This window comes from Streptomyces shaanxiensis (assembly GCF_039537145.1).
Lineage (GTDB): Bacteria > Actinomycetota > Actinomycetes > Streptomycetales > Streptomycetaceae > Streptomyces > Streptomyces shaanxiensis.
The window spans coordinates 89,952-146,868 of the sequence record NZ_BAAAZY010000027.1 but is presented as its reverse complement, the minus strand read 5'-3'; the positions used below and the strand labels follow the sequence as shown (position 1 = coordinate 146,868).

Annotated in this window: 49 protein-coding genes and 2 tRNA genes (1 of these 51 running past the window's edge); 24 read left to right on the top strand and 27 right to left on the bottom strand. The window is 70.5% G+C overall.

Translation table 11 applies throughout. The annotated features are described in order from the left end of the window. The 4 genes from ABD932_RS38050 to ABD932_RS38035 all read left to right on the top strand — a co-directional run. A protein-coding gene (locus ABD932_RS38050; protein WP_345020241.1) for a cytochrome ubiquinol oxidase subunit I crosses the window boundary here: on the top strand, positions 1-1,466 show its 3' portion. 43 nt of this gene lie to the left of the window's left edge; the window shows 1,466 of its 1,509 coding nt (coding positions 44-1,509); its start codon lies beyond the left edge, outside the window; it ends in the stop codon at positions 1,464-1,466. A 20-nt stretch (positions 1,467-1,486) separates the two neighbouring features. Then, positions 1,487-2,506 carry a cytochrome d ubiquinol oxidase subunit II gene (gene cydB, locus ABD932_RS38045; RefSeq protein ID WP_345020239.1) on the top strand — a complete coding sequence of 340 codons (1,020 nt, stop codon included), beginning with the start codon at positions 1,487-1,489 and terminating at the stop codon, positions 2,504-2,506. Positions 2,507-2,569: 63 nt separating this feature from the next. Then, positions 2,570-6,082, top strand: coding sequence for a thiol reductant ABC exporter subunit CydD (gene cydD, locus ABD932_RS38040; protein ID WP_345020237.1), 3,513 nt, complete (start codon positions 2,570-2,572; stop codon positions 6,080-6,082). A 115-nt stretch (positions 6,083-6,197) separates the two neighbouring features. Further along, positions 6,198-7,280: a M23 family metallopeptidase gene (locus tag ABD932_RS38035; RefSeq protein ID WP_345020235.1), complete on the top strand. Its 1,083-nt coding sequence runs from the start codon at positions 6,198-6,200 to the stop codon at positions 7,278-7,280. 27 nt (positions 7,281-7,307) lie between these two features. Here ABD932_RS38035 and ABD932_RS38030 read toward each other — a convergent pair whose 3' ends face one another. From ABD932_RS38030 to ABD932_RS38005, 6 genes are all read right to left on the bottom strand, one after another. Continuing rightward, positions 7,308-8,234: an HAD hydrolase family protein gene (locus tag ABD932_RS38030; RefSeq protein ID WP_345020234.1), complete on the bottom strand. Its 927-nt coding sequence runs from the start codon at positions 8,232-8,234 to the stop codon at positions 7,308-7,310. Between the two features lie 112 nt (positions 8,235-8,346). Next, complete coding sequence (locus tag ABD932_RS38025; RefSeq protein ID WP_345020232.1) at positions 8,347-9,249, bottom strand: LLM class flavin-dependent oxidoreductase; 903 nt, start codon at positions 9,247-9,249, stop codon at positions 8,347-8,349. Positions 9,250-9,377: 128 nt separating this feature from the next. Next, complete coding sequence (locus ABD932_RS38020; RefSeq protein ID WP_345020230.1) at positions 9,378-9,926, bottom strand: RNA 2'-phosphotransferase; 549 nt, start codon at positions 9,924-9,926, stop codon at positions 9,378-9,380. Positions 9,927-10,048: 122 nt separating this feature from the next. Further along, on the bottom strand, positions 10,049-10,981 hold the full coding sequence (locus ABD932_RS38015) for a MerR family transcriptional regulator (protein ID WP_345020228.1): 933 nt from the start codon (positions 10,979-10,981) through the stop codon (positions 10,049-10,051). Positions 10,982-11,082: 101 nt separating this feature from the next. Next, positions 11,083-12,852, bottom strand: coding sequence for an SDR family oxidoreductase (locus tag ABD932_RS38010; RefSeq protein WP_345020226.1), 1,770 nt, complete (start codon positions 12,850-12,852; stop codon positions 11,083-11,085). Then, the gene (locus tag ABD932_RS38005; protein ID WP_345020225.1) at positions 12,849-13,700 is read right to left on the bottom strand and encodes a M24 family metallopeptidase; all 852 of its coding nucleotides are present in this window, start codon (positions 13,698-13,700) and stop codon (positions 12,849-12,851) included. Before ABD932_RS38005 ends, ABD932_RS38010 begins: the two co-directional genes overlap by 4 nt. 255 nt (positions 13,701-13,955) lie before the next feature. Here ABD932_RS38005 and ABD932_RS38000 point away from each other — a divergent pair, with 255 nt between their 5' ends. The 6 genes from ABD932_RS38000 (at position 13,956) to ABD932_RS37975 (ending at position 18,193) form a co-directional block, all read left to right on the top strand. Next, positions 13,956-14,945, top strand: coding sequence for an ABC transporter ATP-binding protein (locus ABD932_RS38000; protein ID WP_345020300.1), 990 nt, complete (start codon positions 13,956-13,958; stop codon positions 14,943-14,945). Beyond that, positions 14,935-15,858, top strand: a complete 924-nt coding sequence (locus tag ABD932_RS37995) for an ABC transporter permease (protein WP_345020223.1) — start codon at positions 14,935-14,937, stop codon at positions 15,856-15,858. Before ABD932_RS38000 ends, ABD932_RS37995 begins: the two co-directional genes overlap by 11 nt. After that, on the top strand, positions 15,855-16,766 hold the full coding sequence (locus ABD932_RS37990) for an ABC transporter ATP-binding protein (RefSeq protein ID WP_126393446.1): 912 nt from the start codon (positions 15,855-15,857) through the stop codon (positions 16,764-16,766). The genes ABD932_RS37995 and ABD932_RS37990 overlap by 4 nt, the downstream gene beginning before the upstream one ends. 11 nt (positions 16,767-16,777) lie before the next feature. Then, positions 16,778-17,497, top strand: a complete 720-nt coding sequence (locus tag ABD932_RS37985; RefSeq protein WP_126393445.1) for an ABC transporter permease subunit — start codon at positions 16,778-16,780, stop codon at positions 17,495-17,497. A 125-nt stretch (positions 17,498-17,622) separates the two neighbouring features. Further along, positions 17,623-17,823 (top strand): SGM_3592 family protein, encoded by a 201-nt coding sequence (locus ABD932_RS37980; protein ID WP_126393444.1) that lies wholly within the window; start codon positions 17,623-17,625, stop codon positions 17,821-17,823. A gap of 282 nt (positions 17,824-18,105) precedes the next feature. Beyond that, positions 18,106-18,193: transfer RNA gene (locus ABD932_RS37975), tRNA-Ser, on the top strand. A gap of 295 nt (positions 18,194-18,488) precedes the next feature. On the opposite strand, the gene ABD932_RS37970 is transcribed toward ABD932_RS37975, so the two are convergent. From ABD932_RS37970 to ABD932_RS37930, 9 genes are all read right to left on the bottom strand, one after another. Then, positions 18,489-19,349, bottom strand: a complete 861-nt coding sequence (locus tag ABD932_RS37970) for an HAD family hydrolase (protein WP_425587579.1) — start codon at positions 19,347-19,349, stop codon at positions 18,489-18,491. Then, positions 19,346-20,623 (bottom strand): serine--tRNA ligase, encoded by a 1,278-nt coding sequence (serS, locus tag ABD932_RS37965; protein ID WP_345020221.1) that lies wholly within the window; start codon positions 20,621-20,623, stop codon positions 19,346-19,348. Before serS ends, ABD932_RS37970 begins: the two co-directional genes overlap by 4 nt. Before the next feature lie 578 nt (positions 20,624-21,201). Further along, complete coding sequence (gene pheA / locus ABD932_RS37960) at positions 21,202-22,134, bottom strand: prephenate dehydratase (RefSeq protein WP_345020220.1); 933 nt, start codon at positions 22,132-22,134, stop codon at positions 21,202-21,204. Positions 22,135-22,302: 168 nt separating this feature from the next. Beyond that, positions 22,303-23,697, bottom strand: a complete 1,395-nt coding sequence (gene efeB / locus ABD932_RS37955) for an iron uptake transporter deferrochelatase/peroxidase subunit (RefSeq protein WP_345020219.1) — start codon at positions 23,695-23,697, stop codon at positions 22,303-22,305. Between the two features lie 8 nt (positions 23,698-23,705). Then, positions 23,706-25,763, bottom strand: a complete 2,058-nt coding sequence (locus ABD932_RS37950) for a copper resistance CopC/CopD family protein (RefSeq protein WP_345020296.1) — start codon at positions 25,761-25,763, stop codon at positions 23,706-23,708. Positions 25,764-25,836: 73 nt separating this feature from the next. After that, positions 25,837-26,265, bottom strand: a complete 429-nt coding sequence (locus ABD932_RS37945; RefSeq protein WP_345020293.1) for a copper chaperone PCu(A)C — start codon at positions 26,263-26,265, stop codon at positions 25,837-25,839. Positions 26,266-26,291: 26 nt separating this feature from the next. Further along, positions 26,292-26,945: an SCO family protein gene (locus ABD932_RS37940; RefSeq protein ID WP_345020217.1), complete on the bottom strand. Its 654-nt coding sequence runs from the start codon at positions 26,943-26,945 to the stop codon at positions 26,292-26,294. A 98-nt stretch (positions 26,946-27,043) separates the two neighbouring features. Then, complete coding sequence (locus tag ABD932_RS37935; RefSeq protein WP_345020216.1) at positions 27,044-27,781, bottom strand: YcnI family copper-binding membrane protein; 738 nt, start codon at positions 27,779-27,781, stop codon at positions 27,044-27,046. A 206-nt stretch (positions 27,782-27,987) separates the two neighbouring features. Next, entirely contained in the window at positions 27,988-28,824 is an 837-nt protein-coding gene (locus ABD932_RS37930; RefSeq protein ID WP_345020214.1) for a hypothetical protein, read from the bottom strand. Between the two features lie 260 nt (positions 28,825-29,084). Here ABD932_RS37930 and ABD932_RS37925 point away from each other — a divergent pair, with 260 nt between their 5' ends. Continuing rightward, complete coding sequence (locus ABD932_RS37925) at positions 29,085-29,534, top strand: ATP-binding protein (protein ID WP_345020212.1); 450 nt, start codon at positions 29,085-29,087, stop codon at positions 29,532-29,534. A gap of 42 nt (positions 29,535-29,576) precedes the next feature. Here ABD932_RS37925 and ABD932_RS37920 read toward each other — a convergent pair whose 3' ends face one another. Next, the gene (locus tag ABD932_RS37920; protein WP_345020210.1) at positions 29,577-30,887 is read right to left on the bottom strand and encodes a phospholipase D-like domain-containing protein; all 1,311 of its coding nucleotides are present in this window, start codon (positions 30,885-30,887) and stop codon (positions 29,577-29,579) included. Positions 30,888-31,116: 229 nt separating this feature from the next. Between ABD932_RS37920 and ABD932_RS37915 the strand changes: the two genes are divergently transcribed. Both ABD932_RS37915 and ABD932_RS37910 read left to right on the top strand, forming a co-directional pair. Continuing rightward, positions 31,117-32,067, top strand: a complete 951-nt coding sequence (locus ABD932_RS37915; protein WP_345020208.1) for an intradiol ring-cleavage dioxygenase — start codon at positions 31,117-31,119, stop codon at positions 32,065-32,067. Positions 32,068-32,078: 11 nt separating this feature from the next. Continuing rightward, positions 32,079-32,912, top strand: a complete 834-nt coding sequence (locus tag ABD932_RS37910) for a triphosphoribosyl-dephospho-CoA synthase (protein WP_345020206.1) — start codon at positions 32,079-32,081, stop codon at positions 32,910-32,912. On the opposite strand, the gene ABD932_RS37905 is transcribed toward ABD932_RS37910, so the two are convergent. The 4 genes from ABD932_RS37905 to ABD932_RS37890 all read right to left on the bottom strand — a co-directional run bounded on the left by ABD932_RS37905 (position 32,887) and on the right by ABD932_RS37890 (position 38,773). After that, the gene (locus tag ABD932_RS37905) at positions 32,887-34,122 is read right to left on the bottom strand and encodes an MFS transporter (protein WP_345020204.1); all 1,236 of its coding nucleotides are present in this window, start codon (positions 34,120-34,122) and stop codon (positions 32,887-32,889) included. The two genes, ABD932_RS37910 and ABD932_RS37905, sit on opposite strands and share 26 nt — an antisense overlap. 68 nt (positions 34,123-34,190) lie before the next feature. Then, entirely contained in the window at positions 34,191-35,579 is a 1,389-nt protein-coding gene (gene pdxR / locus ABD932_RS37900; RefSeq protein WP_345020201.1) for a MocR-like pyridoxine biosynthesis transcription factor PdxR, read from the bottom strand. 21 nt (positions 35,580-35,600) lie between these two features. Further along, positions 35,601-37,100: an aminopeptidase P family protein gene (locus tag ABD932_RS37895; RefSeq protein WP_345020199.1), complete on the bottom strand. Its 1,500-nt coding sequence runs from the start codon at positions 37,098-37,100 to the stop codon at positions 35,601-35,603. Between the two features lie 161 nt (positions 37,101-37,261). Then, positions 37,262-38,773 (bottom strand): PP2C family protein-serine/threonine phosphatase, encoded by a 1,512-nt coding sequence (locus ABD932_RS37890; RefSeq protein ID WP_345020197.1) that lies wholly within the window; start codon positions 38,771-38,773, stop codon positions 37,262-37,264. Between the two features lie 503 nt (positions 38,774-39,276). Here ABD932_RS37890 and ABD932_RS37885 point away from each other — a divergent pair. Next, entirely contained in the window at positions 39,277-39,936 is a 660-nt protein-coding gene (locus ABD932_RS37885; protein ID WP_345020195.1) for a bifunctional DNA primase/polymerase, read from the top strand. A 55-nt stretch (positions 39,937-39,991) separates the two neighbouring features. Beyond that, positions 39,992-40,609: a hypothetical protein gene (locus tag ABD932_RS37880; protein WP_345020193.1), complete on the top strand. Its 618-nt coding sequence runs from the start codon at positions 39,992-39,994 to the stop codon at positions 40,607-40,609. A gap of 243 nt (positions 40,610-40,852) precedes the next feature. Here ABD932_RS37880 and ABD932_RS37875 read toward each other — a convergent pair whose 3' ends face one another. The 3 genes from ABD932_RS37875 to ABD932_RS37865 all read right to left on the bottom strand — a co-directional run bounded on the left by ABD932_RS37875 (position 40,853) and on the right by ABD932_RS37865 (position 43,633). Then, a complete protein-coding gene (locus ABD932_RS37875; protein WP_345020192.1) occupies positions 40,853-41,818 on the bottom strand; it encodes a DUF5926 family protein in 966 nt (321 codons plus the stop codon). 127 nt (positions 41,819-41,945) lie between these two features. Further along, positions 41,946-42,584: an ATP-binding protein gene (locus ABD932_RS37870; RefSeq protein ID WP_345020191.1), complete on the bottom strand. Its 639-nt coding sequence runs from the start codon at positions 42,582-42,584 to the stop codon at positions 41,946-41,948. Between the two features lie 221 nt (positions 42,585-42,805). Then, a complete protein-coding gene (locus ABD932_RS37865; protein ID WP_345020189.1) occupies positions 42,806-43,633 on the bottom strand; it encodes a glycerophosphodiester phosphodiesterase in 828 nt (275 codons plus the stop codon). Positions 43,634-43,908: 275 nt separating this feature from the next. Between ABD932_RS37865 and ABD932_RS37860 the strand changes: the two genes are divergently transcribed. The 3 genes from ABD932_RS37860 (at position 43,909) to ABD932_RS37850 (ending at position 47,552) form a co-directional block, all read left to right on the top strand. After that, positions 43,909-45,456, top strand: coding sequence for a S1C family serine protease (locus ABD932_RS37860; RefSeq protein ID WP_345020188.1), 1,548 nt, complete (start codon positions 43,909-43,911; stop codon positions 45,454-45,456). Positions 45,457-45,797: 341 nt separating this feature from the next. Next, positions 45,798-47,369, top strand: a complete 1,572-nt coding sequence (locus ABD932_RS37855) for a serine/threonine-protein kinase (RefSeq protein WP_345020186.1) — start codon at positions 45,798-45,800, stop codon at positions 47,367-47,369. A 98-nt stretch (positions 47,370-47,467) separates the two neighbouring features. After that, positions 47,468-47,552: transfer RNA gene (locus ABD932_RS37850), tRNA-Ser, on the top strand. Positions 47,553-47,686: 134 nt separating this feature from the next. On the opposite strand, the gene ABD932_RS37845 is transcribed toward ABD932_RS37850, so the two are convergent. The 4 genes from ABD932_RS37845 to ABD932_RS37830 all read right to left on the bottom strand — a co-directional run bounded on the left by ABD932_RS37845 (position 47,687) and on the right by ABD932_RS37830 (position 50,261). Then, the gene (locus ABD932_RS37845; RefSeq protein WP_345020185.1) at positions 47,687-48,055 is read right to left on the bottom strand and encodes an amphi-Trp domain-containing protein; all 369 of its coding nucleotides are present in this window, start codon (positions 48,053-48,055) and stop codon (positions 47,687-47,689) included. A 110-nt stretch (positions 48,056-48,165) separates the two neighbouring features. Next, on the bottom strand, positions 48,166-48,690 hold the full coding sequence (locus ABD932_RS37840) for a DinB family protein (protein WP_345020184.1): 525 nt from the start codon (positions 48,688-48,690) through the stop codon (positions 48,166-48,168). A 146-nt stretch (positions 48,691-48,836) separates the two neighbouring features. After that, positions 48,837-49,268, bottom strand: a complete 432-nt coding sequence (locus tag ABD932_RS37835; protein ID WP_345020182.1) for a hypothetical protein — start codon at positions 49,266-49,268, stop codon at positions 48,837-48,839. Between the two features lie 120 nt (positions 49,269-49,388). Continuing rightward, positions 49,389-50,261, bottom strand: a complete 873-nt coding sequence (locus tag ABD932_RS37830) for a bifunctional DNA primase/polymerase (RefSeq protein ID WP_345020181.1) — start codon at positions 50,259-50,261, stop codon at positions 49,389-49,391. Between the two features lie 378 nt (positions 50,262-50,639). Between ABD932_RS37830 and ABD932_RS37825 the strand changes: the two genes are divergently transcribed. The 6 genes from ABD932_RS37825 (at position 50,640) to ABD932_RS37800 (ending at position 56,863) form a co-directional block, all read left to right on the top strand. Continuing rightward, positions 50,640-50,966 carry a hypothetical protein gene (locus ABD932_RS37825; protein ID WP_345020179.1) on the top strand — a complete coding sequence of 109 codons (327 nt, stop codon included), beginning with the start codon at positions 50,640-50,642 and terminating at the stop codon, positions 50,964-50,966. Between the two features lie 429 nt (positions 50,967-51,395). Continuing rightward, on the top strand, positions 51,396-52,418 hold the full coding sequence (locus ABD932_RS37820) for a bifunctional MaoC family dehydratase N-terminal/OB-fold nucleic acid binding domain-containing protein (protein ID WP_345020291.1): 1,023 nt from the start codon (positions 51,396-51,398) through the stop codon (positions 52,416-52,418). Between the two features lie 92 nt (positions 52,419-52,510). Continuing rightward, positions 52,511-52,921: a MaoC family dehydratase gene (locus ABD932_RS37815; protein ID WP_345020289.1), complete on the top strand. Its 411-nt coding sequence runs from the start codon at positions 52,511-52,513 to the stop codon at positions 52,919-52,921. Next, positions 52,918-54,084, top strand: coding sequence for a lipid-transfer protein (locus ABD932_RS37810; RefSeq protein WP_345020177.1), 1,167 nt, complete (start codon positions 52,918-52,920; stop codon positions 54,082-54,084). The genes ABD932_RS37815 and ABD932_RS37810 overlap by 4 nt, the downstream gene beginning before the upstream one ends. 324 nt (positions 54,085-54,408) lie before the next feature. After that, positions 54,409-54,969, top strand: coding sequence for a SigE family RNA polymerase sigma factor (locus ABD932_RS37805; RefSeq protein WP_345020175.1), 561 nt, complete (start codon positions 54,409-54,411; stop codon positions 54,967-54,969). 250 nt (positions 54,970-55,219) lie between these two features. After that, complete coding sequence (locus ABD932_RS37800) at positions 55,220-56,863, top strand: long-chain fatty acid--CoA ligase (protein WP_345020287.1); 1,644 nt, start codon at positions 55,220-55,222, stop codon at positions 56,861-56,863. The last annotated feature ends 54 nt before the right edge of the window (positions 56,864-56,917 follow it).

Genomic DNA, 56,917 nt, shown 5'->3' with positions numbered 1-56,917 from the left:
TCGGTATCACCACCGTCTACCACTTTCTGTTCGTCCCCCTGACGATCTCCCTGGCCGCCCTCACGGCCGGGCTGCAGACCGCGTGGGTGCGCACGGAGAAGGAGAAGTACCTCAGAGCGACGAAGTTCTGGGGCAAGCTCTTCCTGATCAACATCGCGATGGGTGTGGTCACCGGCATCGTGCAGGAGTTCCAGTTCGGCATGAACTGGTCCGACTACTCCCGCTTCGTCGGCGACGTCTTCGGCGCCCCGCTCGCCTTCGAGGCTCTGATCGCCTTCTTCTTCGAGTCCACCTTCATCGGCCTGTGGATCTTCGGCTGGGACAAGCTGCCGAAGAAGATCCACCTGGCCTGTATGTGGATGGTCTCCATCGGCACGATCCTGTCGGCGTACTTCATCCTCGCGGCCAACTCGTGGATGCAGCACCCGGTCGGCTACCGGATCAACGAGGCGAAGGGGCGGGCCGAGCTCACCGACTTCTGGCTCGTGCTGACCCAGAACACCGCGCTCGCCCAGGCCTTCCACACCTTGTCGGCGGCCTTCCTCACCGGTGGCGCGTTCATGGTCGGCATCTCCGCCTTCCACCTGCTCCGCAAGAAGCACATCGGCGACATGAAGACCTCGCTGCGGCTCGGCCTGGTCACCGTGGTCATCGGCGGCATGCTCACCGCGATCAGCGGCGATGTCCTCGGAAAGATCATGTACGAGCAGCAGCCGATGAAGATGGCCGCGGCCGAGGCGCTGTGGGACGGCGAGGAGCCGGCGCCCTTCTCGGTCTTCGCCGTCGGCGACGTCGACAAGGGCCACAACAGGGTCGCCATAGAGATTCCCGGCCTGCTGTCCTTCCTGGCCAAGGACGACTTCACCTCGTACGTCCCCGGCATCAACGACATCAACAAGGCCGAGCAGGAGAAGTTCGGCCCCGGCGACTACCGGCCCAACATCCCCGTCGCCTACTGGGGCTTCCGTTGGATGATCGGCTTCGGCATGGCGTCGTTCACCATCGGCCTGATCGGACTCTGGCTGACCCGCAAGAAGTTCATGCTGCCGCAGCACCTGAGGGTCGGCGACGACGAGGTGCCGCATCTGGTCCTGCTCCCGAACAAGGCGCTCGGCCCGAAGCTGACCAAGTGGTACTGGCGCATCGCGATCTGGACGCTTGCCTTCCCGCTGATCGCCAACTCCTGGGGCTGGATCTTCACCGAGATGGGCCGTCAGCCCTGGGTCGTCTACGGCGTCCTGCGCACCCGTGACGCGGTCTCCCCCGGCGTCTCCCAGGGCGAGGTCCTCACCTCGATGATCGTCTTCACCACGCTCTACGCCATCCTCGCCGTCGTCGAGGTCAAGCTCCTCGCGAAGTACGTCAAGGCCGGCCCGCCGGAGCTGACGGAAGCCGACCTGAACCCGCCCACGAAGATCGGCGGCGACTCCCGTGACGCCGACAAGCCGATGGCCTTCTCGTACTAGGCCGAGGGAGCTGCACAGTCATGGAACTTCACGACGTCTGGTTCGTCCTGATCGCCGTCCTGTGGATCGGCTACTTCTTCCTGGAGGGCTTCGATTTCGGGGTCGGTGTCCTCACCAAGCTGCTTGCCCGTAACCGGCCCGAGAAGCGGGTGCTGATCAACACCATCGGCCCCGTCTGGGACGGCAACGAGGTGTGGCTGCTCTCGGCGGCCGGCGCTACCTTCGCCGCCTTCCCCGAGTGGTACGCCACGCTCTTCTCCGGCTTCTATCTGCCGCTGCTGCTCATCCTGGTCTGCCTGATCGTCCGGGGCGTCGCCTTCGAGTACCGGGCGAAGCGGCCCGAGGAGAACTGGCAGCGGAACTGGGAGCACGCGATCTTCTGGTGCTCTCTGATCCCGGCGTTCCTGTGGGGCGTGGCCTTCGCCAACATCGTGCGGGGCGTGAAGATCGACCAGAGCCATGAGTACGTCGGCACCGTCCTGGACCTGCTCAACCCGTACGCGCTCCTCGGCGGTCTGGTGACGCTGACGCTGTTCACCTTCCACGGCGCGGTGTTCACCGCACTCAAGACCGTCGGTGAGATCCGGGAGCGGGCGCGGAAGCTGGCCCTGTTGGTCGGCCTCGCCACCGCGGTGCTGGCGCTGGTCTTCCTGCTCTGGACGCAGGTCGAGAACGGTGACGGCCAGAGCCTGGTCGCGCTCGTCGTGGCCGTCGCCGCGCTGGTGGCGGCCCTGGCGGCGAACCAGGTCGGGCGCGAGGGATGGTCGTTCGCCTTCTCCGGAGTCACCATTGTGGCCGCCGTGGCGATGCTGTTCCTGGCGCTCTTCCCGAACGTCATGCCGTCCTCGCTCAATGACGCGTGGAGCCTCACGGTCACCAACGCCTCGTCGAGCCCGTACACCCTGAAGATCATGACGTGGTGCGCGGTCATCGCCACGCCGATCGTCATGCTCTACCAGGGCTGGACCTACTGGGTGTTCCGCAAGCGGATCGGCACGCAGCACATCGCCGCGGACGCCGCTGCGGGATCCGCGCACTGAGTCCGCTGTAGCGGGGTGGTTCACGTTGTTTCACGTGAAACACCCCGCCCTGGACCGAAGGGCATGTTTCACGTGAAACCGATCGATCCGCGTCTCCTCCGTTACGCCCGCGCCACTCGCCTCTTCCTGATCGCGGTCGTCGGCCTGGGCGCCGTCGGTGCGGGGCTGGTCATCGTCCAGGCGATGCTCATCGCCGAGGCGGTGGTGGGGGCGTTCCAGCACGGGATGTCCGCCGCTGAACTGAGCACTCCCCTGCTGCTGTTGGCGGCTGTCGCGGTCGGACGCGCCGTGATCGCGTGGCTCACCGAGCTCGCCGCGCACCGTGCCAGCGCGGCCGTGAAGTCGGAACTGCGGGGGCGGCTGCTGGAGCGGGCGGCCGAGCTGGGGCCCGGTTGGCTGAGCGGACAGCGGACCGGATCGCTGGTCGCCCTCGCCACGCGGGGAGTCGACGCCCTCGACGACTACTTCTCGCGCTATCTGCCGCAGTTGGGGCTCGCCGTGGTCGTGCCGGTGGCGGTGCTGGCGCGGATCGTGACCGAGGACTGGGTCTCGGCGGCCATCATCGTCGGCACCCTGCCGCTCATTCCGATCTTCATGATGCTGATCGGCTGGGCCACGCAGTCCCGGATGGACCACCAGTGGCGGCTGCTGTCCCGGCTGTCCGGACACTTCCTGGACGTGGTCGCCGGGCTGCCGACCCTGAAGGTGTTCGGGCGGGCCAAGGCGCAGGCCGAGTCGATCCGGCGGATCACCGGCGAGTACCGCAGGGCGACCATGAGGACGCTGCGGATCGCCTTCATCTCCTCCTTCGCCCTGGAGCTGCTCTCGACGCTCTCCGTGGCACTGGTCGCCGTGACCATCGGCATGCGGCTCGTCCACGGCGAGATGCATCTGTACGACGGCCTGGTCATCCTCGTGCTGGCCCCCGAGGCCTATCTGCCGCTGCGCCAGGTGGGTGCGCAGTACCACGCGGCGGCCGAAGGGCTGTCGGCCGCCGAGGAGATCTTCGAGGTGCTGGAGACTCCGGTGCCGGTGGCGGGTACCGCGGCGGTGCCGGCCGGGGCGATGCCGTTCGCGTTCGAGGGCGTCTCGGTCCGCTACCCCGGGCGGTCCGTCGAGGCCGTGTCGGACGTGTCCTTCGCCGTCGAGCCCGGGGAGACGGTCGCACTGGTCGGGCCGAGTGGCGTGGGCAAGTCGACTCTGCTGAACGTGCTGTTGGGGTTCGTGCGGCCGACCGAGGGGCGTCTGCTGGTCGGGGGAGCCGATCTCGCCGAGGTCGATCTGGAGCAGTGGCGCTCGCGGATCGCCTGGGTGCCGCAGCGGCCGCACCTGTACGCCGGGACGATCGCCGAGAACGTACGGCTGGCGCGCCCCGACGCAGACGACGCCGCCGTACGGCAGGCGCTGGACTACGCCGGGGCGCTGGAGTTCGTTGACGCGCTGCCTCTGGGCGTCGACACCGTGCTGGGTGAGGACGGGGCCGGGCTGTCGGCGGGGCAGCGGCAGCGGCTCGCGCTGGCCCGGGCGTTCCTCGCGGACCGGCCTGTCCTGCTGCTCGACGAGCCGACGGCCGCGCTCGACGGGGCCACCGAGGCCGAGGTCGTGGAGGCCGTGCGGCGGCTGGCGGTGGGGCGCACGGTGCTGCTGGTGGTGCACCGGCCGGCACTGCTGGGGGTGGCGGACCGGGTCGTGCGGCTCGCGGAAGCCGAGGCACCTGCGCCGGCAGAAGGCCTGCCCAAGGTGTCCGTTGCCCCGCCGATCGAGCAGGGCGTGCAGGGCGGTTCCGCCGCGGATGACACCGAGGCCATGTCGCTCACGACGGACGCACAGGGTGTCCTCGCCCGCATCCGCGCCATGTCCGGTCCCCGGCGTGGCCGCCTCGCCCTCGCGCTGCTGCTCGGGAGCCTCGCGCTAGGCAGCGCTGTGGGGCTCATGGCCACCTCGGGGTGGCTCATCTCGCGGGCCTCGCAGCAGCCGCCCGTGCTGTGCCTGATGGTGGCTGTGACGGCGACGCGGGCCTTCGGCATCGGACGGGCCGTGTTCCGGTACGCGGAGCGGCTGGTGTCGCACGACGCCGTGCTGCGCATGCTGGCCGACACCCGGGTCGCCGTGTACCGGCGGCTCGAGCGACTGGCGCCCGCGGGACTGCGGAGCACGCGGCGGGGCGATCTGCTCTCACGGCTCGTAGCCGATGTGGACGCGTTGCAGGACTACTGGTTGCGGTGGCTGTTGCCCGCCGCTGCCGCGACCGTCGTGTCCGCCGGGGCTGTCGGCTTCACCGCCTGGCTGCTGCCCGAGGCCGGTGCCGTGCTTGCCGCCGGCTTGCTGGCGGCCGGTGCCGGAGTCCCGCTCGTCACCGGCGCCGTCGCCCGCCGCGCCGAGCGTAGGCTGGCCCCCGCCCGGGGAGTGCTCGCGACACGCGTGACGGATCTGCTCACCGGCACCGCCGAGCTGACCGTGGCCGGTGCCCTGCCCGGCCGTACGGCTGAAGCGCAGCGCGCCGACGGGACGCTCACCCGGATCGCCTCGCGGGCCGCCACGGCCACCGCGCTCGGCGACGGACTCACCGCGCTGATCTCCGGGCTCACCGTCGCCGCCACCGCCCTCGTGGGCGCCCAGGCGGTCGCCGACGGGCGCCTGGGCGGCGTCACGATGGCGGTCGTCGTCCTCACCCCGCTGGCCGCCTTCGAGGCCGTTCTGGGCCTGCCGCTCGCCGTTCAGTACCGGCAGCGGGTGCGCAAGAGCGCGGAGCGCGTGTACGAGGTGCTGGACGCCCCCGAGCCCGTACGGGAGCCGGAGCGGCCGCGGCAGGCGCCCGCGTCGCCCTTCCCGGTCGCCGTCAGGGGCCTGACGGCCCGCCACGCCGGGCAGGACCGGGACGCGCTCGCCGACCTCGACCTGACCCTGGAGGAAGGCCGTCGGATCGCCGTGGTCGGGCCGTCCGGGTCCGGCAAGACAACGCTGGCGCAGACGCTGCTGCGCTTCCTGGACGCCGATGCGGGCTCGTACACGCTGGGTGGCGTGGACGCGTACGCGCTGGACGGCGACGACGTACGGCGGCTCGTCGGGCTGTGCGCCCAGGACGCGCACCTCTTCGACAGCTCCGTACGGGAGAACCTGCTCCTCGCCAAGAAGGACGCCACCGAGGACGCGCTGCGCGACGCCCTCGAGCGTGCCCGGCTGCTCGACTGGGCCGACGGTCTGCCCGACGGGCTGGACACGCTCGTGGGCGAGCACGGGGCACGGCTGTCGGGCGGGCAGCGGCAGCGGCTGGCGCTGGCCCGCGCCCTGCTCGCCGACTTCCCCGTCCTCGTCCTCGACGAGCCCGCCGAGCACCTGGATCTGCCGACCGCGGACGCCCTCACCGCCGACCTGCTGGCGGCAACCGAGGGCCGAACGACCCTGCTGATCACCCACCGACTGGCCGGGCTGGAGGCCGTGGACGAGGTGGTCGTCCTGGACGAGGGGCGTGTGGTGCAGCGGGGCACGTTCGCGGAGCTGGCCGCGGCGGACGGGCCGTTGCGGGGGATGCTGGCGCGGGAGGAGCAGGCGGATCTTCTGGTGGGGACGGCGTAGCGCCCCCTGTGGGCGCCCGCGTCAACACCAGTACTGACCCGTCCGCAGCAACCCGTCCCCCAGGCGTACGACCTGAACAGGACCTTGACCCGACCCGCGGGCCAGGATCGCTGACATGCGCTCATATCGCCGACGTTTCCTCCTCGTTCCGGCGCTGCTGTGCGCGCTCGCCGTCCTTGCGGCCCTGCCCGCCGGTGCCGTCGGCGACCGGAAGGGCGCTCAGGGCCGCAACGGCACCGGGACCGGTGGTGACTCCGTTCTCAGCGCGCAGGTGGTGCAGCTGTACGCGGACGCGGCCCGGGCGACGCAGCGGTACGAGAAGGGACGGCGGGGGGCCGAGGTGCAGCGGGCCAAGGCACAGCGGGCCGAGGCACTGCTCGAACGTGAGCGGCGGGAGATCGGCGTGCTGCACGAGGACCTGGGCCGGATCGCACGCGCCCAGTACCGCAGCGGCGGTGGGATGCCGCTCACCGCACAGATCATCCTCGCGAAGGACCCTGACGAGCTGATGCGTGGTCAGCACGTCTTCTCCCAGACGAACATGGCCGTCGGCAACGCCATCGAGAAGAGCCGGCGTGCCGAGGCCCGGCTCGCCAAGGACGAGGCCAAGGCCGCGGCGGCCTGGCAGAACCTGGAAAAGCGCAACGCCGAACTCGCCGAGCTGAAGGAGGGCATCGAGCAGAAGCTCGAACAGGCGCGGTGGCAGTTGCAGGGGCAGGCCGACGCCTCCGTGGCCGCCGGGTCCTGCAGTGGTGCCGTCCGGCTCGACCAGCCGAAGAGGGACCTCACGAGCGAGTGGGTCGCGCCGCTGGAGTCGTACGAGCTGTCAGCGGCGTTCGGCAGCGGCGGGCTGCGGTGGGCGAACCTGCACACCGGACAGGACTTCGCGGTGCCGATCGGCGCGCCGGTGCGGGCGGTCGGGGACGGGCACGTGGTCAGGGTGTCGTGCGGAGGCGCCTTCGGCATGGAGGTCGTGCTTCTGCATGCCGACGGCTACTACACGCAGTACGCCCACCTCGCCGCCGTCGCCGTCGACCAGGGCGAGCGGGTCGACACCGGTCAGTGGATCGGTCAGTCGGGCACGTCCGGCAACTCGACCGGCCCGCACCTGCACTTCGAGGTGCGGGTCACCGCGGAGCTGGGCTCTGCCGTGGATCCGGTGCCGTGGCTGACGGAACGGGGAGTGCGGCTCGGGTAGGGCCGGGGCTGATCCGCCGGACGGGCGCTAGCGCCGCTCCGCCAGCAGCTGCTCGATCACGACCGCCACACCGTCCTCGTTGTTGGCGACCGTCCGCCCCGACGCGGCGGCGATGACATCCGGGTGGGCGTTGCCCATCGCGTACGACTGGCCCGCCCAGGTCAGCATCTCCACGTCGTTCGGCATGTCGCCGAAGGCGACGACCTCCTCGTGCGAGATACCGCGCTCGGCGCAGCACAGCGCGAGCGTGCTGGCCTTGGAGACGCCGGGCCCGCTGATCTCCAGCAGGGCGCTGGGGCTGGAGCGGGTGACATTGGCGCGGTCGCCGATGGCGAGGCGGGCGAGGGTGAGGAAGCCGTCGGGGTCGAGGGTGGGGTGGTAGGCGAGGATCTTCAGCACCGGCTCGCCGGCCCCGGGGGCGTCCGGCGCCAGGAGGTCCTCGGCCGGCGCGAGCTCGTCCGGTATCTCCATGTGCAGCTTGGGGTAGTCCGGCTCCTGGTAGAAGCCGTACGTCTGCTCCACCGCGTACACGGTGCCCGGCGCCGCCTCACGCAGCAGCCGTACGGCGTCCAGCGCGTTCTCCCGCGCCAGCTCCCGCACCTTCACGAACTTGTGGGTGCCGGGGCCGCCGTGCAGGTCGACCACCGCGGCGCCGTTGCCACAGATCGCCAGACCGTGACCGTGGACATGGTCGCTGACGACGTCCATCCAGCGAGCCGGGCGGCCGGTGACGAAGAAGACCTCGATGCCCGCCTCCTCGGCCGCGGCCAGCGCGGCGACCGTGCGCGGGGAGACCGACTTGTCGTCCCGCAGCAGGGTGCCGTCCAGGTCGGTGGCGATGAGGCGCGGGCGGACCACGGGCGTACCGCCCTGCTCGGGCGAAGTCGAGAGCTGGGAGGAAGCCGGGGTCTGGGGCTGTCGAGTCGCTGAGGTCACCGGGTCATTCTCCCGCATATGCCTGCACGGCCGTGCGGCAGTCCGCACATCTGAGGCGGCACCTGAGCAGAAAACGCCCTTGAGGACACCGCCGTCAGCCCCTTCACCAGCACCGTTGCACCTGTCCGCCTCACCGCAGCTGTGCGGCCGCGTCCATGGCGATCTGCTCGAAGACCTTCTCGTCGGCCGCGAAGTCCGAGTCGGGGATCGGCCAGTGGATCACGATCTCGGTGAATCCCAGCTCCTGGTGGCGCCCCGCGAAGTCCACGAACGCGTCGAGGGACTCCAGGGGGCGGGTGCGGTCCGGGGTGAAACCGGTGAGCAGGATCTTGTCGAGCCCGTCCACCTCCCGGCCGATCTCGGCGCAGGCGTCGGCCAGCTTCTCGGCCTGTCCACGAATGGCTTGAACCGACTGTTCAGGAGTGCCGTTCTCGTACAGCTTGGGGTCACCGGTGGTCACCCACGCCTGCCCGTACCGCGCCGCGAGCCGCAGCCCGCGCGGCCCGGTCGCCGCGACCGCGAAGGGCAGCCGGGGGCGCTGCACACAGCCCGGGATGTTGCGCGCCTCGTGCGCCGAGTAGAAGTCACCCTCGTACGACACCGACTCCTCGGTCAGCAGCCGGTCCAGCATCGCGACGAACTCGGCGAACCGGTCGGCACGCTCGCGTGGGGTCCACAGCTCCTGGCCGAGCACGGTGGCGTCGAACCCGGCGCCGCCCGCACCGATGCCGAGCGTGAAGCGGCCGTCGGAGACGTCGTCGAGAGAGATGAGCTCCTTGGCGTAAGGCACCGGATGCCGGAAGTTCGGTGAGGTCACCAGGGTGCCCAGCCGCAGACGGTCGGTGACGGCCGCGGCGGCGGTCAGCGTCGGCACGGCACCGAACCACGGGCCGTCCCGGAAGCTGCGCCAGGAGAGGTGGTCGTAGGTGTACGCGCCGTGGAAGCCGAGCTGTTCCGCGCGCTGCCATGCCTCGCGACCCCCCTCGGACCAGCGGCGGTACGGGAGGATCACGGTGCTCAGGCGCAGACTCATGTTTCGAGCCTAAGCGGCCGAACGGGTTTCACATGAAACGGTCACCGCACGCGGCTGCTCAGCCACGGAGTGAGGCCGATCACCGGAGTGAGGCCGATCATCGGGGCGCTCGACGCGCTCGACGGTGATCAGCGCGACTCGGGAAAGCGCAGGTACTCCGGCGGCACGGCCTTCGTCAGCCACACCCCGTTCGCGCTGACGTGGAAGACATGGCCGTCGCGGTGCATGGCGCCGGCGTCCACGGAGAGCACGACGGGGCGGCCGCGCCGTGCGCCGACACGGGTCGCGGTCTCGCGGTCGGCCGAGAGGTGCACATCGTGCCTGTTCATGGGCCTGAGGCCCGCGCTGCGGATCGCGTCCAGGTTGCGCGCCACGGTGCCGTGGTAGAGGTACGGCGGCGGTGTCGCCGGGGACAGTCCGAGGTCGACCTCGATGCTGTGGCCCTGGCTGGCGCGGATGCGGGTGCCCTCGATCGCGAAGCGCTTCTTGTCGTTGGCGGCGACCACGTGGTCCAGCTCTTCCCTGGTGAAGCGGAATCCGTGCGCGGCCGCGGCGGCGATCAGCGTGTCGATCTCGACCCAGCCGCCCTCGTCGAGGACCAGCCCGATGCGCTCGGGCTGGTGGCGCAGGTGCTTCGAGAGGTACTTCGACACCTTCACGGTGCGTCTTTCGTCCATGCCACCAGCCTGCCGGGAGCGGCACGAATCACGCGAATGATTTCGCACCCGATGTTTGATCCACAACCAAGTAAGGTTATCCACAGGGGAATTGGCGATTCTGTGGACAACGAGCCGTCGTTTCAAGGGGTTTCGTCAAGATCAGCTGATGAACTGTGATTTGCGGCGAGACGGTCCAAGGACCGGGCCTGTACTTCCCGTTCGGCGGCCAGCGCGATGAACTCCGCCGCCTGCTTCGGGCCAACCAGTCTCTCCACGGCCTGCATTGTCTCCACGGAGATCGACACGTTTCGAGTGTTTTTGCGAGGATCCGGCTTCTCGTCCGCTCCTAGACGCTGACGCAGGTGCCGGACCGCCAACAGCCGCATCGCGCGGGCGAGTTCCGCGTCCACCGTCTGCTGGGCGAGCGGGCGCAACCGGCGTACGAGTGAGGCTGCCTCGGCCGCCTCGGCGTCCGTGGGGCGGTGCGGTCCGTCGAGGTAGCGGGCGAAGACGTGCTCGGTGGTGAACTCCAGGAAACGGGCGGCGATGTGCTCGACCTGGCCTCTCAACTCCCTTAGATGGCCCGAGATCGCGGACAGGGGGACCCCGGCGGCGTGCAACTCGACGGCCACGGCGAGCTCTTGAGGGCTCGGCACGAGGAAGGAATCAGGGTCTCCGGGGACCGGCTCCAGCACGCCGAGCTCCACGGCATCGGCCACCGCCGCGTCGTCCGGGGTGCCGCCGAAGCGCTCGTCCAGCTCGGCGCGCGAGATCCGTACCGCTTCCTCGTCGGTCCACGGCCCGTCCACCTCGGCGACCAGCCCGAGCACACCACCGAGGCCGCGACCGGCGTCCCAGGCCTCCAGAAGTTCCTTGATGGAGGCCAGGGTGTAGCCGCGGTCGAGGAGGCCGGCGATCTGGCGCAGGCGGACGAGGTGGGCGTCCGAGTAGACGTTGGCGCGGCCACGGCGCACGGGACGGGGGAGCAGGCCGCGGTCCTGGTAGGCACGGATGGTGCGGACGGTGGCCCCGCTGAGATGCGCGAGATCCTCGATCCGGTACGCCTGCTCCACGCTCGGCCGCCTCCGCCCGCTGTCGTACCGTCAGTTCCAAGTCGCCCACGGTGGTGGCTGCGTGCGGGCCGCGTGCCCCTCGTGACCTTCGTCGTCTGCGATCACAGCGGCGGCTCCAACCGCGCGATCCTGCGCAGCGCCCTCGGCGTGAACCGCGACATGAGATACGCCCCGCGCGCCTCAGGCGTCACCGGAACGACGGCCTCACCACGCACCACCGCCCGCAGGATGGCGTCGGCGACCTTCTCCGGCGGGTAGTTCCGCAACCCGTACAGCCGCGCGGACTTCTTCTGGCGCCGCTTCTCCTCCTCGGCGTCGACCCCGGCGAAGTGCGCGGTGGAGGTGATGTTGGTGTTGACGAAGCCGGGGCATATCGCGGTCACGCCGATGCCCTGACCGGCCAGTTCCGCGCGCAGGCACTCGCTCAGCATCAGCACGGCCGCCTTGGAGGTGCTGTAGGCGGGCAGCGCCTTCGAGGGCTGGTACGCCGCCGCCGACGCGGTGTTGACGATGTGGCCGCCCTGTCCGCGCTCGGCCATCTGCCTGCCGAAGAGCCGGCAGCCGTGGATGACGCCCCAGAGGTTGACGTCGAGGACCTTCTTCCAGTCCTCCGGCGTGGTGTCGAAGAAGGAGCCGGACAGGCCGATCCCGGCGTTGTTCACCAGGACGTCCACCACGCCGTAGTCCCTGGCGACCTTCTCGGCGAGCTTCTCCATGGCCTGCTCGTCGGAGACGTCGACGGTCTCCGCCCAGGCCTCGGGCGCGCCGATCAGACGGGACATCTCGGCGGTGCGGGCGGCGGCCTCGGCGTCCCGGTCGACGGCCACCACGCGCGCGCCCGCCTCGGCGAACGCGTACGCCGTCGCCCGGCCGATGCCGCTGCCGGCGCCGGTGACCAGGACGAGCTGCCCGCCGAAGCGATCGGCGTACTTCCCGGTCGCCGTCACCCCCTCCGGCCGCCCGCCCTCCACGGACGTCACGAACTCCGTGATCCACGCCGCCAGTTGGTCGGGGCGGCTGCGCGGGATCCAGTGCTTCGCAGCGAGCGTGCGGCGGGTCAACTGCGGAACCCACCGCTCCAGTTCGTCGTAGAGCCGCTCCGACAGGAAGGCGTCCTCCAGGGGCGTGATGAGCTGCACGGGCGCGTGTGCGTACGCGTCCGGGCGCGGACGGCGCAACCGGGCCCGTACGTTGTCGCGGTACAGCCATGTCCCGTGCGCCGCGTCCGTGGGCAGGGACGAGGTCGGGTAGCCGTCGCCGGGCACCTTCTCGAAGCGCTCCAGCAGCCTCGGCCAGCGCTTGCCGAGGGGGCCGCGCCAGGCCAGCTCGGGCAGTACGGGCGTGTGCAGCGCGTAGACGTACCAGGACTTGGCGCCCTGTCCGAGCAGCTCACCCACCCGGCGGGGGGTGGGGCGCTTCAGGCGCCTGTTGATCCAGTGACCGAAGTGGTCGAGGGACGGCCCGGACATCGAGGTGAAGGAGGCGATCCGCCCCTCGGTGCGCTTGACCGTGGTGAACTCCCAGGCCTGCACGGAGCCCCAGTCGTGCCCCACCAGATGCACGGGCCGGTCCGGGCTGACCGCGTCTGCGACGGCCAGGAAGTCGTCCGTCAGCTTCTCCAGCGTGAACCCGCCCCGCAGCGGCTGCGGCGCGGTGGACCGGCCGTGGCCCCGGACGTCGTACAGCACGACGTGGAAGCGGTCGGCGAGCCGTGGCGCGATCTCGGACCACACCTCCTTGCTGTCCGGATAGCCGTGCACGAGGATCACCGTCGGCTGTCCGGGGTCGCCCAGCTCGGCGACGCACAGCTCGACCCCGCCGGTCCGCACCCGCCGCTCGCGCGCGTCCTGAAGAGATACCGGCACCGTCACTTCTCCTCCGCCCAGCGCCGCACATGCGGCAGATCGTCGTCCAGCCAGAAGGCGCTCTCCTCGGGATCCGCGGAGTCGGTGACGACGAGGATCTCCTCGAACTTCGCGCCCGTACCCCGGAATCCGAGGTGCGGTTCGACCGCCCACAGGCCCGGCTGCGGCGGATGGTCGGAGAAGCGGTACGGCGACCACAGCGGGGACCAGCCCTCGCGGTGGCCGTGCAGCGCGTCGCTCGCCAGGCCCTTCAGGGACTGTGTGCCGAACCCGAAGACATGCGCCGACCAGCGGCGTTGCCGGACCCGGTCGACCTTGTGCGCGATCACGCCGAAGGGATAGGCGCGGTGCCGGTTGGCATAGCCCTGGCGGACCATGAGCCGGTCCACGTTCTCGTAGATCTCCCGCAGCGGCCGTCGCTCGCGCACCTCGCGCAGGATCAGCTCCCGGTGCGCCTCCAGGTCGGCCATCAGCTTGTCCTGCACCGGGTTGATGCCGAGCGAGCCCGAGTAGCCGATGTCGGCCGTGTAGCCGTCGTACACCGGGGCCATGTCCAGGATGAACGGCATCCCGGGCTCCAGACGGCGGTTGGTCGGGAAGAACTGCAGCGGAACCCGGAAATTCACGAACGCCGTGCGGTCCCCGAACCAGGCGAAAGGCAGATGGAACCAGTCCCGCACCCCGCGCTCACGCAGCCACTCGCGCTGCATACGCGCCGCCTCGCCCTCGGTGATGCCCGGCTCCAGCCGCGCCGCGACGGCCTCCGCGCACTCGTACGCCAGCCGCTGGACCCGTCTGAATCCCTGCAGTTCCGCGGATTCCGCACGGAGTTCGCCTGTCACCGCCGTAGTCATGCCACCGCCCCACTTTGTCCACACTGACTGCGGTACGTGTCCGTAACTTGACACTGGCGAATGTGACAGTTGTTAGAGGCTGCGTCAATAGGCCTGCCTCGGGCTGTGGAAAACCTTGCCGATGTGGAAAACGTGGACATCGTTGTTCGACCTCAGGGTGACCCCTAGGTGCCCGTACATCTGGAGTCTGACTTCAAGACAGCTCTGCGGGGTGACGACCGGCGTGGTCCGCGTCACTACCTTCGAAGCGTGACTGTGATCGCGACCGAAAGCCTGAGCAAGCGGTTCCCCAGGGTGACCGCGCTTGACCGGCTCTCCGTGGACGTCGGGCCCGGTGTGACCGGACTCGTCGGAGCCAATGGAGCCGGCAAGTCCACACTGATCAAGATCCTGCTGGGTCTGTCCCCCGCCACCGAGGGCCGAGCCGAAGTGCTCGGACTCGACGTCGCCACCAAAGGCGCCGCCATCCGCGAGCGGGTCGGGTACATGCCGGAGCACGACTGCCTGCCGCCCGACGTGTCGGCCACCGAGTTCGTCGTGCACATGGCCCGCATGTCCGGCCTGCCGCCCGCCGCCGCGCGCGAGCGCACCGCGGACACCCTGCGCCACGTCGGTCTGTACGAGGAGCGATACCGCCCCATCGGCGGCTACTCGACCGGCATGAAACAGCGCGTGAAGCTGGCGCAGGCCCTGGTCCACGACCCACAGCTGGTCTTCCTGGACGAGCCGACCAACGGCCTCGACCCGGTCGGCCGCGACGACATGCTCGGCCTGATCCGCCGCATCCACACGGACTTCGGCATCTCGGTCCTGGTCACCTCGCACCTGCTGGGCGAACTGGAGCGCACCTGCGACCACGTCGTCGTCATCGACGGCGGCAAGCTCCTGCGCTCCAGCTCCACCACCGACTTCACCCAGACCACGACCACCCTCGCCATCGAGGTCACCGACACCGACGACCACCCGGACGGCACCCGCACGGTGCGCGACGCGCTCCACGCGCGCGGGGTGGACGTCCTCGACGGCAGCGGCGGCCTCCCGGGCGCCGGACACATCCTGCTGCTCACCGCGCAGGGCGAGGAGACCTACGACCTGGTGCGCGACGTGGTCGCCGACCTCGGCCTCGGCCTGGTGCGCATGGAACAGCGCCGACACCACATCTCCGAGGTCTTCACCGACAACGACCAGGGCAGCGAGCAGAGCACCGACGCACAGCGGAAGGAGGCGGTCGGCCATGGCAGTTGAGCAGCCCGTAGCCACGAAGTCGGGTGACCAGACCCGCATCCACAACATCGGCTACCGCACCTACGACGGCCCCCGCCTCGGCCGCTCCTACGCCACCCGCTCGCTCTACTCGCAGTCCCTGCGCGGCGCCTACGGCCTCGGCCGCTCGGTGAAGTCCAAGGTGCTGCCGATGCTGCTGTTCGTGGTGATGTGCGTGCCCGCGGCCATCATGGTCGCCGTCGCGGTCGCCACCAAGGCCAGCGACCTGCCCGTGGACTACACGCGCTACGCGATCGTCATGCAGGCCGTGATCAGCCTCTACGTCGCCTCGCAGGCGCCCCAGTCCGTCTCCCGCGACCTGCGCTTCAAGACCGTGCCGCTGTACTTCTCGCGGCCCATCGAGACCGCCGACTACGTCCGGGCGAAGTTCGCGGCGCTGGCCTCCGCGCTGTTCCTCCTCACCGCGGCCCCGCTGCTCGTGCTCTATGTGGGCGCGCTGCTGGCCAAGCTCGACTTCGCCGACCAGACCAAGGGATTCGCACAGGGGCTCGTCTCCGTGGCACTGCTCTCGCTGCTGTTCGCCGGCATCGGCCTCGTCATCGCGTCGTTCACCCCGCGCCGTGGCTTCGGCATCGCTGCCGTGATCGCCGTACTGACCATCTCCTACGGCTCGGTGTCCACGCTCCAGGCCATCGCCGACGCCCAGTCCCTCGACGGCGGAGGCAGCAGCGGCGCCATCGCCTGGATCGGCCTGTTCTCGCCCATCACGCTCATCGACGGTGTGCAGTCCGCCTTCCTGGGCGCGAGCTCCGCGTTCCCGGGCGGGGTGGGCCCGAGCAACGGCGAAGGAGTCGTCTACGTCCTCCTCACCCTGGGTCTGATCGCCGCCAGTTACGGCCTCCTGATGCGCCGCTACCGAAAGGTCGGACTGTGACCACGCTCTCCATCGACCACGTCTCCCGCTGGTTCGGCAACGTGGTCGCCGTCAACGACATCACCATGACGATCGGCCCCGGCGTCACGGGCCTGCTCGGCCCGAACGGCGCCGGAAAGTCCACCCTCATCAACATGATGGGCGGCTTCCTGGCCCCCTCCACCGGCACCGTCACCCTCGACGGACAGCAGGTGTGGCGCAACGAGTCCATCTACCGGCACATCGGCATCGTCCCCGAGCGCGAGGCGATGTACGACTTCCTCACCGGACGCGAATTCGTCGTCGCCAACGCCGAGTTGCACGGCCTGGGAGCCAAGGCCGCCCAGAAGGCACTGGCCACGGTCGAGATGGAGTACGCGCAGGACCGCAAGATCTCGACGTACTCCAAGGGCATGCGCCAGCGCGTGAAGATGGCGAGCGCCCTGGTGCACGACCCGTCACTGCTCCTGCTCGACGAGCCCTTCAACGGCATGGACCCGCGCCAGCGCATGCAGCTCATGGACCTGCTGCGCCGCATGGGCGACGAGGGACGCACGGTGCTGTTCTCGTCCCACATCCTCGAAGAGGTCGAGCAACTCGCCTGGCACATCGAGGTCGTGGTCGCCGGACGGCACGCGGCCAGCGGCGACTTCCGCAAGATCCGCCGCCTGATGACCGACCGCCCGCACCGCTACCTGGTGCGCTCCAGCGACGACCGCGCCCTCGCGGCCGCGCTGATCGCCGACCCGTCGACGTCCGGCATCGAGGTCGACCTGGCCGAGGGCGCGTTGCACATCCAGGCCGTCGACTTCGGCCGCTTCACCGCCCTGCTGCCGAGGGTGGCACGCGACCACGGCATCCGCCTGCTCACGGTCTCGCCGTCCGACGAGTCCCTCGAGTCCGTCTTCTCGTATCTCGTCGCGGCGTAGGAGGCCGAAAGATGTACGACCCCACAGTCGCCCGGCTCACCTACCGGGCCCTGCTCGGCCGTCGCCGGGCCCTCATCCTGGGCGCGCTGCCGCTGCTGCTCATCGTCATCTCCGTGCTGGTGCGCGTCCTTGCCGGAGCCGACGACCAGACCGCGTCGGACCTGCTCGGCGGGCTCGCGCTCGCCACCATGGTGCCGATCATCGGCGTCATCGCGGGCACGGGCGCGATCGGGCCCGAGATCGACGACGGCTCCGTGGTGTACCTGCTGTCCAAGCCGGTGAAACGGCCGACGATCATCTTCACCAAGCTGATCGTGGCGATCGCCGTGACGATGGTGTTCTCGGCGCTGCCCACCTTCATCGCCGGCTTCATCCTCAACGGCAACGGCCAGCAGATCGCCGTCGCCTACACGGTGGCCGCGCTGGTCGCCTCCATCGCGTACGCGGCGATCTTCCTGCTGCTCGGCACGGTGTCCCGGCACGCGGTGGTCTTCGGGCTCGTCTACGCGCTCGTCTGGGAGGCCCTGTTCGGCTCCCTGGTGGCGGGTGCGCGCACGCTGAGCGTCCAGCAGTGGTCGCTGGCGGTGGCGCAGAAGGTCGCCGGCGGGGACATGGTGACGTCGGACGTCGGGCTGACCACGGCGACGGTGCTGTTGGCCGTGGTCACCGTGGTCGCCACCTGGTACGCGGGCCAGAAGCTGCGGTCGCTGACGCTCGCCGGTGAGGAGTAGGGGCGCCGGTGAGAAGTAAAGGAGCGGGCCCCTGACCGGGCTCGCTCCTGACGGCGGCTTCACCTCTGTCCGGGCACACTGGGCAAAAGGGGGACGTCCTGCTGAGAGGGCTGAGAGGAACGGGGATGGCAGACGACTGGGACGACCTCGTCCTGGACGAGGACTTCATACGGTCCGCCGAGACCGCAGAACCGTCCGCCCGCGCCCGCATGCTGGCCGCCCGCTGGCGCCGTGAGGAGCCCGAGCCGCAGCCGTGGCGCTCCGACGAACCGCCGGCCGGATGGTTCTTCAGCAAGGGGCGCCGACGCAAGTGGCGCCGCCGGTAAGGAACGTACGCCGCTTTCCAGGGCCTTTTAATCTGTGGCGCCCAACTCGCCGTACAGGCACAGTGGTTGTGTCCACATCGCCGGACGGTGAGTCCGGCGCCACATTCTGGGAGAGGAGCCGGACGATGTCCATGCACGGCAGTACGTCCAGCTCCCTTCAGGGCAGCCGGCGGCGGACTCCGGAGTAATCGCTACCCCTCCGACGAGTTCGTACCGCACGGGGAGCTGCCCGGGGCGGCCGCTTCGAGCACGCGATGTCGCTCTCGCGTGGGCCGCCCACCCGGAGGATTGGCCGAGTGGTAAGGCACCGGTTTGCTAAACCGTGGTCGGGTCTGAAAAGCCCGCGCACGTTCGATTCGTGCATCCTCCGCGAGACGTTGCCACTGGGGCTTGGCCGGGCTGCAGGGGTTGGGGTGCCTTGACGAGGCGCCCGGCGCTGCAGGCCGTGCCCACCCGTTCCGCCCTGCGGAACGTCTGCCCACGGCGGTTGCCCACGGCGATTGCGGATGCGGACTGCCCCTGGGAAGGGCGTCCCGGCGCTACCCGGTCGGCCCGTGGCCGCTCGCCGAAACCGCGGCCCCAGCCCTCGGCCCCCAGCCCCCAGCCCGCGGCCCCCGGAGCCTGGCAGGCAGCCCCCGGCTCGACGAGCCGAGGCGCTCCCAGCCTCAGCCGAGCAACCGCTCCAGTACCACCGCGATCCCGTCCTCCTCGTTGGAGGCCGTCACCTCGTCCGCCACCGCCTTGAGTTCCTCGTGGGCGTTGGCCATGGCCACCCCGCGGGCCGCCCAGGCGAACATCGGGATGTCGTTCGGCATGTCGCCGAAGGCGATCGTGTCGGCGGACTTCAGGCGCAGCCGACGGGCGGCCAGGGACAGGCCCGTCGCCTTCGACAGGCCCAGCGGCAGCAGTTCCACGATGCCCTCGCCCGCCATCTCCACCGTGACGAAACCGCCGGCGGCCTGGCGGGCGGCCTCGGCCAGTTCGTCGTCCGACAGGCTCGGGTGCTGAATGTAGATCTTGTTCAGCGGGGCGGTCCACAGATCCGACGCGTCCGTGAAGGGGGTCGCAGGGAGCTTGCCCGTGACCGCGTAGCCGGGGCCCACCAGCACGTCGCCGTCCAGGCCGTCGCGGCTCGCCGCCAGGAACAGCGGGCCGACCTCCGCCTCGATCTTGGCCAGGGCCACGCCGGCCAGCTGGCGGTCCAGGGTGACCGAGGTCAACAGGCGGTGCTCGCCGGCGTCGTACACCTGCGCGCCCTGCCCGCACACGGCCAGACCCTGGTAGCCGAGGTCGTCGAGGATGTGGCGGGTCCAGGGCACCGCGCGCCCCGTGACGACGATGTGCGCCGCGCCCGCCGCGGTGGCCGCGGCGAGGGCTTCACGGGTGCGGCGCGAGACCGACTCGTCGGAGCGCAGGAGCGTTCCGTCGAGGTCGGTCGCGATCAGCCGGTAGGGGAAGCCGCCCGAGTTGTCCGGGAAGTCTCCCGAGGAGCCCTCGGGATCCCCGGTGGGAGCCGTGCCGCTCACTTGGCCACCGGCTCCAGGACCTCCCGGCCGCCCAGGTAGGGGCGCAGCACCTCGGGCACCCGGACGGAGCCGTCGGCCTGCTGGTGGTTCTCCAGGATCGCCACGATCGTGCGCGGGACGGCGCACAGGGTGCCGTTGAGCGTGGCCAGCGGCTGCACCTTCTTGCCGTCGCGCAGACGCACCGACAGCCGGCGGGCCTGGAAGCTGTCGCAGTTGGAGGCGGAGGTCAGCTCGCGGTACTTGCCCTGGGTGGGGATCCACGCCTCGCAGTCGTACTTGCGGGACGCCGACGCGCCCAGGTCGCCCGAGGCGACGTCGATGACCTGGAAGGGCAGCTCGAGGCCGGTGAGCCACTGCTTCTCCCACTCCAGGAGCCGCTTGTGCTCGTTCTCCGCGTCCTCGGGGGCGACGTACGAGAACATCTCGACCTTGTCGAACTGGTGGACGCGGAAGATGCCGCGCGTGTCCTTGCCGTAGGTGCCGGCCTCGCGGCGGAAGCACGGCGAGAAGCCCGCGTAGCGCAGCGGCAGCTTCTCCGCGTCGAGGATCTCGTCCATGTGGTACGCGGCGAGCGGGACCTCGGAGGTGCCGACCAGGTAGTAGTCGTCCTTCTCCAGGTGGTAGACGTTCTCCGCGGCCTGGCCGAGGAAGCCGGTGCCCTCCATGGCGCGCGGGCGGACCAGCGCGGGGGTGAGCATCGGGATGAACCCGGCCTCGGTGGCCTGGGCGATCGCCGCGTTGACCAGCGCCAGTTCCAGCAGGGCGCCGACACCGGTGAGGTAGTAGAAGCGGGAACCGGACACCTTGGCGCCGCGCTCGACGTCGATGGCGCCCAGCGCCTCGCCGAGCTCCAGGTGGTCCTTGGGCTCGAAGCCCTCGGCACCGAAGTCGCGGATGGTGCCGTGCGTCTCCAGGACGACGAAGTCCTCCTCGCCGCCGACGGGGACGTCGGGGTGGACGAGGTTGCCGAGCTGGAGTGCGAGGCGCTTGGTCTCCTCGTCCGCCTCGTTCTGCTCGGCGTCGGCCGCCTTGACGTCGGCGGCCAGCTGGCTCGCCTTCTTCAGCAGCTCGGCCTTCTCGTCGCCGGAGGCCTTGGGGATGAGCTTGCCGAGGTTCTTCTGCTCGGAACGCAGCTCGTCGAAGCGGACGCCGGACGACCTGCGCCGCTCGTCGGCAGACAGGAGGGCGTCGACGAGCGCGACGTCCTCTCCACGGGCGCGCTGCGAGGCGCGCACTCGGTCGGGGTCCTCACGGAGCAGGCGAAGGTCAATCACGCGCTCAAGGCTACCGGGGCGGGGTGACAGCCCACGACTCGCTATTCCGAACCGTGGCTTACGTTCCGTTATGGGTGAATTGCGAAACGTGTCAATAAAAGGTGTCTCACTCCCTGGAACGGGGCAGGGGCGCGGCGCCCGGTTGACTCGATTCCCTTGTGGAGAACGGGACTTGGGGCCGTGTTGTCCACAGGAATCCCCAGCCCCCTGAAGAGTTATCCACAGGGTGTGTGGATGGGTTGTGGACGTCGGAATTGATCACTCCGTAACGCGTCGCGCGAGTCGAGGATTCCCAGGACAAACCCTCTGTATCCCCACGTTCGAGTGGAAAGCGGTCGCCCCAAAGGATTGCTCAAAGGAAAAGAGTGGACGAAGGGTGACTTGCGTGACGGTGGACGCCGAAGGGCCCTGGGGAGCGCTTTGTCGACAGACTCACGCTTCCTTGTCGACTTGTCCCCAGGTCGAGAAGAGTACCTGTGGATAACTCCTGTGGATAACGACAATCAGCTGGTAGTACTGGCGTGAAACCCATGCCGGATCCATTCGGAACCAGTCGGAACCGGCTGGCACGGAACCGCTCAGAACCGCCCGTCCTGGCACCGAGCCACCCAGTCCGACGCCGACACGAACTCCTCGTCCGACGTCCCGAGGCGCGGCGGCTGCACATCCCCCGGCTTCATGTTCGCCCGCGGATACGAGCCCAGGAACCGGACCTCCAGGCAGATCCGCTTCAGCCCCATCAGCGCCTCGGCCACCCGGCGGTCGGAGATGTGTCCCTCGGCGTCGATGCAGAAGCAGTAGTTGCCGATGCCCGCGCCGGTGGGACGGGACTGCAGCACCATCAGGTTGATGCCGCGTGTGGCGAACTCGCCCAGGAGGTCGCGCAGCCCGCCGGGGTGGTCGTCGCGCTGCCACAGCACGACGGAGGTCTTGTCCGCGCCGGTCGGCGCCGCGGGCCGGGCCGGCCGGCCCACCAGTACGAACCGGGTCTGGGCGTTCTCCGCGTCGTGGATGCCGGACTCCAGGGCCTCGAGGCCGTACCGGGCGGCCGCGAACTCGCCGGCGAAGGCGGCGTCGTACTGGCCCTCCTGGACCAGGCGCGCGGCGTCCGCGTTCGAGGCGGCCGACTCCCAGTGGGCGTCCGGCAGGTTCTTCTTCAGCCAGTTGCGGACCTGCGGCTGGGCGGCCGGGTGCGCGGAGACCGTCTTGATGTCCGACAGCTTGGTGCCGGGCCTGACCAGCAGCGCGAAGGTGATCGACAGGAGCACCTCGCGGTAGATCATCAGCGGCGCGCCCGCGACCAGCTCGTCGAGCGTGGTCGTGATGCCGCCCTCGACCGAGTTCTCGATCGGCACGAACGCGGCCTCGGCCTCGCCGGCGCGCACCGCGTCGAGCGCGGACTGCACGGACACGTAGGGGATCAGTTCCCGGGTCGCGGTCTCGGGAAGGGTGCGCAGGGCGACTTCGGTGAAGGTGCCCTCGGGGCCGAGATAGGCGTAGCTCGCTGGCATGACCTCACCCTAATGGGCCTTGCGAAAGGCGGTGCACGACTCTGGGCCGTGAGCCACCCCCGAGAGCGACCTCACTGTCGTACGACCGTGCAGAACCCGTACGACGCTCCCGGCACCGTCACCCCTCCCCACCTCACCCTGCCGGTACCGTCACCCCACCCGCCACCGTCACCCCTCCAGCAACCGCTGCCCCACGTACTCGCCCTCCGCCGCCCCGCCCGGCACCGCGAACAGCCCGCTCGCCTCGTGCCGGATGTACTTCGACAGGGCGTCGCCCCGGTCGAGCTTGCGCTGGACGGTGACGAAGCCGCGCAGCGGGTCGGCCTGCCAGCAGATGAAGAGCAGGCCCGCGTCGGGTACTCCGTCGGCGTCGATGCCGTCGTGGTACGAGAACGGGCGCCGCAGCATCGCCGCCCCGCCGTTCTGGTCGGGCCTTGTGATGCGTGCGTGGGCGTTGATGGGGACGACCAGGTTCCCTGCCTTGTCGGTCTTCTCCAGGTCCATCTCGGTCGTCTCGGTGCCCCCGGACAGCGGCGCCCCGTCGGACTTGCGGCGCCCGATGACGTCCTCCTGTTCCTTGACCGAGAGCTGCTCCCAGTCGTCGAGGAGCATGCGGATGCGGCGTACGACGGCGTAGGAGCCGTTCGCCATCCAGGCCGGGTCCTTCGAGCCGGACTCCGGCACGAAGATCCGCTCGTCGAAGTCGGCCTCCGTCGGCTTCGGATTGCGCGTGCCGTCCATCTGGCCCATCAGGTTGCGGGCCGTCATGGGGTGCGCGGTGGCGCCCGGCGACCGGTTGAAGCCGTTCATCTGCCAGCGCACCTTGGCGGCGTTGCCCGCGTCCTTCTGGATCGCGCGCAGGGCGTGGAAGGCGACCAGGGCGTCGTTGGCGCCGATCTGCACCCACAGGTCGCCGTTGCTGCGTGCCTTGTCGAGCTGGTCGGAGGAGAAGTCGGGCAGCGGGTCCAGGGCGACCGGGCGCTGCTTCTCCAGGCCGGTCCGGGCGAAGAAGCCGTACCCGAAGCCGAAGGTGATCGTCAGCGACGACGGCCCCGAGTCCCGGGCGACATCCGTGTCGTCCTGCTGCGCCCCCTCGCCCGCCATCAGCCGCCGTGCCGTCTCCGACCAGCGGCGCAGCAGTGCCGCCGCCTCCTTGCGGCCCGCGCCCGCCGCCAGGTCGAAGGCGATGACGTGGCCGCGCGCCTGGAGCCCCTGGAGGATGCCGGGCTGATGTTTCCCGTGAAACATCACCTGATCGGCGCCCAGCGAGGTGAGCGGTGTCGCCTCGGCGGGCCGGGCGGCGTATCCCACGGCCCCGCCGGCCGCACCGAGGACCAGCCCGGTGGCACCGGCGGTCCCGAGCAGCCGACGCCGCGAAACGCCCTCCTTGAGGGCGCCCTTGGCGGAGCCTTCGGAAACGCCGTCATTAAGTGCCGTCTCGCCATTAGGCGCCGTCTCGCCATTAAGTGGCGCCTCGCCGTTGAGCGGTGTCGTGCCCTTGCGTGTCTTGCCCTTGCGTGGCGTCTGAGGAGTACGGGCCTCCGGAATGGACTGGTCAGCCATGGTGAGGTTCAGCCGATCTGCGCGTTCTTGGAGACGGTGGCCTGGTCGATGTCGGAGGTCCGCACGGTCACGGCGATCTTCCACTCGCCCGCCATGGGGATCTGCACTCCGCTCGCCGACCAGTGTCCGGTGGAGATGTGGTCGGGGACGACGGGCAGCGGCCCGATGTCCTGGGACTCGAGGGTGAAGGCGACCTTCACCTCGGGGATGTCGAAGGCGCGGCCGTTGGGCCGCTGTACGTATACGTGCATCTCGTTGCCGCCCACGCGCGCGGGGTCGAGGTCGATCCGTACGACGCCCTTGCCGTCCTCGCCGCCGGTGTCGAAGGACATGTCCAGGGTCAGCGCCCCGGCCGTCGACCCGTCGGCGGAAGCGGACGACGACGTGGCCGCCCTGGCCTCCTCCTCCGTACGCCCCGGCTCGGTCGACGTCAGCATGGTGGTGACGGCGAGCAGGACGACGGCGACGCCCGCCTCGGCGAGCACCGAGCGGCGCAGTCCGAACCGGTTCGGGTCGGCGTCCCGCTGCTGCTTCTGCCGTGCCGTGTCGATCGCGGCCTGCTGCCGGGCGAGCTGGGCGACGCGCTTGGAGTCGCCCTGGTCGGATGGGGAGACGCCCTTGTCGGCCACGGCCGCGGAGGCACCCTTGTCGGCCACGGCCGCGGAGGCACCCTTCTTGCCGGAGGCCGAGGTGGCGGCGGCGGAGGTGCGGGACTGGGCGGTGGCGTGCTCCTTCTCGCCTGAGGCTGCCTCGCTGTCGGCCGCCTCGTCCTCGACAGCCTCGCCGTCGGCCGGCTCCTTGGCCTTCCGCGGCTTCACCACGACCGCGTCGGCCAACCGCGCGGTCCACCGCCGCGAGATCCACGCGATCCCCACCAGCAGCAGTACGAGCCCGATCTTGACCAGCAGCAACTGCCCGTACCGCGTGCCGGTGAACGCCGACCACGACCCCAGCTGTCGCCACGACTGGTAGATCCCGGTCGCGACCAGCGCCAGCACGCTGCCGAAGGCGACACGGGAGAACCGTCGTACGGCGGACGCCTCGAGCGGCGTGTCCGTGGGCGTCCAGTAGAGGGCGACGAGCAGCGCGGCGAGCCCGCCGAGCCAGCCCGCGACGGCCAGCAGGTGAACGATGTCGACCGGCATGGCGAGGCCGGCCTGGAGCCCGGTCGAGGCGTGTTCGGACATCGCCCAGCTCGCCGCGAGCCCCGCCGCCACGACGCTCCCGCCGATCGCGAGCCCGAAGGTGAGGTCCCGCTTCTCCTCGTCCTCGCGCTTGTCGTACGCGCCGAACAGCACGGCGATGAACAGCGCCGCCGCCGCGAGCAGCAGCAGCCGCGACACCAGTGCCGCACCGGTCTTGGTCTGCAGCACCTGGCCGAGGAGGTCCAGGTCGAAGATGTCGCCGACCTTCCCGGTGCTGGTGTACGAGCCGCGCAGGAGCAGCAGGCCGAGCGTGGCGGCGGTCAGGGCCAGCCAGCCGGAGACGACGAGCCGCTGCAGCGCCCGCACGCTCGACCCGCGCCGCCAGCAGGCGAGCACGAAGGCGGCGCCGCCGACCAGGACGATGAAGCCGGCGTACGACACGTACCGCCCGAACCCGTAGAGCCAGCCGACGACCCCGCCGCCCGCCTCCTGGCCGGAGACCGAGACGCTGGTCTGCGAGGGGGCGCCGATGGAGAAGGTGTAGGCGCCGGCGACGGGATGGCTGTCCTCGGACACCACCTGGTAGGTGACGGTGTACGTGCCGTCGGGCAGGCCGCTGTGGAGTTTCACGGCGTACGTCGTGCCGCTGAGGTTGGCCGGGGCGCCCTGGTCGATGCGCTGGCCCTTGGGGTCGAGCACGCGCAGGGAGTCGTCGGACAGGGCGACCTTCTCGGAGAAGGTCAGTGAGACCTGCGTCGGGGCCTTGTCCACCACCGCCCCTTGCTGCGGGTCGCTGCCGGTCAGCGCGGCATGCGCGGAGACCGGCCCGGCACCGGCGAGGAGCAGTCCGGTGGCGGCCAGGAGCAGCAGCACCAGGGTCCGGACACGCCGCAGCACCAGGGTCCGGACACGCAGCAGCACCAAGGGCCGGACACGCGACAGCGCCAGGGTCCGGACGCGCGGGGCGATGGTCTGGGTCAAGGCGATCTCTCCCTCAGTGTCCGGTCTTCGGGTTGTACGTAGCGGACTTCACCGGCATCTCGACGGTGACCGTGCCGGACTCGGCGAAGTGGAGCTTCACGGTCACCTTCTCGCCCTCCTCGGGCTTCCGCTTCAGCTTCTCGAACATCAGATGGCTGCCGCCGCTCTTGAAGACGAGTTGACCGTGCGCGGGGATGGCGACGTTCTTGACCTCCCGCATCGACGAGTCGACCGTTTCGTGAGCGGTCACCTCGCCGATGTCGCTGGTGACGGAGGTCAACTCGTCCTTGGTGCCGCCCTTGTTCGTGATCGTCAGAAAGCCCGCCGCCATGGAGTCGGAGACCGGCTGCGGGATGTAGGCGCCGCTGACGGACAGTTCGACCTGGGAGTCGCCGGAGTCGGAGCCGGAGCCGCAGCCCGCCAGGACGAGGGCTCCGGTCATCACCGCGGTCACCGGGGCGAACCGCCTCACGGCTTCTCCCCCTTGATCAGCTTGGGGAGGTCCTTGGTGTAGTCGTCGACCTGGGCGTCCTCGGTGTAGAGGACGTACCCGGCGTCGGTCTTCGGCGAGAACGCGACGACCTGGGTGCCGTGGGTGGAGACCATCTTGCCGTTCTTGTCCTTGTGCGGCGGCTCGATGGTGATGCCGAGGGTGCGGGCGCCGGCCTGGATGGTGGAGAAGTCCCCGGTCAGTCCGACGACCTGCGGGTCGATGCCCTTGAGCCACTTGCCGAGCGCGGACGCGGTGTCGCGCTCCGGGTCGGTCGTGATGAACACGACGCGCAGCTCGTCCTGTTCGGCCTTGGGCAGCTGCTTCTTGGCCACGGCGACGTTGCTCATCGTCAGCGGGCAGACGTCGGGGCAGTTGGTGTAGCCGAAGTAGATCAGTGTCGGCTTGCCCTGGGTCTCCTTGCGGAGGTCGTACTTCTTGCCGTTCGTGTCGGTGAGGACCAGGTCCGGCTTTTCGAACGGCTTGTCGAGGACGATGGCGGCCTTGTCCGAGCCAGCCTCCTCGGAGACCACGGTGACGGGCTTGTCGCTGTCGTCACCGCTGCCGCAGGCGGAGAGGGTCAGGGTGGCGGCGGCGAGCAGGGCGGCCGCGGCGAGTGTTGTCTTACGCATGCTGCTGCAATCTCCCGGGGGACGGCCCCCGGCCCCGGCCCAGAGACCGGTGGGCCGGGACACGGAGGCGTCCCTAGGTGTGGGTGTACGGAGTTGGGTCAGGCGTCGGTGCGCCGACGGCCGGCGAGCACGCCGTACGCCACGCCCAGCGCGCCGACGACGATGCCGACCACGCCGAGGACGCGGGCGGTGGTGTCGCTGCTGTCGGCGGGCTCGGTGGCCTCGGTCTTCGCGGAGGCGGCCTCGGCGTCGTCGGAGTCGGAGGCCTGGTCGGAGGAGGACGAGCCGTGGTGGCCGTCCTCGGCGGCGGACAGTTCGAGTACCGGTGCCGGGTTTTCGGGCTCCTCCTGGCCCTCCTGCGGCACCTCGATCCAGCGCACGACCTCCTTGTTGGAGTACGTCTGGATCGCCTTGAAGACGAGTTCGTCGGCGTCCTCGGGGAGCTGGCCGATGGCGACCGGGAACTTCTCGAAGTAGCCCGGCTCGACGCCCTTGTCCTCGGCGGTCCAGGTGATCTTGGAGACGGCCTCGGAGATCTTCTCGCCGTGCATCTCGATCGGCTTGTCGAGCTTGGACCTGGTGACCTCGATCTTCCAGCCGGGCATCGGCTCCGGCATCGCGGAGGCCAGCGGATGGTCGGTCGGGAAGGTCACCTCGAGCTTGGTGGTCGAGGCGTTGTCGCGCTCGTTGGGCACCTTGAAGTCGACGACCGCGTAACCGCCCTTGGCGGCGGTGCCTTCGGGCTGCACGCTGACGTGGGCGAACGCGGGCGCGGACAGGGCGAGCACGGCCGTGCCGGCGAGGGCGCCCGCGGCGGCGAGGCGAGAGGTCTTCATACGGAGCACTCCACTGTGGGTGAGATTCGGGATCCCGGTGGTGATCGGGATTCCGGTGGTGGTGAGGAGCACGCGTGCGCAGGGGTGCCCGATCGGGCGGGCACAGCAGGAAGGAGCTGTCCCTCGATCGGAGAACCGGGCACGCGCGCGTGCCGCACGACGGCGGCCCCTCAGCCCCACTTCGGTGGAGTGGCGGTCGCGTCGTGTCAGGCGGCGAGGACGAGTGCGGCACCGGCCGGCGGGCCGCGCCTGATCACCGTGTGCTGGAGTGCGAGGGTGCGGGGTTCGGGCGGGCCGGACCAGTCGGCGCACTGGACGAGCGGGCCCGCCTCGGGGGCGCCTGGCAGCCCGGCACGCAGGGCGCGCACCAGCGCGAGCGCCCCGCGCAGGGATCGTACGAACGCCCCCTCGGCGACCGAGTGCGCCGTCAGGGCGGACATCTCGGCGACGCGCAGCAGGGCCAGGTCCCCGCGGCGCAGCAGCCATCCCGCGACGAGAGCCGCGAGGAGGTGGGCGAGCACCATGGGCAGGGACGGCAGGAGCGACGCGGAGCCGGTGACGGTGGACAGGGCGTCCGCCGACGGGTGCGGGGTGTGCGTTCCGGCGGTCGGGGCGAGCCGTGCCTCGGTGAGGAGCTTCTGGGCCTGGGCGGGGCTGATGGCCGCCGCGGCGGTCCCGCAGACGAGCCGTGCGGCCTGCTCGACGAGCGCGGCGTCGGAGGCGGAGGCCCCGGTGGAGACCGTGCCGGAGACCCCGGTGGCCGCCCCGTGCTGACCGAGCCCGAACAGCGTGTGCAGGACGGTCTGGCCTGCCGCGAGCAGCGCCGCGATACCGGGCAGCGAGCGCTCCCGCCCCGCGAACGGCACCGTGACCAGGAGTACCCCCAGGAACCCGGCGCCCAGCGTCCACAGCGGGATCGTGGCGCAGGAGCCCAGCGTGTGCCCGACCCCGGCCAGCACGACGCAGACCGCGGCGAACACCGCGGCCCGCAGTATCCGGAGATCTCCTCCGGAGCGCACCGTGCGCGGGTGGGGGGCAGTCATGGCGGGCTCATCATCGCACTGGCCTTATGACCGCCATACGGCAGGTCCGCAAGATGACGTACGAGTGCTTCGGGACTTACAGGGGGATAGGAACCGTACAAACCGGAAGATCACCTTCTGGTGTGGGCCGACCCCACATACACCGATTCACGCGTGGGCGCATCGACCATATGGGCGGCATCACGTCAAGGATGTGCTTACACCCCCGCACTCGTGGCAATACGTAACGGTATGTCGAGCCGCGGCCAGGAGGCTGGAGCATGAGCATCTGGTGGTCACTCCATCTGCGGCGGGAAGCTGCGAGCGTGCCGCTCGCCCGGCGGTTGCTGATCGGCACCATGGAGACCGCGGGCGTGGACCCGGACGTGTCGTACGACCTCTCCGTCGCCCTCAGCGAAGCGTGTGCGAACGCCGTCGAGCACGGCGGCGACAGTACGCCGGACGGCTCTCCCCAGGCGTATCGCGTGACGGCGTACCTGGACGGCGAGAAGTGCCACATCGAAGTCACCGACTCGGGCCCGGGCTTCACGGCGCCACTTCGCGCCCCTCGCCCGGTCTCCACCGATGCCGAGCACGGCCGCGGCCTCTGCCTCATCGCGGAACTCGCCGACCACGTCCAGATCGGCAACAAGCCGGGGCGGAGCGGGGCGGTGGTGAGTTTCGACAAGATCCTCAAGTGGCGCGAGGGCACGCCGTTGGTGGCGGTGTAGCGCCGCCGCACCCGCGACGGCCGTCCCGCCGCACCGCCGGCATCAACCACCGCAAGCGGAGCGGATCCTGTAGAACGCGCTCAGGTACCGCGCGTGGTACGACGCACTGGTGATCCGCACGATCGCCTCGTCCGCCGACCGCAGTGACGACCCGGTCAGGTTGGCGCTGCCCGTGTAGACGCGCGGGGTGATGTCGCCGTTGTAGTCGCCGTCGATCAGGATCTGCTTGTTGTGCGGGCGGACGTCGATTCCGGGGCCGTTGGGGATGCGGCATCTGCGGTGCTGGATGCCGGCGGCGTTCAGCCGGCTGGTGATCGCGGAGTCGCTGTCGGCGTAGACGATGTCGATCCAGCAGCCCTGGCCGCGCAGCTGGGCCAGTTTGTCGGCGACCTGGCGGCGGGAGCCGAAGAAGCTGTGCGTCACGATGCGGATGTCGGTCTGGTGCCGCAGCCCGTCCGCGCCGGTGTAGGCGCAGCTGATCTCGTTCAGCGCGCCCACGATCGTGTCGGTGGCCGGGTTGAAGTACGACGCGTCACCTCGCGGGTAGAAGAAGCCCCGGTAGGCCGAGCCGGTCGGGGTGGAGAAGTACGCGTTGTTGTTGCCGCGGGCGAGGGTGCGGCCCTGGCGTTGCTGCTCGTGGTACGAGACGTAGGCGTTGTACACCGTGCTGTTCGTGAAGGTGACGGCGTCGTTGAAGGACTCGACCTTGTACCAGTCGGTGAGGTTGGAGGAGGTCTGGAAGACGACCCCGGAATAGCTCGTGCCGTCGTCGAAGGGCCCGATCCTCGAGAAGACGAAGAACTTGTTGTGGTTGTACGCCGGTACGGGCGGGGCCACTGCCAGGCAGCCGCGCTGGACGTCGTCCACCCCGTCCGCGTCCTCGAACCTGTCGTCGCAGACGACGATCCAGGAGCGGGCGGCGGTGCTGGTCCCGAGCACTGTCCTGAGGGACCGGTAGGCCGGGTTGTCGAACTCGGCGCCGCCGGGCCCCACGTAGGTCGAGTCGTCGACGACGAGTCTGACGTCGACGCCGCGCGTATGGGCGGCGATCAGCGCGTTCGCGACCTCCTGGTCGAGGAACTCGTAGACCGAGCCGCGGATCTGTGCCCCGGACGGCGTCGCGTCGATCAGCCGCACCAGCTGGGTGAAGATCGCCTTCTGTTGCGCGGCCGTGCCCAGCGGGTCGTTGAACACGGGCCCGTTGATGACCGGCTTGGTCAGTGCGGCGGCCGGGGTCGCCCCACCGACGAGGAGCGCGCTCACCAGGGACAGCACAGCGGCGACGGCCGACAGCACCGAACGGAGGGACCGGGCCGGACGCGGGCGCACCGGGCGTACTGGCGAACGGGTCATCGTCTTCGCTCTCCTGGGCGGGGCATGATCGCGGAAGTGGCCAGTTCACTTTGCCCGGGAGAGGGAGAAAGTCACCGGAACGGGGGCATTTGGGGTAATCAGTGGGCTCTACGGGTGAGGGACCCCCAATGGACGGTGACAGGCGTCGACTTCAGCTTCCTCAGGACTCACAGCCACCGCACAGCGCCACCCCAAGCTTCTGACGGGTGGCGTCCCTAACTTCCTGGCCATGACGGGAAACCACAAGGACAAGTCGATCACTCGGCGCCGTGCGCTCGCGGTGACCGGCGGCACGATCGCGGCGGGCGGGCTCGCCGCCGCGGGCTATCAGGCGGCCTTCGCCGACACCGGCACGACCACGACCGAGGCCGCGGCGACGGCCGGCGCGACCGCCTCGGAGAGCTCCAGCTGCATGACGCTGATGTCGAGCGTCACCGAGGGCCCGTACTACCTCGACGGCGCCCTGGTGAGAAAGGACATCACCGAGGGCAAGAGCGGCGTCCCGCTCACCTTGCGCCTCACCGTCGTCGACGCCACCGACGGCTGCACCCCGGTTCCCGGCGCGGCCGTGGAGATCTGGCACTGCGACGCCTGGGGCTACTACTCCGGCTACACCACGGCCAACCCCGGCGGCTCCGCACCCGCCGAGAGCGAGGACGGCTCGACCGCCGACGACAAGACCTACCTGCGCGGCTACCAGATCGCCAACGCCAACGGGGTCGTCAAGTTCGAGACGATCTTCCCGGGCTGGTACACCCCGCGCACCTGCCACATCCACCTCAAGGTGCACACGGGCGGCCAGAAGGAGGACGGCACCTACGAGGGCGGCAAGGTCAACTACACCGGCCAGCTGTTCTTCGACGACGAGATCGCCCAGGAGATCTTCACCCTGGAGCCCTACTCCAAGCACTCCGGCAGCTACACCACCCTCGACAACGACATGGTCTACGACGGCGGCGGCGCCTCCAGCGGCCTGCTGACCCTCAAGGCCGTGCACAAGAAGGACCCCTCCAAGGGCTACAAGGGCTTCCTCACCATCGGTGTCGACCCCGACGCCGAGAACACCGGCGCGGGCAGCGGCGGCGGTGGCGGCGAGGGCGGTACGCCGCCGAGCGGTGCCCCGACGGGCACCCCGCCCAGCGACGCCCCGTCGGCCTCGGCGTCCTCGTCGTCCTCGTAGGGGGGACGGCCATGAGCAGCCGCGAGGACGACACGCTCGCGCAGGCCGCCGTGACCGCGCTGACCGGGCAGCTGGCCCTGGCTCCCAAGCCGGGCCTGCCCGACCCGCGCGACCTCGGTGCCCGCGTCACCCGCCGGGACCACCGCATGCTGCGCTGGTCCGCCAAGGCGCTGGCGCCGGGCCTCGCGGCGATGGCCGCGGCCGCCCGGCGCACGGGCGACCCGACACCCGCGCTCCGCAGTGAACTCGGCGCCATCGGCAGGTGCACCGAGCACTCGGTGCACCTCGCGGGCGGCGGTCACCGTGGCGCGCTGTGGGCGCTCGGCCTGCTGGTCGCCGCGGCCGCGCTCGACCCCCGGGCCGGGGCACGGGACGTCGCGGCGACCGCCAAGCGCATCGCCGCCCACACCGACAAGCGTGCCCCGCGCAGGCCCTCCCGGGGCTCCTCGGTGTCCGCGAAGTACGGCGCCGCCGGGGCACGGGGCGAGGCACGGGCCGGATTCCCGCACGTGCGGCGGGCGTTGGACGCGCTCGCCAAGGCCCGCTCGGCCGGCGCGACGGAGGAGCAGGCCCGTCTGGACGCCCTGCTCACCGTGATGTCCACCCTCCAGGACACCGAACTCCTCTACACCGCGGGCCCCATCGGGCTACGGCAGGTCCAGGCCGGCGCCCGTGGCGTCCTGGAGGCGGGCGGTACGGCCACCGACGCGGGCGCCGAGGCCCTGGCCGCCCTCGACGCCGACCTGCACGCGCGCGCGTGGAGCCCGCGGGGGAGTGCGGGGCTGCTCGCGGGGGCGCTGTTCCTGGACGCCCTGCCGGTCACGGCACGAGCGCGGGCTGCCTGACGCGGTCTTCCTGCGCCCGGCGATCGGCGGCCCACCGAGCCGCCGGTCCCATCGCGTACGACGCCGCCAGCATGGCCCCGCCCAGCAGCAGCCAGCCCGGCGTCCCCCACTCCACCAGCAGGGCCGTCAGCAGGAGCGGGCCGAGAGTGCGGGCGATGGTGACGCCGGTCCCGAACAGGCCCTGGTACTCGCCCACGCGGCCTTCCGGGGCCAGGTCGAAGGACAGCTGCCAGGAACCCGCCGACTGCCCCATCTCGGCGACCACCTGAAGCACCGCACCCACCACCAGGATCCCGACGGCCACCCACAACGATGCACCGGCCGACAACGCGAACACCACGCACGCGGCGAGCATCACCCAGCCCGCACGGCGCACCGCGCGCGTGGCGGTGGCAAGTCCCGTGACGCCGCGCGCCGCCCGCACCTGGAACAGCATCACCGCAGCGGTGTTGAGCACGAACAGCGCGGAGACCAGCCAGGCCGGCGCCTCGGTCCTGCGGGTGATCCACAGCGGCAGCACCAGGCTCAGCAGCGGCAGCCGGAGCAGCAGCACGGTGTTGAGGAGCGCGACCACCGCATACGGGCGGTCGCGCAGCACACCGAGCCCACCGTGCCGCGGCCGGCTCGCCACAGCCGTCATGGAGGGCAGCCGGAGCAGCAGCAACGCGCACACCAGGAAACTCACCGCGTCCAGCACGAACACCGTCAGATACGCCGTCCGCGTCCCGGCATGCAACGCGAGACCGCCGAGCCCCGCGCCCACCGCCAGACCGGCGTTGAGCGTCGACTGCAGATGCGCGAGCAGCCTCGTCCGCTCCCCGGCGGACACCAGCCCGGCCAGCAGGGCCTGCCGGGCCGCCGCGAGCCCCGACTGCGCCGCGGCGTACACGCACGCGGCCAGCACGAACGGCCAGAAGCCGCGTACGACCGTGAAGGACGCCACCGCCAGTCCCGTCGCCAGCGCCAGCAGCACCGCCGTACCGCGCGCCCCCCTCCGGTCGGCGAGCTGCCCCAGCGGCACCCCCACCAGTGAACCGATAGCCCACCCCACGGTGAGCCCGAGCCCTACGCGCGCGGGGGCGAGGCCCACGACCTGGGTGAAGTACAGGGCCGACGTCGTGTAGTAGGCGCCGTCGCCGATCGAGTTGCTCAACTGGGCCAGGGCCAGGACGCGTTGCGGGCCGGCGGGCGGGACGGGGGAGTTCGTCATGCAGATGACACTAAGGACGCAATGGAGCCTTCATCAGGCCCAATCAGCGACCTTTTCACCGGCCCAATTCAGCCGCTCTCCAACACCTTCCCCAGCACGTCCAACGCCTCCGGATATGCCCGCTCCCGAGGCGTCCCGTACCCCACGACCAGCCCTTGCGGCCGCCCGTCACCGCCGCCGGGCGCATGCCAGTGCTCCCCCAGACACCCCACCGCGAGCCCCTCCGCCTCGGCCCGCGCCAGCACTCGCGCCTCGTCGTCGACCTCCACCAGCGCGTGCAGCCCGGCCGCGATGCCGCGCACGGCCCGACCCGTCCCCAGCCGTTCCAGGAGCTGATCCCGGCGCCGCCGGTAGCGCAGCCGGCAGGCCCGTACATGACGGTCGTACGCATGGCTGTCGATCAGCTCGGCGAGCGCCAACTGGCCGATGGACTCGGTGTGATGGTCGCTGTGCAGCTTGGCGTCGGCGACGGCGTCGACCAGGTGCGGCGGCAGCACCATCCAGCCCAGCCGCAGCGCGGGACCGAGCGTCTTCGAGGCCGTGCCCAGATACGCCACCTGCCCCGGCGCCATCCCTTGCAGCGCGCCCACGGGCTGGCGGTCGTAGCGGAACTCCCCGTCGTAGTCGTCCTCGACGATCAGGCCGCCACGCGCGCGTGCCCAGTCGGTGAGCGCCCGCCGTCGTTCCGGGTGCAGGGTCACGCCGGTCGGGTACTGATGCGCGGGCGTGACGACGACGGCCTCGCAGTCCCTCAACTCCCCGGCGCGCACACCCCGTTCGTCAACCGGCACGGGCACGACGGCGCCCCCGCCCCGCCGCACCACCTCCCGATGGAACGGCAGCCCGGGGTCCTCCATGGCGATCGTGCCGCCCGCCAGCACGCGCGTGAGCAGCGCCAGCCCCTGCACATACCCGGAGGTGATCACGATCCGCTCCGGCGGCGCGATCACCCCGCGCGCCCGCCCCAGATACCCCGACAACGCGGTCCGCAACTCGACACGGCCACGCGGATCGCCGTAGTCGTACGCCAAGGAGGGCGCCGTGGCGATCGCCCTGCGCAACGCCCGCAACCAGGCAGCCGCCGGAAACGCCCCCACGTCCGGGCTTCCCGGGCGCAGGTCGAAACGCGGCACACGCGCGCGTGCGGCGGCTTCCAGCGGTCTGGCGGCGGCGGAGGGAAGCGTGGCGACCCGGGTACCGGACCCCTGCCGGGCAGTGAGGTACCCCTCGGCGACGAGTTGGTCGTACGCCGCCTTCACGGTGTTCCGCGAGATGCCGAGCTCGTCGGCGAGGCGTCGCGTGGCGGGCAGTTGCGTGCCGGGGGCGAGCCGCCCGTCGCGAACGGCGTCGCGCAGGGCGCGTTCAAGCCCCACACGACGCCCTTCACCGACGTCGGCTTCCAGATGCAGGTCGACCCCAACGCCCAACGGGGCGCGGGGAACTGCGCGATCAACCACGAACGACCCGCAGACGGCAGATCAGCTGTGGTCCCTCTGCAGACCCGCCATCCACGCCTCGACCTCGTCCGACCGCCGAGGCAGCCCGGCGCTGAGGTTCCGGTTGCCGTCGGCCGTCACCAGGATGTCGTCCTCGATCCGCACCCCGATCCCCCGGTACTCCTCCGGCACGGTCAGGTCGTCGGCCTGGAAGTACAGCCCCGGCTCGACGGTCAGCACCATGCCCTCCTCCAGCGTGCCGTCGACATACGACTCCACGCGCGCGGCAGCACAGTCGTGCACGTCCATGCCGAGCATGTGCCCGGTCCCGTGCAGCGTCCACCGCCGCTGCAGCCCGAGCTCCAGCACCCGCTCCACCGGCCCCTCGACAAGCCCCCACTCGACGAGCCGCTCGGCCAGCACACGCTGTGCCGCGTCATGGAAGTCCCGGAACTTGCCGCCCGGCTGCACGGCCGCGATACCGGCCTCCTGGGCGTCGTACACGGCGTCGTAGATCTTCTTCTGGATCTCGCTGTACCGGCCGTTGACCGGCAGCGTGCGCGTGACGTCGGCGGTGTAGTACGTGTGCGTCTCGACGCCCGCGTCGAGCAGCAGCAGATCACCGGAGCGCACGGGACCGTCGTTGCGCACCCAGTGCAGCGTGCAGGCGTGCGGGCCGGCCGCGCAGATGGAGCCGTAGCCGACGTCGTTGCCCTCCACGCGCGCGCGGAGGAAGAACGTGCCCTCGATGTAGCGCTCGGAGGTCGCCTCGGCCTTGTCGAGGACCTTCACGACGTCCTCGAAGCCGCGCACGGTGGAGTCGACGGCCTTCTGCAGCTCGCCGATCTCGAACGCGTCCTTGACCAGCCGTGCCTCGGACAGGAAGACCCGCAGCTCCTCGTCCCGCTCGGCGGTGACCTTGTCGGTCAGCGCGGCCTCGATGCCGGCGTCGTAGCCCCGCACGACGCGCACCGGGCCCGTCGCCTCGCGGAGCTTGTCGGTCAGCTCGCGCACGTCGGACGCGGGGATGCCGTACAGCTTCTCCGCCTCGGTGAGCGAGTGCCGGCGGCCGACCCACAGCTCGCCCTGGCCGGAGAGCCAGAACTCGCCGTTCTCGCGGTCGGAGCGCGGCAGCAGGTAGATCGTCGCCTTGTGGCCGCCGGCGACGGGCTCCAGGACGAGCACGCCGTCCTCGGTCTGGTTGCCGGTGAGGTACGCGTACTCGACCGACGCCCGGAAGGGGTACTCCGTGTCGTTCGACCGTGTCTTCAGGTTGCCCGCGGGGATCACCAGACGCTCGCCCGGGAACCGCGCCGACAGCGCGGCACGCCGCGCGGCGGTCTCGGCGGCCTGGGGGACCGGCGCCAGGTCACGCAGCTCCGTGTCGGCCCAGCCGGACTTCATGTTCTCGGCAAGCTCGTCGGACACGCCCGGGTACAGGCCGTTCTTGCGCTGCTTGATGGGCTCCTCAGACTCAGCTTCCGGGCCCGCTGCGGTAGCAGCATTGGACTCAGCCGGGGTGAGCTCGTCGGCCACGGTCATCCTCCTAGATACGGCACTGGACCCCGTCCATCGTACGGACGTACAGAAGGGAACCCAGGGCCGTAAGGCCTGCTGCCCGCGCTCGGGCGCCGCTGCTATGGCCGAGGTCACTCGCCTGTTATGGGAGCTTTCGAAGGCCACTACGCGCGCGTGAGCGGCAACTACTCAAAGCGAGCGGCCAGCAGGACGACGTCCTCCTCGCTGTCCGACCGGTCGAGCCCGTCCGGCAGCACGGTCCGCAGGACGCGGTCGACGACGGCGTCCGGGTCGTGCCGGATGGCCCTGGGCACGCCGGCCGCCGCCGCGTGCAGCCGGGCGAAGGCGCGGTCGGTGGGGTCGCCGGTGCGGTGCAGCAGTCCGTCGGTGTACAGCAGAACCGTCTCTCCGGCTTCCGCCGTCAGCTCCACGCTCGGCGCCTCCCAGCAGGCCAGCATGCCCAGCGGCGCGGACACGGAGGTCTCCACGAACTCCGTGCGACGGTCACCGATCAGCAGCGGCGGGGTGTGCCCGGCACCGGCGAGCGTGATCTTGCGCAGGGCGGGCTCGCAGTAGGCGAACAGGGCGGTGGCGGAACGCGCGGGCTCGGTGAGTCTGAGCAGCAGTTCCAGGTCGGACAGGACCGCGACCGGGTCCTCGCCCTCCATGACGGCGTACGCCCGGAGGGACGCCCTGAGCCGTCCCATCGCGGCGATCGCGCTGGGCCCGGAGCCGGTCACCGAGCCGACCACGAGGCCGAGCGCGGCGTCCGGCAGCGGCAGCGCGTCGTACCAGTCGCCGCCCCCGCGCGGGCCGGTACGGTGCCGGGCTGCGAGCTGGACGCCCGCCATGCGGGGCAGCCGGGAGGGGAGCAGTTCCTCGGCCATGGTCCGCAGACACGCGCGCGTGCGCTCTACTTCGAGGAGCCGGGCCAGGTGCTCGGTGGCGTAGCGGGTGTACAGGCCGACGAGGTGGCGCTGGCGCTCGGCCGGTTCGGCGGGCTCGTCGTACAGCCATACGGCGGCGCCGAGGCGCCCGGCGGCGTCGGAGGACAGGGGGAGGGCGTAGCTCGCGGCGTAGCCGAGGCGGGCGGCCACCTCGCGGTGGCGTGGGTCGAGCTTGTCCTCGGCGAGCAGGTCGGGCTCGGCGATCTCGCCGTCGCCGCCCGGGAGACCGTCGAGGATCCTGCCGTACGACATCGCGCTGCGCGGCACGGTCTCGATGTGTCCGAGGTCGGCGCGGGCGAGGCCCAGCCCGATGGTCGTGTCGGGGCCCAGCCTGTCCGCCGGTTCCAGCACGACGAGACCACGCCGGGCGCCCACGAGGGCGGATCCGGCGCGCAGGAGTTCCTCGAGGGCCTCGGCGAGCGTGTCCGTGCGGGCCAGGCGTTCGGTGAGTTCGTGGAGCGTGGTGAGGTCCGACACCCAGCCGGCGAGACGGTCCTGGAGCACCACTCCCGGTGGGTTCGGTGGGGGGATCGCTGAGGCGCCGGAGGCCGCTTGCGCGGGCGCGACAGTGTGTGCGGGCGAGGGAACCGTCGAATCGATTCCGGCCACTTTCGGAGGGTGGGGAGCGTTCATGGCGTCCGGCTTTCCGACCGGTGCGTATTGCTCAAAAGCATCGCAAACCCCCATGTCATTCTGCGCCGCTAGCAGTGTCTCCACATGTACACGCACTCGTGAGGGGATGTCCAGCATTGTCCTGCCGGGATTCCTGGTGTCCGTGGGCAACCAGAGCAGTCGTCGTAGATCTCTTGCGTAAAGGCAAAGTTGGCTTAAAACTGTCGCAGGGAACGGGGTATTGCGGTCGACTGGTTTCGCTCCACGGAGCGTCACAGCGGTCGTGATGGGTACGTACTCGGTGAAGGCCAGGGGCGGTTGACAACCACCCGGAACCTGGTGACGGACCCGGGCGTCTTAGCCACCGACGGCCGTGCCCCATCCTCCCGTGGCGGAGGCGAAGAGAAATACGCGGGACAGCAAAACGCCAGACTTCGCCACCCCACGCCACGCCCATGCTTTTGCTAGACGCAGTATGGACGGGGCTGCCGCGGAAGCAGCCAACGCTCGACCCATAGGGGTTTCCCTTGCCCAGGGCAGGGGTGTGATGCGCCATTAGGTACGCACAGTGAAGTGATCGACACATGGTGTGATGTGGCCCACGGTGTTGCCAGCGGTGCAACGGAAAGGAACGAGCGCTCATGCGCGAGATCCTCGGAAAGCGACGCAGGCTCCTGCGCGGCGACGGGAGGCCTGAGGTGATCAGCGCGGCCCTGACCTTCGCGACTCAATGGCAGTGGCCCGTACTCCCGGGTGTGGCGGCGGATCCGCAGAAGCGGGACCGTTGCGGTTGTCCGGACCCCGAATGCACGGTGCCCGGTGCTCACCCCTTCGACCCCGGTCTCCTCGCGGCGACCACCGACGAGCGCATGGTGCGCTGGTGGTGGTCCAACCGGCCCGCGGCCCCGATCGTCCTCGCCACCGGCGGCCAGGCGCCCTGCGCGGTCAGCCTTCCGGCCCTGCCGGCCGCCCACGCCCTCACCGCGCTCGACCGCATGGGCATGCGCCTCGGCCCGGTCGTCGCCTCGCCCACCCGCTGGGCGATCCTGGTGAAGCCGTACTCCATGGAGCAGCTGGGCGAACTGCTGTACGCCAAGGACTTCGTCCCGGGCTCCCTGCGCTTCCACGGCGAGGGCGGCTATCTCGCCCTGCCCCCGTCCGAGACGGGCCAGGGTCCCATCAGCTGGCAGCGCGCCCCGCTGCCCGGCTCGGCCTCCCCGTGGGTGCCCGATGTGGAGGCCGTGGTCGACGCCGTGGTCGAGGCCCTCACTCGTACGGGTGTGAGCGCACCCGAGTTGTAGGGGTGTACGGCGCGCGCGGAACGGGACACCCGTGCGCGGTCGTTACATTCCGTGTATGCCCCGTCACGCTGAGACACGCCGCTCAGGCTCAGGAAAGATCCGTCTGTTCGCCCTCACCGGCGTCGTGGTGGGCGCGGTCGCGCTGCCGCTGGCCGTCGCCTCCGCGGGACCCGTGGGCGAGGAGGAGCGCGCCCTCGGCCATACGTCACGCAAGTCCGAGCGCCCTTCGGTACGCCCCTCCCCCGCCGTCGACGCCAAAGGGCCCTCCGCCGAGCCCGGCGACTCGCCGCTGCTGCTCGGCCTGGGCCTGGTCACCGCCGCCCGCTGCGGCCCCGAGCTGACCTCCCCGGAGGGCATCGAGGCGCAGACCTGTGTCCTCACGCAGGGCGAGGAGACCTGGGCGCGCACCTACTTCCGCAATGCGACCGGCGGCGCCCTGGACTCCGTACTGAGCCTCATGGGGCCCGGCGGGCGCACGGTGCAGATGCGCTGCGCCGGGGGCGCCGAGGACGAGCCCGGGACGTGTGAGACGCCCCGGCGGCCCACCCGGGGAGGCCTGGACGCCTACACGGCGGTCGCTGAGTTCGCCGCGCGGGCCGGGAACGGTCCGCTGCTGCTGCGCGCCGCGAGCAACTCCGTGCCGGACAATTCCGAGGCGTCCACGGGACGTTGACACACGGCGTCATTCCGTAAAGGACTGCACACATGGAAAGACCCGGTTGCTGGCGACGGGGGATGCACCAGCAACCGGGCTAATGGAACGGTAACAAGAGATCGGCCGTTCGCAAATTCGATCTGGGCTTTCCAGTCACGGATTCCCTTGCTCCACTTGGGAGTTGTGATCGGATTCACCCCTCGCACGAGGGCCGGTTCGGCTGAACCGCCGTTCAGCCGAACCCCATCTCCGTCCTGTGCGTCAGCTGAGCGTGACCTGCCGGTTGGTCAGGCCGCCACGCGCGCGGCGCTCGTCCGCGGTGAGCGGAGCGTCCGTGGCCAGGGCCGCGGCGAGGCGCTCGGCGAACTCGGCCGCCGGCTTCTCCACGTCCTCCGCGCCGACCTCGCTCGGCAGGTCCCAGACCGGCACGGTGAGGCCGTGAGCGCGGAAGGAACCGACGAGCCGGGTGCCTTCGCCGAGGCTCGACCTCCCCGCCGCGTGCAGCCGCGCGAGAGCGTCCAGAAGCTGCTCCTCGGGGTGCGGCATGACCCAGCGCAGGTGGTTCTTCTCCGGCGTCTGGCACCAGTAGGCGGCGTCCACGCCGGTCAGCTTCACGGTCGGGATGGCCGCGGCGTTGGCCCGCTCCAGGGAGGCGGCGACCTCCGGAGTGGCGTTCTCCGCGTCCGGGACCCAGAACTCGAAGCCCGGGTGCACAACTGGCTCGAACGCGCCTTCGGGGTCGAGCAGATCCTGCAGCCGCGGGCCGTCGGCCGGGGCGCGGCGGCCCTGGACCGGGGTGCCGGGCTGGGCGGCGAGAGCCTGCTGCAGCGTGTCGGCGAGGTCACGGCTGATGTCGCCCGACGCCGTGTCGTTCTGCAGGCCGAGCAGCACCGAGCCGTCGTCGCGGCGCAGGGCCGGCCAGGCCATCGGCAGGACGGTGGCGAGGGTGACGGACGGGACGCCCTCGGGGAGGCCGCCCTTCAGGGGCAGTTCGACGGTGGCGGCCGGCACCAGTTCGCGCAGGGCCACCCAGTCGCACTCGCCCGGCAGCCCCTCGAACGGGCGGTGCACGAGCTCGGTCACCGCCTGTGCGGCGGCCCGGCCGTGGCAGGCCTTGTAGCGGCGGCCGCTGCCGCAGGGGCAGGGCTCGCGTGCGCCGACAACCGGGATCTCCCCGTCGCTGAGCTGCGGGCGCTTGGCCTGGGTCTGGGGTCGCTTCTTGGCCATCGTGAGTTGTCTCCCGGTTACGGCTCGTCTCGTACGGCGCGAGCCTAGCCCTTAAGGCCATGGCCGACGGGAGCCTGTGGACAACCCACGGTTCGTGCCGGGTGCGGCCTCCGGGTCCGTGTGGCCGTCAATCCAGGTCGTCGAAGGCGTCCGCGAAGTCGAGGCCGGGTATCGCGCTCACGGGCGGCGCCGCAACGCGCGTAGCGAAGTCGTCGCGGCGGTGCCCGGCATCGGGATCATGAACGTCGTCGTGGACCACGACCCAGACCGTGACCTCACCGCGGGCGTCGTCCCGTACACCCCAGTCGTCGGCCAGCGCGGTGATGATGTTCAGCCCGCGGCCGCCGTGCGCGGTGACCGAGGGCGTGGCCGGAGCCGGGCGGGTGGGTCCGCCGCCGTCCGTCACCTCCACGGTGAGCCTGCCGCCCGCGTCCACGCGCCATGAGGCCAGGACGTCGCCGTCCCCGGACAGTGCCTCACCCAGTGGTCGGCCGTGTTTGCACGCGTTGCTCAAGAGTTCGGAAAGAATCAGTACGGCATCGTCGATGACCGATTCCGCTACCCCGCCCCTGCGCAACTGCGAGCGCATACGGTGTCTCGCTTCCCCCACGCCCGCAGGGCCATGGGGTACGGCCATGCTCGACGACGTGGGCACCTCCTGTGCCACCACCAACGCCACCCCCGAGACCTCCTTTGCCCCACGCCACGGTGTGGATGCCCCATTGGCCTGTACCGGAAACCGGCCAATCAATGTCCTGCGACGCATTCACAACGATCGAATACGGACCGAACGCGCCGGAGCACTCCCCGTAGTCGAGATGGCTGGAAATTATCGGTGTGGCCGAGAGTGGAGGATGAGGCTGGTGGTACTTCAGGGTCAAGAGGTTGTGCAGGGATTGATGAGGTTCTAGGGGTTTCCCGGTGTGCGGTTTGCCCGGGGCGCTGGCGCGTGCTTCGAGTGCGCGGCGCAGGGAGCACGCGCGCGTGTCAGCGGCCGAGCTGGTGCAGCACCGCGCGCGGGCGGTTGGTGATGATGGCGTCCACGCCCAGTTCGACGCAGAGGTCGACGTCCTGGGGCTCGTTCACGGTCCAGACGTGCACCTGGTGCCCGGCCCCCTTCAGGCGCTCCACGTACGCCGGGTGATTGCGCACGATACGGATCGAGGGGCCGGCGACATGGACGCCCGCGGGCAGTCGGCCGTCCCGCAGCCTGGGCGAGACGAACTGCATCAGATAGACCGTCGGCAGCGCCGGCGAGGCGGCACGCACGCGATGCAGCGAGCGCGCCGAGAAGCTCATGACGCGCACCGGGGACTCCTCGGCCGAGGCGGGCGCGTCCAGCCCGAACCGCTTCAGCAGGTGCAGCAGCCGCTCCTCGACCTGTCCCGCCCAGCGCGTCGGGTGCTTGGTCTCGATCGCCAGCTCCACCCGCCGCCCGGCGTCGGCGACGAGCTCGAGCAGCCGCTCCAGGGTGAGCACTGAGGTGTCCTCGGGGTCCTCCGGCCGGAACTCCCAGTCGGGCTCCTCGGCCCGGTTCTTCCACGAGTCACGGTTCTTGCGGGAGCCGAAGTCCAGAGCGGCGAGCTCGGCGAGCTCCAGGGCCGAGACCGCGCCGCGGCCGTTGGACGTACGGTTGACGCGTCGGTCGTGGACGCAGACGAGATGACCGTCCGCGGTGAGGCGTACATCGCACTCGAGGGCGTCCGCACCGTCCTCGATCGCCTTCTTGTACGCGGCCAGGGTGTGCTCGGGAGCGTCTTCGGAGGCTCCGCGATGGGCGACGACTTGGATCTGCTGCTGCCGTGCGTGGGTCACCGCGTCATGGTGCCACCGCACGAGGGCGAGCGTGCGACCGGAGGTGTAGCGGGTGCGCAGGGATTGCGCCCGTTTAGTCTCACATGGGCAATATAAAGGTTGGCCGTGGACCCACAGCGACCGCTTATGGTGCTCTGACGGCCTGTGGGAAAAGCTGACGGCATACATAAAGGCATGCACAGCTGAAACGCACCGACCGCCGACAAGCAGTGGCAAGCGAACGGGCGTGACCGAGTGCGACCGAAGACAACAGCCGTGGATCGAGGAGAGAAGCTGTGAGCACCGAGAACGAGGGCGCCGCGGTACCCCCGGCCCCGTCCGCACCCCCCGTGCCGGTGGATACTCCCGCTGCTCCGGCTTCCCAGGAGCACCCGGCCCCAGAGGGCGACGCCGCCCCGACCACGCCGCTCCCGCCGGTGCCGAGCGGCGCCCCGGCGAACTCCAACGGCACGCAGCCGTACGCAGCCCCGGGAGCCGCCGACGGGCCACAGCCGCCCGCCGCCCCGGTCGCCTCGAACGGCGTCGGCGCGCAGCCGCCCGTCCCCCAGCCGCCCGTCACCCAGGGCTCGGCCCCCGACGCTTCCTGGCCGCCCCCGCCGCCGCCCGGCACGCAGCCGTACGCCGACAGCGGTGCCGCGGCCGGAGGTGCCGGTGCCGGTGCGGGCTCCGGCTGGGGTGCCACGTACCAGCAGCCTGCGCCGAAGTCCGGCCGTGGCCGCGGCGGTCTGCTCGCCGCGGTCCTCATCGCCGCGCTGGTCGCGGGCGGCCTGGGCGGCGGCCTCGGCTACACCCTGGCCAAGAACGACGACACCACCTCCTCCACGACCGTCTCCGCCCCCGACAGCGGCGGCTCCGTCAAGCGCGACCCGGGCACCGTCGCGGGCGTGGCCGCCAAGGCGCTGCCCAGCACCGTCACCATCCAGGCCGAGAGCAGCAGCGGCGAGGGCGGCACGGGCACCGGCTTCGTCTTCGACGCCGAGGGCCACATCCTCACCAACAACCACGTGGTGGCAGACGCGGTCGACGGCGGCAAGCTGACGGCCACCTTCCCGAGCGGCAAGAAGTACGACGCCGAGGTCGTCGGCCACGCGCAGGGCTACGACGTGGCGGTCATCAAGCTCAAGAACGCCCCGTCGGACCTCAAGCCGCTGACGCTGGGCAACTCCGACGAGGTGGCGGTGGGCGACTCGACGATCGCGATCGGCGCCCCCTTCGGCCTCTCCAACACGGTCACCACGGGCATCATCAGCGCCAAGAACCGCCCGGTGGCCTCCAGCGACGGCACCGGCAGCAACGCCTCGTACATGAGCGCCCTGCAGACGGACGCCTCGATCAACCCGGGCAACTCCGGCGGCCCGCTGCTGGACGCGCAGGGCAACGTCATCGGCATCAACTCCGCGATCCAGTCCGCCGCCAACGGCCTGGGCGGCACCAGCCAGTCCGGCTCGATCGGCCTCGGCTTCGCCATCCCGATCAACCAGGCCAAGTACGTCGCCCAGCAGCTGATCAAGACCGGTGAGCCGGTCTACGCCAAGATCGGTGCCTCCGTCTCCACGGAGGACACCAGCGACGGCGCCAAGATCGTCGACCAGGGCAACAGCAGCGCGGACGCGGTCGAGGCGGGCGGCCCCGCCGACAAGGCCGGCCTCCAGCCCGGCGACGTCATCACCAAGCTCGACGACAGGGTGATCGACTCCGGTCCCACCCTGATCGGCGAGATCTGGACCCACCAGCCCGGCGACAAGGTCACGATCACCTACGAACGGGACGGCAAGTCCCGCACCGTCGAACTGACCCTGGGCTCCCGCACGGGCGACAGCTGACGCTCGACGGCCACGCGCGCGTAGGTCCGGCTCCGTGTGAGGGGCCGACCACGCGCGCGTGTCTGTTTCCGGGGAGCGAGGGAATCCGGGTTTCTGCGAAGCGAGGGGAACCAGGCTTCCGGGAAGTGAAGGGAACCAGGACACGACGAACCGCGTCCCAACCCACCGGGTGGCCCTCGTTCACACACAGGTGTGGACTGCGCGATGCGCGCCGGGAGTTGCCGATCGTCCGGTGACCGTGTCCATGCAATCGAATGGGCTATCGTGCCTTCTCGACCTCGACTCTTCGCGAACGGGAAGCAGAGCCGCGAATGGCAAGCAGACAAGGGGACAATCTCGCGGTGTCCGATCTTGGGCGGCTCGTCGCCGGCCGGTACCTGCTGGTGGACCGGGTGGGCAGCGGCGGCATGGGCACCGTCTGGCGTGCCGAGGACAAGATGCTCGGCCGCCATGTCGCCGTGAAGAAACTGCGCATCCCACCGCACCTGCAGGACGACGAGGTCCGCACGCTCTACGAGCGCACCCGCCGCGAGGCCCGCAGCGCCGCCCGGATCACCCACCCCAACGTGATCGTCGTGCACGACGTGGTCGACGACGAGGGCCTGCCGTGCATCGTCATGGAGTACGTGCCCTCGGTCACGCTGAGCGACGTACTGAAGAGGCGGGGTGCGCTGCCACCCGAGGAAGCCGCCCGGATCGGCCGCGCCATGGCCGCCGCCCTGCGCGCCGCCCACGACGTCGGAGTGCAGCACCGGGACGTCAAACCCGCCAACGTGCTGCTCGGTGACGACGGGCGGATCATCCTCACCGACTTCGGCATCGCCATGGAGTCGGGCACGTCCTCGCTGACCAAGCCCGGCGAGCTGATCGGCTCCATCGGCTACCTGGCGCCCGAACGGCTCCGGGGCGCGCGTCCGGAGACCGGTCCGGCCAGTGACCTGTGGGCCCTGGGGGCGACGCTGTACCAGGCGGTCGAGGGGCGGGACCCGTTCCGCCGCGACACCGCGATCGAGACCGCGTACGCCATCGCCACGGACCCGTACGAGCCGCCGCGCAACGCCGGCGAGCTGGCCCCGGTGATCGAGGGCCTGCTCGTCAAGGACCCGGGCCGACGCATGGACGTGCACGAGGTCGAACGCCGCCTGGGCGACGTGACCGGCACCCGGACCGAGCCCCTGGACCTGCCCACGCGACCGGACCGTACCGACGCCCTCGCGCCTCCCGCGCCCAAGGGCCGCGCCAACCGTCGCCGTACGGTGGTGCTGTCGGCCCTGGCCGTGACACTCGCCGCCTGCCTGGCGGGCGGCACGGTGTGGTGGCTCAACGGCAGGACCGACGGGCCTGGCAAGCAGGCGTCCGGCTCCGAGGCGTCCACGCCCACCACGCCGACCACGCCCACGACGAGCACCAGCCCTGGCGCCGGCGCCGGCTCTGGCCCCGGCTCCAGTTCCTCCGTGCCGCCGGTACCGGCCGGATACCACCTCGAGAGTCCGGACACCGGCATCTCCGTGCCCGTGCAGGACGGCTGGACCCGCAAGACGCTCTCCGGCGGCGAAGTCGGCTACATAGACCCGTCGGGCCTCGTGGGCCTGAGGGTCAACGTCATCGAGTTCGCCGGCACCGATCCGCTGCAGCACTGGCGCGAGACGGAGGAGGAACAGACCGCTCGCGACAATCCCGGCTATGAGCGGGTGAGGATGGCCGAGACGACCTTCCGGGGAGGGCCCGCCGGGTACTGGGAGTTCACCTTCGACGGCAGGGCACGGAAGTACCGGGCCGCGGAGCTGGCCTTCGCGAGCGCCGACGGAACCCAGTACGTGATCTACCTGTCCGCGCCGGACGACCAATGGCACGAATACCGCCCGGCCTTCGACACCGCCGTCAACGGTGTCCGCGTGGGCGACGGCACCTGACACAGGACGGGCCAACCGACCCCATCCGGACCAGGAACCCCGCACCACGCGTGAGGCCGGTACGCTGTACCCGCTCCGCCCCTGGTGGGCCGGGGCGAGGTGGGTTGCCCGAGCGGCCTAAGGGAACGGTCTTGAAAACCGTCGTGGCGCGAGTCACCGTGGGTTCAAATCCCACACCCACCGCTTACCAGGCGACGTAAGGCCAGGTGGGAAGGGGTGTCCGGATTTCCGGGCGCCCCTTTTCGCAGTCCGGCCGCTCTGTGTGGCTGAATCGGTTCTCGCGCTGCGTGGGTCATGAGGCCGTGCCTCGGCGCGGTTCAGGGCTTCTTCGCGGGGGTCCGCTTCGAGGTTCTGCCTCCACCGGTACTGCTTCGCCTGGAAGCGGCAGCCGTGCTCTTCCGCCCGCTCACGGCCTTCTCCGCGCCTGTCGCGGCCTGCGGTGACGCTGTCCGGGCAGCCGTTGCGGCCGGCCACTTGAACTCGATCTCCAGCTCGATCTCCCCGTCACTGACCTCGACCTCGATCTCGCTGTGAAGGTCGGCGGGGATCCGCAGGCTGAGCTTCCAGGGGTCGAGTTCCAGTTCGGCCTCCCCGCCTTCCCTCAGCGCGGCCGCGAGCGCCTCGAGCTGATCAGCCGCCTCAAGGCGGGACAGCGAGCGCTTCTGCTCAAGTTTGAGGTCCTTCATGGCACTCTCCGATCCGGCGCAAGCAGAGCAAACGGGAGATAACGACCATTTTGTCGCTCTGTGTCCGCTTGGACATCTCGCGCAGAGACATCCCCCCCCGCGCGTGGACATCAAGACCGCTGGGCCCGCAGTAGTCGCAACTGCCCGATCTCCGCGACGTTCTTCATCAACTCGGCGTTCACCCAGCCGATCATGTGGGCGACGGTGTACTCGGGGTCGTTCGGCCAGCGGAACGGGGCCGCGGCGTCCAGGTCCCGGTCGTCGAGGCGGTCCAGTGCCGCAAGCCAGTCGGTGCGCAGGTCGCGCAGCCAGGTGACGGTCGCAGTCCCCTCGCCGGGCCAGGTGACGTCGGTCCGCTCCCGGGGCGGGCGGCCCCGCAGATGGTCCGTGGCCACGCTCCACCACCAGCCGATGTGCCAGCTCACCCAGGCGATCGTCGGCACGGGGACGGGGTCGGGCTCGGTCTCCGCCCAGTCCGGAACCCAGGTGCCGTCGGCGTCTCGGTGCACCGTCCAGCAGTGTGGCGCCGGTTCCCACACGAAGTCCTCGGGTTGGAGCCGCTCGAGGTGGTACTCGAACAACGCCCACGTGAGATCGAACTGCCAGCGCATCAGGTCACGTCGGGAAACGCTCATCGGCCGACCCTGGCATAGGGGCCCCTCTCAGGGACAAGCCGATTTTCGAGCCGCCGACACGCCGAACCCTTTGTCATGCCGAGGCCCAACGCCGGCCCTCGCCCCGGCGCCCCGCTGTCCCGCTGTCCCACGGCCCCGCTGTCCCGCTAGAGCTCGTAGTCCCGCGCCAGCTCCTCCCAAGGGACCTCCCGCAACGCCTCCTCCGCGTCACAGCCGGACGGCACGTACGGGGTGGGCTGGAACCAGACGATCGTGAGGGCGGAGCGATGGAGGACCGGGTCGTGGTCGCGGTCGAGGGCGGTCGAACGGAAGGCGCCGACGCACGCCACCGGCGGCAGCACCTCGACCGGGCCGAAGGCGCCCGCGTACTGGTCGGGATACTCGCGCGGCGGCGCGACGAGGTGCACCGGAGTGGCAGGGTCGGCCCGCTCGGCGGCGAGGACGAGGCGCTTGATCTTCATCTCGTTGACCGGCTTGCACGGATAGCCCTCCAGCATTCCGCCGTACGTCGAGGAGAGCCGCAGTTCGGAGAGGTCGAGCGAGCGGCCGGACGTGAGGACGACACGGGTCAGCGACATGGTCGGCACTCTAGGGCGGTGGTGCATCGAGCTCCCGTGAATTTCAAGGCCTGTTCAGGGGTCTGTTCAGGGGCCTGTACAGGGCCTGGGGGCCGGGGGCCTGTGGGGCGACGGCGCGTGTCAGGGCCGGTGGCCTGTCATGCGTGCCGCCGACGCGATCGTGGCGCGGGCCTCGCGTTCGGTCAGGCCGGTGTTGAGGGCCGCCTCGACGAGGGGGTCGACGAGGGCGGGGCCGATGCCGTCCTCGTAGGCGCGGCAGGCCGCCCAGAACAGGCGGGTGTTGCGCTGTCCCTCGTGCGCGGCGAGCACGAACTGGACGAGCCCCTGGCCGTGGCCGCCGGTCGACGGGGGCGCGTGGTGGTGTGTGCGGGGTGGCGGGAGCAGGAGGCGCAGGAGGGCGCGCGGGCAGGGCGCGGGGGCGATGTGGGACGTGCCGGGCGCCGTGCTGTAGACGCCGTGGTCGGTACGGGAGCCGGGGCCCACGAGGTAGCCGCCGGCGCCCCGGATGTCGATGCCGGGCGCGAGACGGCTCGCCGAGTTGGGGACGACGATGTCGGCCGGGCCGGTCAGCCAGAGGTGGCGGCCGCCGCTCGGGGTCAGGACGACGACGGTGGGCGGAATCGTGAACAGGTGGCGCAGGGCCAGTTCGCGCAGGGCGGCCGAGGAGTCCGTACCGGATTTGGTGTCGAGGTCGATGCCGATCAGATGGTGTGGCGGCAGGCCGCAGGCGATGCCGTAGCCCGTCGCCCAGGGTGCGGCCGCGAAGAGGTCGCGGATGCGGGCGGGGTCGGTGGACGCGTCGTAGACGCCGTGCCCGAAGCGGCCGCACTCGCCGTGGCAAGGGGCAGGGTCGGGGTCGGGCTCGTCACGGTGCGGGGAACGCAGGGCCGGGAGCTTCGTCCGGGACAGGGGGAGGACGGCCAGTCCGCGCTCGGCGGCTGACAGGGCGTGTGCGAGGGCCAGCGTCGTGGCCTGCCGGTCGGTGGTGGCCATGCCTCTATGTTCGTACGAGTGTTCGAAAAAGGGAAGGGGATTAGAGGTGTCCCCGGTCGGCGACTCGCCGGTCGGCGGGGATTGGCCGGAAGCATGCAGGAACGCTTCACCTCTTGTGCTGCTTGGGGTTGACCTGTCCGTACTGCCCTGACACGCGAGCTAGGAGTGGCGAAAGGGGTTTATCGACTTGTCATCACGCTTGAGGGCGAATGGGGGCTTCCGGGGTGGTTCGCCGGGGATTCGGTGGGCAACTCTGATCTCGCGACGTCGTGCAGAACTCCGGGGTGGTCGGCCAACTGCCTTGGAAAGAGCAGTACTTCATGCACCACCAATGCGTCCGGCGGGGAGCCTGGGCGCACCTGTTCTGGAGGAACAAACATGGCAAGCATCCGTACCGCCCGCGTCATCGCAGCCGTCTCCGCCCTCCCGCTCGCCGCCGCTCTGTTCACCGGCGTCGCGGCGGCGGACAACGGCGCTTTCGCGGACGACGGATCCAGCGCGGCTGTCACGAACGCCGTCCAGGGCCTCATCGGCAGCGGGGGCGGCGGCGACAACTACGGCACCTCGTCCACCACCCAGCAGCAGGCGACCGGCTCCGGCGCCTCGAACCAGAGCAACACCGCCCAGGTCAACGGGTCCGCGTTCACGGCCATCAACCAGGGCAACGACAACGCGGCCGTCAACTTCACGCCGCTCTGGTGGTGAGCTGAGGGGGTCGGTGCCCCGGTGCTCAGGCATCGGCCCCCTCGGATTGTGTCGGGTGTGCTCTGTGGGGTGTAACGCGTCTGCGCGGCGGTACTTCGGTGCCGCCGCGCAGGCGTTTTGGCGCTGTCGTGCGCGGGTGTCCTGGGGCCGTTGCGTGAGCGTTCCGGCGCTGTCATGCGGGCGCTTCGACGCTGCTGCGCGAGGCCTTTGCCGCTGTCGCGCGGGCGTTCATCGGCAGCCTTGACAGTGAGTCGTATCTGACGGACAGTCAGAAACCTTCGTGGGGCCTCGTGGACGTTCCCGAAAACTCGTGGGAACCGGATCGGCGGTCGCGGTGTACCAGAAGTGTCAGTGCGATGCGCTGTGGGGCGACGACGTCGATGAGACGAGGGGGCGACAGTGAGCCACGAGTCGGCGGTGAGCCATGAAGTGGAGACGGGCGGCGAGTTCGCGGAGACGGGCAGCGAGTTCGCAGCGCGGTTGAAGGTCTACGAGGGGCGGTCGGCCGCCGTGGCCCGTGCGGGCAAGGACCCCGTCAACGCGCCCATGATCCGGCACTGGTGCGAGGCGATGGGCGACACCAACCCGGCGTACTCGGGACCGGACGCGATCGCACCGCCCACCATGCTCCAGGCGTGGACCATGAGCGGCCTCTCCGGCCGTACGAGAGGCACGCACGCGTACGACGAACTGCTCGGCCTGCTCGACGAGGCGGGCTACACCTCGGTGGTCGCCACCGACTGCGAGCAGGAGTACTTACGACCACTGCGGCCGGGGGACGAGATCACCTTCGACTCGGTGATCGAGTCGGTGTCGGAGAAGAAGACGACGAAGCTCGGCACGGGGTACTTCGTCACGACCCGCATGGACGTCCGCGTCGGCACCGACCTCGCGGGCACCCACCGCTTCCGCATCCTCAAGTACGCGCCCATACGTCAGCCAGGCCGCCGTGAGAAGCCTCCACGCCCCCGCCCCGTCGTCAACCGTGACAACGCCGGCTTCTGGGAGGGCGTCCGTAGCCGCACCCTGCTCATCCAGCGCTGCACCGGCTGCGGCACTCTGCGGCACCCCTGGCTGCCCGGCTGCAACACCTGCGGCGGCCTGGACTGGGGCACGGTCGAGGCGAGCGGCGAGGGGACGGTCTATTCGTACGTCGTGATGCACCACCCGCCGTTCCCGGCCTTCGACCCTCCTTACGCGGTCGGCCTGATCGAACTGGCCGAGGGCGTGCGGATGATCGGCAACGTGGTGGGTGTGCCGTACGACAAGGTGCGGATCGGGCTGCCGGTACGGCTCGAGTTCCAGGACTGCGACGAGGAACTGGTGCTGCCGGTCTGGCGAGCTCAGGAGGCGCAGGAGGTTCAGGAGATCCAGGAGGCTCAGGAGGCGCAGGAGGTTCAGGAGATCCAGGGGATCCAGAGGTCCCGGGAGATCAAGGGGGCTGGAGCATGACGGGCGGCGCGGAGGCGACGGACACGACGGAGGCGAGGGACGCGACGAACGCGGCGGAGACGGCGGAAGTGGCACAGGCAGCGGAGAAGCCCATGAAGGCCGGGGACGAATTGCCGCCGCTGGAGATCCCGATCACCCGCACGCTGATCGTTGCCGGCGCCATCGCCTCACGCGACTACCAGGACGTGCACCACGACGCGGAGCTGGCTCGCGAAAAGGGCTCCCCCGATGTCTTCATGAACATCCTGACGACGAACGGCCTGGTCGGCCGCTACATCACCGACCACTTCGGACCGACGGCCGTACTGCGCAGCGTGGCCATACGGCTAGGGGCGCCCAACTACCCGGGAGACACCATGGTGTTGACGGGCACGGTCGAGGAATTCGACGGCGACACGGCGACGGTACGGGTCGTCGGGGCGAACGGCATCGGCAGACATGTGACCGGCACGGTGACGGTGACCGTGCCGACGGCCACCGCTCCCTCGGGAGGTGCCGTATGAGCACGCGCACAAGGGACTCCCTCTCCGGCCGGGCGGCGATTGTCGGTGTCGGGGCCACGGAGTTCTCCAAGGACTCGGGGCGCAGTGAGCTTCGGCTGGCCGTGGAGGCGGTGCGGGCCGCGTTGGACGACGCGGGGCTGACGCCGGGCGACGTGGACGGGATGGTGACGTTCACGATGGACACCAGCCCGGAGATCACCGTGGCCCAGGCCTGTGGGATGGGTGAGCTGTCCTTCTTCTCCCGCGTCCACTACGGGGGCGGCGCGGCCTGCGCGACCGTCCAGCAGGCGGCGCTCGCCGTGGCGACGGGGGTCGCGGAGGTGGTGGTCTGCTACCGGGCGTTCAACGAGCGGTCGGGGCGGCGTTTCGGCTCGGGCGTGCAGCACCGGGAGCCGTCGGCGGAAGGCGTGGCGCTCGGCTGGTCGCTGCCGTTCGGGTTGCTCACACCGGGCTCCTGGGTGGCGATGGCGGCCCAGCGGTACCTGCACACGTACGGACTGACGCCGGAGGTCTTCGGGCATGTGGCGGTCATCGACCGCAAGTACGCGGCGACCAACCCGGCCGCGTACTTCCACGGCAGACCCATCACCCTCGCCGACCACGCGGCCTCGCGCTGGATCGTCGAGCCACTGCGGCTGCTGGACTGCTGCCAGGAGACGGACGGAGGCCAGGCGCTCGTCATCACGTCCGCCGACCGGGCCCGTGATCTGCCCCACCCGCCGGCCGTCATAGCGGCGGCGGCCCAGGGCGCCGGCCGAGGGCAGGAGCAGATGACGAGCTTCTACCGGGACGACCTCACCGGCCTGCCGGAGATGGCCGTGGTGGCGCGGCAGCTGTGGCGGACGGCGGGGCTGGGACCGGGGGAGATCGACGTGGGGATCCTGTACGACCACTTCACACCGTTCGTGCTGATGCAGCTGGAGGAGTTCGGGTTCTGCGGAAAGGGGGAGGCCGGGGACTTCGTGGCCGAGGAGCGGCTGCCGCTCAATACGCACGGGGGGCAGCTGGGGGAGGCGTATCTGCACGGCATGAACGGCATCGCGGAGGGGGTGAGACAGGTGCGGGGGACGTCCGTGAATCAGATACCCGGGGCGGGGCGGGTGCTGGTGACGGCCGGTACGGGCGTGCCGACGTCGGGGCTGGTCCTGGCTGCTGATGGGTGACTCTGGTCGTGCCGCCTGGGGTTGTCCCCCGTCTGCCGACGGGTGCGGTGCCCTAGTCTCGCGGCCGATGGACGGCTCTCAGCCTCGCCTCCGACGGACCGACCTCGACCTCGCCACCGACAGATGCCCCCAGCCTCGCGCCCGACGGACGGCACTCCACCTCGCCGCCGACGGGTGACCCCCAGGGGTAATCCCGCAGTACGTGTCCCCCACTCGTCCACCTTCAGGAGGTGGAGTCAGCCCCACCCCTACAACCTGAGGCGGACGCTGCTTCGGCACCTGCGGCCGATCCGCTGAAGGAGGGGCCGCTCATAGCGTGGAGCCATGACCACACCCGTCTGCACCAGCGCTTCCGACGCCGCGACGCGGTCCTTTCCGAACGCGACGTACCCCTCCTTCACGTCGTACGTGCGGGCCCGCCAGCCGGTGCTGCTGCGTACCGCCCGGTCGCTGACCGCGAACCCGAGCGACGCGGAGGACCTGCTGCAGACCGCGCTCACCAAGACATACGTGGCCTGGGAGCGCATCGAGGATCATCGCGCTCTCGACGGCTATGTACGCAGGGCACTGCTGAACACGCGGACGTCGCAGTGGCGCAAGCGCAAGGTCGACGAGTTCGCCTGCGAAGAGCTGCCCGAGCCGGAGCCCAGGCCGGGCTGCCACGACGACCCCGCGGAGCAGCAGGCGCTGCACGACGCCATGTGGCGGGCGATCATGCGGCTGCCGGCGCGGCAGCGGGCGATGGTCGTCCTGCGCTACTACGAGGACCTCAGCGAGGTCCAGACGGCCGAGGTACTCGGGGTGTCCGTGGGCACGGTCAAGTCGGCGGTGTCGCGGGCGCTGGGCAAGCTGCGCGAGGACCCTGAGCTGGTGCTGGCCCGGTAGCGGCGGCGCAGGGCCGACGGTGAGGCAGCCGCCGAACCTGCTCTGACCTGGGGGTATCGGCGCCATCGGGGTGTGGGGGCCACCCCTCGATCGCCCTGTACCCCGTTAGCGTCACAGCCTCGTGAACGCAACGTGACATGATCGATCGCCCGACCCTAGTGACATACCGCGCGGTATGCGCGCAGAATCTCCGCAACCCTTACTACCGCGTAGGCAATGTCGCCCCCGGGAGGACGCCGTGCTGAGCACGATGCAGGACGTACCGCTGCTGATCTCTAGGATCCTGACCCACGGGTCGACCATCCACGGCACATCGCAGGTCACCACCTGGACCGGCGAGGCCGAGCCGCACCGCCGTTCCTTCGCCGAGGTCGGTGCGCGTGCGGCGCAGCTGGCGCACGCCCTGCGCGACGACCTGGGCGTGGCCGCCGACGAGCGGGTCGCGACCCTGATGTGGAACAACGCCGAGCACGTCGAGGCGTACTTCGCGATCCCCTCCATGGGCGCGGTGCTGCACACCCTCAACCTGCGGCTCCCGGCCGAGCAGCTGGCCTGGATCGTCAACCACGCGGCCGACCGCGTCGTCATCGCCAACGGGTCGCTCCTGCCCCTGCTCGTCCCGCTGCTGCCGCACCTGAAGACGGTGAAGCACGTGGTGGTGTCGGGGCCGGGTGACCGTTCCGGACTCGCGGACGCCGACGTTCAGGTGCACGAGTACGAGGACCTGATCACCGGCAAGCCGATCACGTACGACTGGCCGGAGCTGGACGAGCGGCAGGCCGCCGCCATGTGCTACACCTCCGGCACCACCGGGGACCCCAAGGGCGTCGTCTACTCCCACCGCTCCGTCTACCTGCACTCCATGCAGGTCAACATGACCCAGTCGATGGGCCTGACCGACCAGGACACGTCGCTGATCGTGGTCCCGCAGTTCCACGTCAACGCCTGGGGCCTGCCGCACGCCACCTTCATGACCGGCGTCAACATGCTGATGCCGGACCGCTTCCTCCAGCCCGCGCCGCTCGCCGAGATGATCGAGGGCGAGAAGCCGACCCACGCGGCCGCCGTGCCCACCATCTGGCAGGGCCTGCTCGCCGAGCTCACCGCCAAGCCACGGGACGTCTCCACCCTCGGCCAGGTCACGATCGGCGGCTCGGCCTGCCCGCCCTCCCTCATGCAGGCCTTCGACAAGCTGGGCATGCGGGTCTGTCACGCCTGGGGCATGACGGAAACGTCGCCGCTCGGCACGGTCGCCCGTCCGCCGGCCCACGCGGTCGGCACGGAGGAGGAGTTCGGGTACCGCCTGACCCAGGGCCGCTTCCCCACCTCCGTCGAGGCCCGCCTCACCGGCCCCGGCGGCGAACGCCTCCCCTGGGACGGCGAGTCGGCCGGCGAACTGGAGGTGCGCGGCCCCTGGATCGCGGGCGCCTACTACAACGGTCCCGACAGCGAACCCCTGCGCCCCGCCGACAAGTTCAGCGAGGACGGCTGGCTGAAGACCGGCGACGTCGGCATCATCTCCCCCGACGGCTTCCTCACCCTCACCGACCGCGCCAAGGACGTCATCAAGTCCGGCGGCGAGTGGATCTCCTCGGTGGAGCTGGAGAACGCGCTGATGTCCCACCCGGACGTCGCAGAGGCCGCCGTGGTCGCCGTCCCCGACGACAAGTGGGGCGAGCGCCCGCTGGCCACGGTCGTCCTCAGGGAGGGCGCCAGCACCGACTTCGAGGCCCTGCGCACCTTCCTCGCCGAGGAGGGCAAGATCGCCAAGTGGCAGCTCCCGGAGCGCTGGACGGTCATCACGGCGGTGCCGAAGACGAGCGTCGGCAAGTTCGACAAGAAGGTGCTGCGCAGGCAGTACGCCGAGGGCGGCCTGGACGTCACCCAGCTCTGACCCGTCGAGCGGGCGGTCGGCCCTGACATACGCGCGGCGGCCGGGACGAGGCGA

What these genes read in the sequence shown, in the direction of transcription:
- cydB (WP_345020239.1), top strand. Translation starts at nt 1,487, where the DNA reads ATGGAACTTCACGACGTCTGGTTCGTCCTGATCGCCGTCCTGTGGATC.
- cydD (WP_345020237.1), top strand. Translation starts at nt 2,570, where the DNA reads ATGTTTCACGTGAAACCGATCGATCCGCGTCTCCTCCGTTACGCCCGC.
- ABD932_RS38035 (WP_345020235.1), top strand. Translation starts at nt 6,198, where the DNA reads ATGCGCTCATATCGCCGACGTTTCCTCCTCGTTCCGGCGCTGCTGTGC.
- ABD932_RS38030 (WP_345020234.1), bottom strand. Translation starts at nt 8,234, where the DNA reads ATGCGGGAGAATGACCCGGTGACCTCAGCGACTCGACAGCCCCAGACC.
- ABD932_RS38025 (WP_345020232.1), bottom strand. Translation starts at nt 9,249, where the DNA reads ATGAGTCTGCGCCTGAGCACCGTGATCCTCCCGTACCGCCGCTGGTCC.
- ABD932_RS38020 (WP_345020230.1), bottom strand. Translation starts at nt 9,926, where the DNA reads ATGGACGAAAGACGCACCGTGAAGGTGTCGAAGTACCTCTCGAAGCAC.
- ABD932_RS38005 (WP_345020225.1), bottom strand. Translation starts at nt 13,700, where the DNA reads ATGACTACGGCGGTGACAGGCGAACTCCGTGCGGAATCCGCGGAACTG.
- ABD932_RS37995 (WP_345020223.1), top strand. Translation starts at nt 14,935, where the DNA reads ATGGCAGTTGAGCAGCCCGTAGCCACGAAGTCGGGTGACCAGACCCGC.
- ABD932_RS37985 (WP_126393445.1), top strand. Translation starts at nt 16,778, where the DNA reads ATGTACGACCCCACAGTCGCCCGGCTCACCTACCGGGCCCTGCTCGGC.
- ABD932_RS37980 (WP_126393444.1), top strand. Translation starts at nt 17,623, where the DNA reads ATGGCAGACGACTGGGACGACCTCGTCCTGGACGAGGACTTCATACGG.
- pheA (WP_345020220.1), bottom strand. Translation starts at nt 22,134, where the DNA reads ATGCCAGCGAGCTACGCCTATCTCGGCCCCGAGGGCACCTTCACCGAA.
- efeB (WP_345020219.1), bottom strand. Translation starts at nt 23,697, where the DNA reads ATGGCTGACCAGTCCATTCCGGAGGCCCGTACTCCTCAGACGCCACGC.
- ABD932_RS37945 (WP_345020293.1), bottom strand. Translation starts at nt 26,265, where the DNA reads ATGACCGGAGCCCTCGTCCTGGCGGGCTGCGGCTCCGGCTCCGACTCC.
- ABD932_RS37940 (WP_345020217.1), bottom strand. Translation starts at nt 26,945, where the DNA reads ATGCGTAAGACAACACTCGCCGCGGCCGCCCTGCTCGCCGCCGCCACC.
- ABD932_RS37935 (WP_345020216.1), bottom strand. Translation starts at nt 27,781, where the DNA reads ATGAAGACCTCTCGCCTCGCCGCCGCGGGCGCCCTCGCCGGCACGGCC.
- ABD932_RS37930 (WP_345020214.1), bottom strand. Translation starts at nt 28,824, where the DNA reads ATGACTGCCCCCCACCCGCGCACGGTGCGCTCCGGAGGAGATCTCCGG.
- ABD932_RS37925 (WP_345020212.1), top strand. Translation starts at nt 29,085, where the DNA reads ATGAGCATCTGGTGGTCACTCCATCTGCGGCGGGAAGCTGCGAGCGTG.
- ABD932_RS37920 (WP_345020210.1), bottom strand. Translation starts at nt 30,887, where the DNA reads ATGACCCGTTCGCCAGTACGCCCGGTGCGCCCGCGTCCGGCCCGGTCC.
- ABD932_RS37915 (WP_345020208.1), top strand. Translation starts at nt 31,117, where the DNA reads ATGACGGGAAACCACAAGGACAAGTCGATCACTCGGCGCCGTGCGCTC.
- ABD932_RS37910 (WP_345020206.1), top strand. Translation starts at nt 32,079, where the DNA reads ATGAGCAGCCGCGAGGACGACACGCTCGCGCAGGCCGCCGTGACCGCG.
- ABD932_RS37905 (WP_345020204.1), bottom strand. Translation starts at nt 34,122, where the DNA reads ATGACGAACTCCCCCGTCCCGCCCGCCGGCCCGCAACGCGTCCTGGCC.
- ABD932_RS37895 (WP_345020199.1), bottom strand. Translation starts at nt 37,100, where the DNA reads ATGACCGTGGCCGACGAGCTCACCCCGGCTGAGTCCAATGCTGCTACC.
- ABD932_RS37890 (WP_345020197.1), bottom strand. Translation starts at nt 38,773, where the DNA reads ATGCTGGACATCCCCTCACGAGTGCGTGTACATGTGGAGACACTGCTA.
- ABD932_RS37885 (WP_345020195.1), top strand. Translation starts at nt 39,277, where the DNA reads ATGCGCGAGATCCTCGGAAAGCGACGCAGGCTCCTGCGCGGCGACGGG.
- ABD932_RS37880 (WP_345020193.1), top strand. Translation starts at nt 39,992, where the DNA reads ATGCCCCGTCACGCTGAGACACGCCGCTCAGGCTCAGGAAAGATCCGT.
- ABD932_RS37875 (WP_345020192.1), bottom strand. Translation starts at nt 41,818, where the DNA reads ATGGCCAAGAAGCGACCCCAGACCCAGGCCAAGCGCCCGCAGCTCAGC.
- ABD932_RS37870 (WP_345020191.1), bottom strand. Translation starts at nt 42,584, where the DNA reads ATGCGTCGCAGGACATTGATTGGCCGGTTTCCGGTACAGGCCAATGGG.
- ABD932_RS37845 (WP_345020185.1), bottom strand. Translation starts at nt 48,055, where the DNA reads ATGAAGGACCTCAAACTTGAGCAGAAGCGCTCGCTGTCCCGCCTTGAG.
- ABD932_RS37840 (WP_345020184.1), bottom strand. Translation starts at nt 48,690, where the DNA reads ATGAGCGTTTCCCGACGTGACCTGATGCGCTGGCAGTTCGATCTCACG.
- ABD932_RS37835 (WP_345020182.1), bottom strand. Translation starts at nt 49,268, where the DNA reads ATGTCGCTGACCCGTGTCGTCCTCACGTCCGGCCGCTCGCTCGACCTC.
- ABD932_RS37830 (WP_345020181.1), bottom strand. Translation starts at nt 50,261, where the DNA reads ATGGCCACCACCGACCGGCAGGCCACGACGCTGGCCCTCGCACACGCC.
- ABD932_RS37825 (WP_345020179.1), top strand. Translation starts at nt 50,640, where the DNA reads ATGGCAAGCATCCGTACCGCCCGCGTCATCGCAGCCGTCTCCGCCCTC.
- ABD932_RS37815 (WP_345020289.1), top strand. Translation starts at nt 52,511, where the DNA reads ATGAAGGCCGGGGACGAATTGCCGCCGCTGGAGATCCCGATCACCCGC.
- ABD932_RS37810 (WP_345020177.1), top strand. Translation starts at nt 52,918, where the DNA reads ATGAGCACGCGCACAAGGGACTCCCTCTCCGGCCGGGCGGCGATTGTC.
- ABD932_RS37805 (WP_345020175.1), top strand. Translation starts at nt 54,409, where the DNA reads ATGACCACACCCGTCTGCACCAGCGCTTCCGACGCCGCGACGCGGTCC.
- ABD932_RS37800 (WP_345020287.1), top strand. Translation starts at nt 55,220, where the DNA reads ATGCAGGACGTACCGCTGCTGATCTCTAGGATCCTGACCCACGGGTCG.